Annotated in this window: 47 protein-coding genes; 34 read left to right on the top strand and 13 right to left on the bottom strand. The window is 73.5% G+C overall.

From position 1 onward, the window contains the following. Positions 1 to 71 precede the first annotated feature (71 nt). Complete coding sequence (locus tag AC559T_RS27730; protein ID WP_071063802.1) at positions 72 to 662, bottom strand: nitroreductase/quinone reductase family protein; 591 nt, start codon at positions 660 to 662, stop codon at positions 72 to 74. Between the two features lie 113 nt (positions 663 to 775). After that, complete coding sequence (gene murC, locus AC559T_RS27725) at positions 776 to 2,416, bottom strand: UDP-N-acetylmuramate--L-alanine ligase (protein ID WP_498870574.1); 1,641 nt, start codon at positions 2,414 to 2,416, stop codon at positions 776 to 778. Positions 2,417 to 2,722: 306 nt separating this feature from the next. Between murC and ftsZ the strand changes: the two genes are divergently transcribed. The 7 genes from ftsZ (at position 2,723) to AC559T_RS27690 (ending at position 8,235) form a co-directional block, all read left to right on the top strand. Continuing rightward, complete coding sequence (gene ftsZ / locus AC559T_RS27720; protein ID WP_071063798.1) at positions 2,723 to 4,351, top strand: cell division protein FtsZ; 1,629 nt, start codon at positions 2,723 to 2,725, stop codon at positions 4,349 to 4,351. 6 nt (positions 4,352 to 4,357) lie between these two features. Continuing rightward, a complete protein-coding gene (gene pgeF, locus AC559T_RS27715; protein WP_083391030.1) occupies positions 4,358 to 5,032 on the top strand; it encodes a peptidoglycan editing factor PgeF in 675 nt (224 codons plus the stop codon). Continuing rightward, complete coding sequence (locus AC559T_RS27710; protein WP_071063796.1) at positions 5,029 to 5,988, top strand: YggS family pyridoxal phosphate enzyme; 960 nt, start codon at positions 5,029 to 5,031, stop codon at positions 5,986 to 5,988. Before pgeF ends, AC559T_RS27710 begins: the two co-directional genes overlap by 4 nt. 10 nt (positions 5,989 to 5,998) lie before the next feature. Beyond that, complete coding sequence (locus AC559T_RS27705; RefSeq protein ID WP_071063794.1) at positions 5,999 to 6,556, top strand: cell division protein SepF; 558 nt, start codon at positions 5,999 to 6,001, stop codon at positions 6,554 to 6,556. Positions 6,557 to 6,632: 76 nt separating this feature from the next. Next, complete coding sequence (locus AC559T_RS27700; protein WP_498870576.1) at positions 6,633 to 6,917, top strand: YggT family protein; 285 nt, start codon at positions 6,633 to 6,635, stop codon at positions 6,915 to 6,917. 94 nt (positions 6,918 to 7,011) lie between these two features. Beyond that, a complete protein-coding gene (locus AC559T_RS27695) occupies positions 7,012 to 8,061 on the top strand; it encodes a DivIVA domain-containing protein (RefSeq protein WP_498870573.1) in 1,050 nt (349 codons plus the stop codon). Between the two features lie 6 nt (positions 8,062 to 8,067). Continuing rightward, complete coding sequence (locus AC559T_RS27690) at positions 8,068 to 8,235, top strand: hypothetical protein (RefSeq protein WP_165938600.1); 168 nt, start codon at positions 8,068 to 8,070, stop codon at positions 8,233 to 8,235. Between the two features lie 96 nt (positions 8,236 to 8,331). Here AC559T_RS27690 and ileS read toward each other — a convergent pair whose 3' ends face one another. Beyond that, a complete protein-coding gene (ileS, locus tag AC559T_RS27685) occupies positions 8,332 to 11,577 on the bottom strand; it encodes an isoleucine--tRNA ligase (protein ID WP_498870572.1) in 3,246 nt (1,081 codons plus the stop codon). Between the two features lie 493 nt (positions 11,578 to 12,070). On the opposite strand from ileS, the gene lspA reads away from it, so the two are divergent. The 7 genes from lspA to AC559T_RS27650 all read left to right on the top strand — a co-directional run bounded on the left by lspA (position 12,071) and on the right by AC559T_RS27650 (position 18,977). Beyond that, positions 12,071 to 12,820, top strand: coding sequence for a signal peptidase II (gene lspA, locus AC559T_RS27680; protein WP_235013921.1), 750 nt, complete (start codon positions 12,071 to 12,073; stop codon positions 12,818 to 12,820). Continuing rightward, positions 12,817 to 13,758, top strand: a complete 942-nt coding sequence (locus AC559T_RS27675; RefSeq protein WP_071063787.1) for an RluA family pseudouridine synthase — start codon at positions 12,817 to 12,819, stop codon at positions 13,756 to 13,758. The genes lspA and AC559T_RS27675 overlap by 4 nt, the downstream gene beginning before the upstream one ends. Before the next feature lie 479 nt (positions 13,759 to 14,237). Further along, positions 14,238 to 15,107 (top strand): hypothetical protein, encoded by an 870-nt coding sequence (locus AC559T_RS27670; RefSeq protein WP_498870571.1) that lies wholly within the window; start codon positions 14,238 to 14,240, stop codon positions 15,105 to 15,107. A gap of 305 nt (positions 15,108 to 15,412) precedes the next feature. After that, complete coding sequence (locus AC559T_RS27665) at positions 15,413 to 16,057, top strand: DUF6308 family protein (RefSeq protein WP_020462558.1); 645 nt, start codon at positions 15,413 to 15,415, stop codon at positions 16,055 to 16,057. 145 nt (positions 16,058 to 16,202) lie between these two features. Then, on the top strand, positions 16,203 to 17,165 hold the full coding sequence (locus AC559T_RS27660; protein ID WP_020462557.1) for an ABC transporter ATP-binding protein: 963 nt from the start codon (positions 16,203 to 16,205) through the stop codon (positions 17,163 to 17,165). Further along, positions 17,162 to 18,130, top strand: a complete 969-nt coding sequence (locus AC559T_RS27655; protein ID WP_131625949.1) for an ABC transporter permease — start codon at positions 17,162 to 17,164, stop codon at positions 18,128 to 18,130. The genes AC559T_RS27660 and AC559T_RS27655 overlap by 4 nt, the downstream gene beginning before the upstream one ends. Before the next feature lie 157 nt (positions 18,131 to 18,287). Then, on the top strand, positions 18,288 to 18,977 hold the full coding sequence (locus AC559T_RS27650; RefSeq protein ID WP_200835389.1) for a hypothetical protein: 690 nt from the start codon (positions 18,288 to 18,290) through the stop codon (positions 18,975 to 18,977). A 44-nt stretch (positions 18,978 to 19,021) separates the two neighbouring features. On the opposite strand, the gene AC559T_RS27645 is transcribed toward AC559T_RS27650, so the two are convergent. Next, a complete protein-coding gene (locus AC559T_RS27645) occupies positions 19,022 to 19,696 on the bottom strand; it encodes an LON peptidase substrate-binding domain-containing protein (protein ID WP_071063780.1) in 675 nt (224 codons plus the stop codon). Between the two features lie 187 nt (positions 19,697 to 19,883). Here AC559T_RS27645 and AC559T_RS27640 point away from each other — a divergent pair, with 187 nt between their 5' ends. Further along, positions 19,884 to 20,252: a hypothetical protein gene (locus AC559T_RS27640; protein WP_020462553.1), complete on the top strand. Its 369-nt coding sequence runs from the start codon at positions 19,884 to 19,886 to the stop codon at positions 20,250 to 20,252. 31 nt (positions 20,253 to 20,283) lie between these two features. Here AC559T_RS27640 and AC559T_RS27635 read toward each other — a convergent pair whose 3' ends face one another. Beyond that, positions 20,284 to 22,560 carry a hypothetical protein gene (locus AC559T_RS27635; protein WP_498870570.1) on the bottom strand — a complete coding sequence of 759 codons (2,277 nt, stop codon included), beginning with the start codon at positions 22,558 to 22,560 and terminating at the stop codon, positions 20,284 to 20,286. A gap of 253 nt (positions 22,561 to 22,813) precedes the next feature. Further along, on the bottom strand, positions 22,814 to 23,035 hold the full coding sequence (locus tag AC559T_RS27630; RefSeq protein WP_020462551.1) for a hypothetical protein: 222 nt from the start codon (positions 23,033 to 23,035) through the stop codon (positions 22,814 to 22,816). A 174-nt stretch (positions 23,036 to 23,209) separates the two neighbouring features. Here AC559T_RS27630 and AC559T_RS27625 point away from each other — a divergent pair, with 174 nt between their 5' ends. The 3 genes from AC559T_RS27625 to AC559T_RS27615 all read left to right on the top strand — a co-directional run bounded on the left by AC559T_RS27625 (position 23,210) and on the right by AC559T_RS27615 (position 26,228). Further along, the gene (locus tag AC559T_RS27625; protein ID WP_131625952.1) at positions 23,210 to 24,166 is read left to right on the top strand and encodes a Nif3-like dinuclear metal center hexameric protein; all 957 of its coding nucleotides are present in this window, start codon (positions 23,210 to 23,212) and stop codon (positions 24,164 to 24,166) included. A gap of 11 nt (positions 24,167 to 24,177) precedes the next feature. Beyond that, complete coding sequence (locus tag AC559T_RS27620) at positions 24,178 to 24,921, top strand: zinc ribbon domain-containing protein (protein WP_112107803.1); 744 nt, start codon at positions 24,178 to 24,180, stop codon at positions 24,919 to 24,921. A 170-nt stretch (positions 24,922 to 25,091) separates the two neighbouring features. Further along, positions 25,092 to 26,228 carry a bifunctional RNase H/acid phosphatase gene (locus AC559T_RS27615; protein WP_112107804.1) on the top strand — a complete coding sequence of 379 codons (1,137 nt, stop codon included), beginning with the start codon at positions 25,092 to 25,094 and terminating at the stop codon, positions 26,226 to 26,228. A gap of 103 nt (positions 26,229 to 26,331) precedes the next feature. Here the strand turns inward: AC559T_RS27615 and AC559T_RS27610 are convergent, their stop codons facing one another. Further along, positions 26,332 to 27,339, bottom strand: coding sequence for a hypothetical protein (locus AC559T_RS27610; RefSeq protein WP_498870569.1), 1,008 nt, complete (start codon positions 27,337 to 27,339; stop codon positions 26,332 to 26,334). Next, entirely contained in the window at positions 27,336 to 27,956 is a 621-nt protein-coding gene (locus AC559T_RS27605; RefSeq protein WP_498870568.1) for an RNA polymerase sigma factor, read from the bottom strand. Before AC559T_RS27605 ends, AC559T_RS27610 begins: the two co-directional genes overlap by 4 nt. Before the next feature lie 434 nt (positions 27,957 to 28,390). Here AC559T_RS27605 and AC559T_RS27600 point away from each other — a divergent pair, with 434 nt between their 5' ends. Both AC559T_RS27600 and AC559T_RS27595 read left to right on the top strand, forming a co-directional pair. After that, entirely contained in the window at positions 28,391 to 29,398 is a 1,008-nt protein-coding gene (locus tag AC559T_RS27600) for an NsdA family TPR-like regulatory protein (protein ID WP_235014342.1), read from the top strand. Between the two features lie 207 nt (positions 29,399 to 29,605). After that, the gene (locus AC559T_RS27595) at positions 29,606 to 30,775 is read left to right on the top strand and encodes an ABC transporter substrate-binding protein (RefSeq protein WP_498870575.1); all 1,170 of its coding nucleotides are present in this window, start codon (positions 29,606 to 29,608) and stop codon (positions 30,773 to 30,775) included. 304 nt (positions 30,776 to 31,079) lie between these two features. Here AC559T_RS27595 and AC559T_RS27590 read toward each other — a convergent pair whose 3' ends face one another. After that, complete coding sequence (locus AC559T_RS27590; protein WP_498870567.1) at positions 31,080 to 32,390, bottom strand: tyrosine-type recombinase/integrase; 1,311 nt, start codon at positions 32,388 to 32,390, stop codon at positions 31,080 to 31,082. Beyond that, complete coding sequence (locus AC559T_RS27585; RefSeq protein WP_498870566.1) at positions 32,390 to 32,935, bottom strand: helix-turn-helix domain-containing protein; 546 nt, start codon at positions 32,933 to 32,935, stop codon at positions 32,390 to 32,392. The genes AC559T_RS27590 and AC559T_RS27585 overlap by 1 nt, the downstream gene beginning before the upstream one ends. 96 nt (positions 32,936 to 33,031) lie before the next feature. On the opposite strand from AC559T_RS27585, the gene AC559T_RS27580 reads away from it, so the two are divergent. The 13 genes from AC559T_RS27580 (at position 33,032) to AC559T_RS27520 (ending at position 40,479) form a co-directional block, all read left to right on the top strand. After that, the gene (locus AC559T_RS27580) at positions 33,032 to 33,262 is read left to right on the top strand and encodes a helix-turn-helix domain-containing protein (protein ID WP_498870565.1); all 231 of its coding nucleotides are present in this window, start codon (positions 33,032 to 33,034) and stop codon (positions 33,260 to 33,262) included. Beyond that, entirely contained in the window at positions 33,262 to 33,519 is a 258-nt protein-coding gene (locus tag AC559T_RS27575; RefSeq protein ID WP_498870564.1) for a hypothetical protein, read from the top strand. The genes AC559T_RS27580 and AC559T_RS27575 overlap by 1 nt, the downstream gene beginning before the upstream one ends. Further along, on the top strand, positions 33,516 to 34,382 hold the full coding sequence (locus AC559T_RS27570; protein ID WP_498870563.1) for a hypothetical protein: 867 nt from the start codon (positions 33,516 to 33,518) through the stop codon (positions 34,380 to 34,382). The genes AC559T_RS27575 and AC559T_RS27570 overlap by 4 nt, the downstream gene beginning before the upstream one ends. After that, entirely contained in the window at positions 34,379 to 37,024 is a 2,646-nt protein-coding gene (locus tag AC559T_RS27565) for an AICE element replication initiation protein (protein WP_498870562.1), read from the top strand. Before AC559T_RS27570 ends, AC559T_RS27565 begins: the two co-directional genes overlap by 4 nt. Continuing rightward, positions 37,021 to 37,236, top strand: a complete 216-nt coding sequence (locus AC559T_RS27560; protein WP_498870561.1) for a DUF6011 domain-containing protein — start codon at positions 37,021 to 37,023, stop codon at positions 37,234 to 37,236. The genes AC559T_RS27565 and AC559T_RS27560 overlap by 4 nt, the downstream gene beginning before the upstream one ends. Next, a complete protein-coding gene (locus AC559T_RS27555) occupies positions 37,233 to 37,460 on the top strand; it encodes a hypothetical protein (RefSeq protein ID WP_498870560.1) in 228 nt (75 codons plus the stop codon). Before AC559T_RS27560 ends, AC559T_RS27555 begins: the two co-directional genes overlap by 4 nt. Continuing rightward, a complete protein-coding gene (locus tag AC559T_RS27550) occupies positions 37,460 to 37,720 on the top strand; it encodes a hypothetical protein (protein WP_498870559.1) in 261 nt (86 codons plus the stop codon). The genes AC559T_RS27555 and AC559T_RS27550 overlap by 1 nt, the downstream gene beginning before the upstream one ends. A gap of 11 nt (positions 37,721 to 37,731) precedes the next feature. Further along, on the top strand, positions 37,732 to 38,160 hold the full coding sequence (locus AC559T_RS27545; protein WP_498870558.1) for a hypothetical protein: 429 nt from the start codon (positions 37,732 to 37,734) through the stop codon (positions 38,158 to 38,160). A gap of 59 nt (positions 38,161 to 38,219) precedes the next feature. Next, positions 38,220 to 38,486: a hypothetical protein gene (locus AC559T_RS27540; RefSeq protein WP_498870557.1), complete on the top strand. Its 267-nt coding sequence runs from the start codon at positions 38,220 to 38,222 to the stop codon at positions 38,484 to 38,486. Between the two features lie 357 nt (positions 38,487 to 38,843). Continuing rightward, positions 38,844 to 39,221: a hypothetical protein gene (locus AC559T_RS27535; protein ID WP_498870556.1), complete on the top strand. Its 378-nt coding sequence runs from the start codon at positions 38,844 to 38,846 to the stop codon at positions 39,219 to 39,221. Beyond that, positions 39,218 to 39,451: a hypothetical protein gene (locus AC559T_RS27530; protein ID WP_498870555.1), complete on the top strand. Its 234-nt coding sequence runs from the start codon at positions 39,218 to 39,220 to the stop codon at positions 39,449 to 39,451. The genes AC559T_RS27535 and AC559T_RS27530 overlap by 4 nt, the downstream gene beginning before the upstream one ends. Continuing rightward, on the top strand, positions 39,448 to 39,684 hold the full coding sequence (locus AC559T_RS27525) for a hypothetical protein (protein WP_498870554.1): 237 nt from the start codon (positions 39,448 to 39,450) through the stop codon (positions 39,682 to 39,684). The genes AC559T_RS27530 and AC559T_RS27525 overlap by 4 nt, the downstream gene beginning before the upstream one ends. Positions 39,685 to 39,711: 27 nt before the next feature. Beyond that, positions 39,712 to 40,479, top strand: a complete 768-nt coding sequence (locus AC559T_RS27520) for an HK97 family phage prohead protease (protein ID WP_498870553.1) — start codon at positions 39,712 to 39,714, stop codon at positions 40,477 to 40,479. Between the two features lie 191 nt (positions 40,480 to 40,670). On the opposite strand, the gene AC559T_RS27515 is transcribed toward AC559T_RS27520, so the two are convergent. From AC559T_RS27515 to AC559T_RS27505, 3 genes are read right to left on the bottom strand one after another with little or no spacing between them, the layout of a single operon-like run. Beyond that, entirely contained in the window at positions 40,671 to 40,844 is a 174-nt protein-coding gene (locus tag AC559T_RS27515) for a hypothetical protein (protein WP_498870552.1), read from the bottom strand. Continuing rightward, the gene (locus AC559T_RS27510) at positions 40,841 to 41,065 is read right to left on the bottom strand and encodes a hypothetical protein (protein WP_498870551.1); all 225 of its coding nucleotides are present in this window, start codon (positions 41,063 to 41,065) and stop codon (positions 40,841 to 40,843) included. Before AC559T_RS27510 ends, AC559T_RS27515 begins: the two co-directional genes overlap by 4 nt. Next, entirely contained in the window at positions 41,062 to 41,319 is a 258-nt protein-coding gene (locus tag AC559T_RS27505; RefSeq protein ID WP_498870550.1) for a hypothetical protein, read from the bottom strand. The genes AC559T_RS27510 and AC559T_RS27505 overlap by 4 nt, the downstream gene beginning before the upstream one ends. Before the next feature lie 169 nt (positions 41,320 to 41,488). Between AC559T_RS27505 and AC559T_RS27500 the strand changes: the two genes are divergently transcribed. Then, positions 41,489 to 41,725 (top strand): hypothetical protein, encoded by a 237-nt coding sequence (locus AC559T_RS27500; RefSeq protein ID WP_498870549.1) that lies wholly within the window; start codon positions 41,489 to 41,491, stop codon positions 41,723 to 41,725. Positions 41,726 to 42,166: the final 441 nt, after the last annotated feature.

Below are 42,166 nucleotides of genomic sequence, written 5' to 3'. Positions count from 1 at the left end.
CGGGGGGGCGCCCCCCCCCCCCCCCCCCCCCCCCCCACACTTCGTTTCGAAGCTCTGCCGGCCGGGGGCGGTCAGCGCAGCGCGGCGAGGACGACGACCGGGATCTCGCGGGTCGTCTGTTCCTGATGGGTGCGCAGCCCCGGCATGCCGTCCACCAGCGCCGCGTACAGGCGCTCGCGCTCGGCCCCGACGGCGGTGGACGCCTCCGCGTCGAACCGGTCGGCGTCCAGCTCCACGGTGACCTTCGGGTGCGCCAGCAGGTTCCGGTACCACTGCGGGTGCGCCGCGGCGGCCATGTTCGTGGCGTAGACGACGAGGCGCCGGGTCGGGACGTCCCGCTCCGGGCCGTCCGGCCTGGCGTTCAGGCTGTCCGGTGTGGCGGGCGGGCCGGACGGCGTGGCGTGGGGGCCGTCCCGAGTGACGTTCGGAGCGTTCGGCGGGGCGTCGGGGGCGCCGTGCGCCGGGTGGCCGTCCACGACGTAGCCCAGCGGGGTGGTGTGCGGGCGTCCGGTGCGCTCGCCGACGGTTGTCAGCAGCAGGAGCCGGGAGCCGGACAGGGTCTTCTCCAGCCTGCCGCCGTTGGCCCGGTACTCGGCGATCACCGCCTGGTTGACCACCCTGAAGTCGAACCCGCGGCTGCGCGGGTCTCGAGTTTCGGTCATCGTCGGTCCTCACCCTTGCCGTCGGGGCACCCGCCGGGAGGGGGGAGTGTTCGTTCACCGGAGAATGTCACGCGGCGCAGTCAACCACCGACTCCGCGCACTGCCCCGCAGGGTCAGGCCGGCAGGCCCGTCGCGTCCTGGTCGCCCGCCCGGCTGCTCCCGGAAAATGCGTCGGTGCCGCCGGCGGCGAGCAGGTCCAGCAGGCGCGGGCCGAGCGTGGTGATCGTTCCGGCGCCGAGGGTGAGCAGCATGACGCCGTGCGTGCCGCCGGCCGCCGCGTCGCCGAGGTCCCCGCGGCCGCCGAGATCGGCGAGGTCGGCGACGAGCCGGCCCGGCAGGTCGGGCCAGGCCACGTAGCCGGCGGCGGCCGGCCGCCTGATCCGCCCGGCGAGGTCGGACGCGTGCAGGCCCAGGTTGTCGGTCTCGCGCGCGGCGTACACGTCGGTCACGTAGACGCGGTCGGCGTCGCCGAAGGCCGTCGCGAAGTCGTCGAGCAGCGCGGCGAGGCGACTGAACGTGTGCGGCTGCGCGACCGCCCAGACCTGCCGGCCGGCGGCGCGGTCGCGGGCCGCGCGCAGGGTGGCGCGGATCTCGGTCGGGTGGTGCGCGTAGTCGTCGACGATCTCCACGCGGGTGCCGCCGGGCGCGCTCGCCCGGCCCACGACGTCGAAGCGTCGGGCCGCGCCCGCGTACGTCCCCAGCGTCCTCAGGGCGTCCGTGGGCGGCACCCCCAGCTCGGCGGCCGTGGCGAGGGCGGCGAGGGCGTCCAGGGCGATGTGGGGGCCGGGCAGCGCCAGGGTGAGCTCGCCGACCCGGTTCCCGTCGCGCAGCACGGTCGAGGTGGAGCCACCGCCGGGCAGTGGGACGTAGTCCACCGCCCGCCACGTCCGCCCGGGGGTGAAGCCGTAGTCGACCACCCGGGCCCGCGGCGCGTCGGCGCGCCGGTCGGGCTCGGCCCGCCGGTCGAGTTCGGCGAGCACCGCGGCGACGCCGGGATGGTCGCCGCAGACGACCAGCCGCCCGCCCGGGCGGACCCGGGCCGCGAAGTCGGCGAACACCGCGCGCACCGAGGCCTCGTCCGGGAAGAGGTCCGGATGCTCCCACTCGACGTTGGTGATCACCGCGAGCTCCGGGTCCAGCCCGGCGAACGCGCCGCCGTACTCGTCCGCCTCCAGGACGAACACGTCGCCCCGTCCGGTCACGGCGCTGCCGCCCAACTGGGCCACATCGGCACCGATGACCGCGGTCGGGTCGACGCCGCCGGCCGCGAGCACCAGGGTCAGCATCGCCGCGGTGGTGGTCTTGCCGTGTGAGCCGGCGACCGCCACGAGCCGGTAGGGCGCGGTCAGCTCCGGCAGCCAGTCCGAGCGCCGCCGGACGGGGATGCCGAGCTCGCGGGCGGCGATGATCTCCGGGTGGTCGTCACGCAGCGCGCTGGAGGCCACGACGACGTCCGCCGCGGACAGCTCGGCGGCCAGCGCCGCCGCGTCGGCGGCGGGACCGACCCGGACGGGGACCCCCAGCTCACGCAGCATGGCGACCCGCGGTGAGTACTCCTGGTCACTGCCGGAGACCTGGCCGCCGGCGGCCAGGTGGATCTGGGCGAGGGGTGACAGCCCGGCGCCGCCGATGCCGAGGAAGTGGACCCGCCGGGCCCGCTCGGGGCGGTCGCGGGGATCGGGGACGACGGGCGGCGGCGCGGCGGCCGGGCCTGCTGGGGCGGCCGGGGCGTCGTCGGAGTGCGGTCCGGTCACGCCACGCAGTACACACCACAGGGCAGGGGCTCGGCGGAGGTGCCCCGGGCGAGCCGGGACCGGTGTGACGAAGGGGACGCGAATCCCATCCGTGTGACGCGCCGCCAGCGTCCTTGACCACCGACGAAGCCGTGCCTACTGTCCGATCCACAGTCGGAAGTTGACATAACTGTAACCGTCTAGCTGACGGTGAAGGTTGAGGCTGCTCGGCTGCTTCCCCGCTCCAATTGGTCGTGAGACCGCGGGCTAACGGAGCCGGGGAGCCCCCCTGCTCGCCCACCGACGCCGCTGGAGGACCGACACCGCATGGCAGCCCCCCAGAACTATCTCGCGGTCATCAAGGTCGTCGGGATAGGCGGAGGCGGCGTAAACGCCGTCAACCGGATGATCGAAGTCGGGCTAAAGGGTGTCGAGTTCATCGCCATCAACACCGACGCCCAGGCGCTGTTGATGAGCGATGCCGACGTCAAGCTCGACGTCGGCCGTGAACTCACCCGTGGCCTGGGGGCCGGTGCCGACCCGGAGGTCGGCCGCCAGGCCGCCGAGGATCACCGCGAGGAGATCGAGGAGGTCCTCAAGGGGGCCGACATGGTCTTCGTGACCGCGGGTGAGGGCGGTGGCACCGGCACCGGTGGTGCTCCCGTCGTCGCCAACGTGGCCCGCTCGCTCGGCGCGCTGACGATCGGTGTGGTGACGCGCCCGTTCACCTTCGAGGGCCGCCGCCGCGCGACCCAGGCCGACACGGGCATCGACACCCTCCGCAATGAGGTTGACACCCTCATCGTCATCCCGAACGACCGCCTGCTCGCGATGACCGATCGCGACATCAGCGTCCTGGACGCCTTCCGCAGCGCAGACCAGGTGCTGCTCTCCGGTGTCCAGGGCATCACCGACCTCATCACCACCCCTGGTCTGATCAACCTCGACTTCGCCGACGTCAAGACGGTCATGTCGCACGCCGGCAGCGCCCTGATGGGCATCGGCCGGGCACGGGGTGACGACCGGGCCACGGTCGCCGCCGAGCAGGCCATCGCCTCCCCCCTGCTGGAGGCCAGCATGGACGGCGCACAGGGCGTCCTGCTGAACATCTCCGGTGGGTCCGACCTCGGTCTGTTCGAGATCAACGCCGCGGCCGAGCTGGTCGCCGACGCGGCCCATCCCGAGGCGAACATCATCTTCGGTGCGGTGATCGACGACGCCCTCGGCGACGAGGTGCGGGTCACCGTGATCGCCGCCGGGTTCGACACCGTGCAGGACCGACGGACCCGCACGCTCGCCACCCAGCGCCGACCACCGGGGCCGGGCGGCGCGGCCGGCGGCCCGCCGCAGCCGGGGGCCCCCGGCCAGCCGGCGGCCCAGCCGGGCTCGGGCGGCGCGCCGAACACCACGGCGCTGCCGCCGATCCCGAACGTGCCGGCGCCGCCACGGCCCGCGCCGGCCCACTCGACCTACCTGCCGCCGACGAGCCAGCAGGTCGGGCACTACGTGCCGGACCCGCTGCCCGACGACCGCGCCCCGAGCCAGGCCGGCGCGCCGGCGGTCGGGTCCGCCGGCGACCAGCGGCCCATGGGCGGGCCGCCCCGCCGGGAGCACCCGGACACGGTCGGGGAGGGCGGCTACGCCCGCTCCGCGCCGGCTGCCGGCGCCCCGGGTACCGGGCACCCTGCTCCCGGGCACGCTGCTCCGGCCCACGCCGCGCCGGCCCATGCCGCCGCGGCCCAGGGCATGCCCCGCGCCGGGCTCGGGCACGCCGGGGCCGCTCCCGGCGGGGCCCCGGGCGCGCCGGGAGCGGCCCCGGCCGGCGGGGCTCCGCCGCAGGCCGGCCGCGGCCCGGAGCCGGCTCGTCCCGGCCCGCGCCCGACCTACCCGCCGCGCCGCCCCGTCCGCCCGGTGGCCGACGACGACGAGCTGGACGTTCCGGATTTCCTCAAGTAGGCGGCGATGCCCGTCCTGGTGACCTCGCGTGACGGCGGCACGAGCATGCCGCCGTACGCGGGGCTCAACCTCGGTGACCACGTGGGTGATGATCCGGAGGCGGTCAGCGTGAACCGGCGGCTGCTCGCGTCCCGGGTCGGCCGGCCGGTCCAGTTCATGCGGCAGGTGCACGGGGCCCAGGTGAGCCTGGTGCGGGCACCCGGACCGCCGCCCGAGGCCGACGCCATGGTCACCGACGCCGCCGGCGTCGCGCTCGCGGTGCTGGTGGCCGACTGCGTGCCGGTGATGTTCGAGTCGCCGGCGGCGGTCGGCGTCGCGCACGCCGGCCGCCAGGGGATGGCGGCGGGCGTGCTGGCGGCCACCTTGAAGATCTTCGACGAGCTCGGCGTCGACCGCTCGTCGATCGACGTCACGCTGGGCCCGGCGATCTGCGGGCGGTGCTACGAGGTGCCCGCGGACATGCGCGCCGACGTCCAGCGGCGGGTTCCGGGCAGTGGGTCGGAGACCCGCGCGGGCACGCCCGCGCTGGATCTCCGGGCCGGGCTGCGCGCCCAGCTGGCGACGGCCGGCGTGGGCCGTGTTGTGCTGTCCGATCGTTGCAGCGCCGAGTCGGGGGATCTCTACTCGTACCGCCGCGACGGGCGGACCGGGCGGTTCGCCGGCCTCGCCTGGCTGCCATGAGCGGCCTCGAGCGCGAGGTGGACCCGCGCCGGCTGGCCGAGTTGCGCGAGCGGCTGACCGTCGTCCGTGACCGGATCACCGTGGCGGCCCGGGACGCCGGCCGCGACCCGGCGGAGCTGACCCTGATCGCCGTCAGCAAGACCCGACCCGCCGAGGACGTCCTCGCGCTGGTCGCGCTGGGTGTCCGCCACTTCGCCGAGAACCGCGAGCAGGAGGCCGGGCCGAAGACCGAGGCCGTCCGGCTGGCGCTGGCCGCCGCCGCGGCGGGCGGCTCGGATGAGCACACGATGTGGTCCGATGATGACCGTTTCCGGGAATCGAGTCCGTTGGCCGACACGTCGGGGGCATGGCGTCCATCACGTGTGGATCAGGGTCCGACCCTCGGGCCGGCCGCCGGGCCCGATGTGCCGGTCTGGCATTTCGTCGGCCAGCTCCAGCGCAACAAGGCCCGGGCTGTGGCGGGCTGGGTGCACTGCGTGCAGTCGGTGGACCGAGCGCGACTGGTCGAAGCCCTTTCCCGGGCGGCAACGGCACGTGGTCGTCAGATTTCAGTGTGCATACAGGTCAATCTGGACATTACGGAGCCCGTCGGTGCACCGGGTGCGCCCGCGGCGCGAAATGCCCTGTCTACCAGGGAAAGTGAGCCCACCGCCGGGGCTGTGGACGGTGCTCGCGGCGGGGCCCTGCCCGCGGACGTGCCGGCGCTCGCCGAGCTCGTCGCGGGCTCCGAAGGGCTTGTTCTGACGGGTGTGATGGCTGTCGCGCCACGCGGAGCACCCGCCAGGCCGGCCTTCGCCCGACTCCGTGAGGTAGCCGACCGACTTCGTTCCGAACATCCCGCGGCGACGCTAGTCAGTGCAGGGATGTCCGGTGATCTCGAGGATGCGGTCGCGGAGGGCGCGACACACCTTCGGATCGGCACCGCTTTGTTCGGTGAACGGCACGGTGTCCCTTAGAGTCGCGCCCATGGGGCTCGGTCGCAGGGCGATGGTCTACCTCGGGCTCGCCGAGGAGGACGAGGACTATCTCGACGACGACTATGACGACGGCGGTCACGACGCCGTCCGAGGCGCCGTCCGGGACGATCGGCGGGCCACGCTCGACCCGGTGCCGATTGACCGGTCGGTCCGCCGGATCGATGCACGTGAGGAGCCTGTCGCCATGCCGCGACGCCCACCGGTGGAGCATCTGCGACCCCCCGTGCCGACGCCGATGCGCCGCGTAGCGCCCGTCGAGGAGCCCCGGCCGTACCGGATCACGACGCTCCAGCCGCGTAGCTACAATGAGGCCCGTCAGATCGGTGAGGAGTTCCGGGACGGGACTCCCGTTATCATGAACCTCACCGAGATGGACGACGTCGACGCCAAGCGGCTGGTCGACTTCGCCGCAGGGCTGATCTTCGGGCTCCGTGGCGACATCGAGAAGGTGACCAACAAGGTCTTCCTGCTCTCGCCGCACAACGTCGAGGTCACCGAGACAGACAAGCGACGCATCCGCGAGGGTGGGTTCTACAACCAGTCGTAGTAACCAGTCGTAGCCAGGGCAAGATCATCCAGTAGGGTCGTCACCACTTCCCCTCGTCCTCCCGGGAGAGAGCACCATCAGCGCACTTGGAACTCTGCTCTTTTGGGTGCTGACGGCCTACCTGCTGCTCCTGATCGCTCGGTGGGTCATCGACCTGGTGCTCGCGCTGAGCGGCTCCTTCCGGCCGACCGGCCCCCTGGTCCTGCTCTTCGAGATCGTGTACACGGCGACTGACCCTCCGTTGCGATTGATTCGGCGGTTCATTCCGCCGTTGAGGGTAGGTAGCGTTGCGCTTGACCTCGGGTTCCTGCTTCTCTTCATAATGATCGTCGTTTTGCAGAGCTATGCGCAGAGGCTGTGACTGAGGTCGTGTGCACACCGCGAGTGCGGGCAAGGCAGACTGCCCGCAGACCGCCCTCTCTTCGGGGAGCGGCGATGCCGCACGAGGAGGCAACGTGGCGCTGACACCGCAGGATGTTCAGAACAAGGTCTTCAGCCCGACGAGGTTCCGCACGGGCTACAACGAGGACGAGGTCGACACCTTCCTTGATGAGGTCGAGGCCGAGCTGACGCGACTGCTCGACGAGAGCAGCGACCTGCGCAGACAGCTCGACGAGGCCCGCCGGTCCGGCGGTGGCGGTCCCGGTGTCCCGGCACAGATCCTCGACGAGAACCAGCAGCTGCGCCGCCAGCTCGAGGAGTCCCGCCGGCAGCTGGCGCAGGCGCAGGCGCAGGCCGCGCAGGCGGCCCAGGCCGCCCGCGAGCGGCCCCCGATGCCCGCCGGCCCGCCTGGCGTGGGTCCGGGTGGTCCGGGTGGTCCGAATGGACCCGGCGTGCCCGGTGGTCCGCCGGTGTCCGGTGGCCCGACGGCGGTCATGCCCGCGCTGGTCGGCGGGGGCGGTCAGGCCCCGGCCCGCACGGGCCCGGGCGCCGGTGGCCAGAACGACGCCGACATCGAGCAGCGCGTCGCGCGGACCCTCGTGCTCGCCCAGCGGACCGCCGACGAGGCGCTGCGGGAGGCCCGCGCCGAGTCGGAGCGGGCCCGCCGCGAGGCGCGCGCCGACGCCGACCGGATCCTTGGTGAGGCCCGGGCGCACGTCGCCGAGCAGCTCGGTGGGCTCGAGGACGACAAGCGCCGCCTCGAAGGCCAGGTCGAGCAGCTCCGCGCCTTCGAGCGCGAGTACCGCACGCGGCTGCGCGCCTACCTGGAGATGCAGCTGCGTGACCTCGACGGCATGCCCACACAGCCGGCCGTCGGGCCGGGCATGCCGGCGCGCCCCGGGCTCAACCCCGGCGCGCCGACACCCACCCCGGCCCCCGCGAGCGTCGGCATGGCGCAGACCGGTGGCGGCCAGCCGCCTCAGCCCCAGCACGTGGGAGCGCAGGCGTTCCAGGGCGGCCCGCAGATGGGCGCCGCGACGCTGGCGCGGGAGAGCAACGGTCACGGCGGGCGCCCGGATCTCGACCCGGGCCGCCGCGACGCTCCGGGCATGCAGGAGTTCTAGGCCAGCATGGTGATGATCAGCGGCGCCCTGGTGGTGATCGCCGCGGTGCTGGCCGTGCTCGGCCTGTTCGGCGCGGCCACCTGGTCGTACACGTCACTGATCGTCGTCTGCCTCGCCGCGGTGCTGCTGCCCGTCGCGGCTGTGCGGCGCGCCGGGAAGAAGACGCCAGCCTAGCCCTCGCTGCGCTGCGCTGCGCGGAACCACGGCTGTTGCCGCCGCGCCCGCGCCGGCGGGGTCTCCACCGGCGCGGGCGAGAAGTTCGGGTGGCCGTCAGCCAACCGTCGGCGGCGCGGGGGCCGTCCTGGTCAGCGCGAAGGTCAGGCCGAGCTCCGCGGATGATCCCCGGTGCCATGCCGGCTCCGCCGTCTGCTCGACCGGTGCCTCCTGGAACACTGTGGCCAGGATCTCGTCGGCGACGGTCGCCGCGTGCTCACGCAACGCTGCCGCCGTCTCCTCCTTGGCGGCGGCCCAGCGCAGCTCGACCCGGTCGGTGATCTCCAGCCCCGCGGCCCGCCGCGCGTCCTGGAGGACGCGCACCACGTCGCGGGCGAGCCCGGTCCGGGCCAGCTCCGGGGTGACGGTCAGGTCGAGGGCGACCGACAGGCCCGACTCACTCGTCACCGACCAGCCCTCACGCGGCGTCTCGGTGACGATCAGATCCTCACCGCCGAGCTCGATGCGCTCGCCGTCCACGGTGACGGTCAGCCGGCCGTCCACCGGTGCCCCGGCGGTGGTGACGGCGGCGGCGACCGCCTTCGTACGGTTGCCGAAGCGCCGTCCCAGCGCCCGGAAGTTCGGCTTCACGCTGATGTCGACGAGGTCCGAGGTCGCGGCCTCGACGGCGACGACGTTGAGCTCCTCGGCGATCTGCGCGCGCAGCTCCGCCGAGAGGTCGTCGAACGCCGAGGAGCCGACCACCGCGCGCGGCAGCGGCTGACGGGTGCGCAGCCCGCTGGCGGCCCGGGCCGCGCGGCCGAGCTCGACGATCCGACGCACGAGGTCCATCCGCTCGGCCAGGCCCGGCTCGACGAGGTCCGCCGGCAGCTGCGGCCACGAGGCCAGGTGCACCGAGTCCGGGGCGCCGGGCAGGATGCCGGCGAACAGCCGGGACCACAGCCAGTCGGTCAGGAACGGGGTGAACGGCGACATCACCCGGGTCAGGCCGTCCAGGCAGGTGTAGAGGGTGGCCAGCGCGTTCGGGTCGCCCGCCCAGAAGCGGCGGCGGGAACGCCGGACGTACCAGTTCGACAGGTCGTCCACGAAGCGGGCGATGCGGCGCCCGGCGCGCAGCGCGTCGAAGCCCTCGAGGGCGGCGTCCACCTCGGCGACGGTGTCGGCGAGCTCGGAGAGCGCCCACCTGTCCAGCACCGGGCGTTCGGCCGGGGCCGCGGCGCCCTCGCCCGACCCGTCGGCGCCGGTCGGGCGCCAGTCCGCAGCGCCCGCGTAGAGCGCGAAGAACGACGCGGTGTTCCAGTAGGTGAGCAGGATCTTGCGGACGATGTCCTCGATCGACTCGTGGCTGACCCGGCGGTCCGACCACGGTGAGCCGCCGGCCAGCATCAGCCACCGGACGGCGTCCGCCCCGTGCCGGTCGAACAGGTCGAACGGGTCCAGCACGTTGCCGACGTGCTTGCTCATCTTGCGGCCCTCGGCGTCGAGCAGCAGGCCCAGGCACAGCACGGTCTCGTAGGACGACCGGTCGAAGACCAGCGTGCCCACGGCCATGAGCGTGTAGAACCAGCCCCGGGTCTGGTCGATCGCCTCGCAGATGTACTGCGCCGGGTACTGCTTCGCGAACTCGTCGGCGTTGCGGTGCGGGGCGCCCCACTGGGCGAACGGCATCGCGCCGCTGTCGTACCAGACGTCGATCACCTCGGGCACCCGCCGGGCGGTCTCCCCACAGGTGGGGCACGGCAGGGTCACGTCGTCGACGAACGGGCGGTGCGGGTCGAGCGTCGAGTGGTCCGTGCCGGTCAGCTCGGAGAGCTCCACCAGCGAGCCGACGCAGGTCAGGTGGGACGGGTCGGCCTCGCACCGCCAGACGGGCAGCGGGGTGCCCCAGTACCGGTTGCGGGACAGCGCCCAGTCGACGTTGTTGCGCAGCCACTCGCCGTAACGGCCCTCGCGGATGCGCTCGGGGTGCCAGTCCGTCCGCGCGTTCTCGGCGAGCAGGCGCTCGCGGACGGCCGTCGTGCGGATGTACCAGGACGGCAACGGGTAGTAGATCAGCGGCGTGTGGCAGCGCCAGCAGTGCGGGTAGCTGTGCGTGTAGGTCGCCGCCCGCCACATCAGGCCCCGCGCGGTGAGATCCGCGGACAGTGGCGCGTCGGCGTCCTTGAAGAACAGCCCGCCGACCAGCGGCACGTCGGGCAGGAAGCGCCCGTCCGGCCCGACCGGGTTGACGACTCCGAGGCCGTTGGCGCGGCAGACCGCGAGGTCCTCGGCGCCGAAGGCGGGTGCCTGGTGGACGAGCCCGGTGCCGTCCGTGGTCGTTACGTAGTCCGCCAGGAGCACCGAGTGCGGGCGGGTGGACGTCCCGGTGCCCCGGCCGACGGCGGTCTTCCCCGCTGCCTCCTCGAAGCGCTCCAGCGCGATCAGCTCGAACGGCCGGGCGTAGCGGGTGCCGGCGAGCTCGGCGCCGGTGAAGCGCTCGACCACCTCGGCGCCCTCGCCCAGGGCCGCGGTCAGCAGCGGCTCGGCGACGACGAGCAGTTCACCGCCGGCGGCCCGGGCCAGCACGTAGCTGACCTCGGGATGGACGGCGACCGCGGTGTTGGAGACCAGCGTCCACGGGGTGGTCGTCCACACCAGCAGGTGCGCGCCGTGCTCGGCCAGCCCGTGCGGGCCCTCGACGACCGGGAACCGCACGTAGACCGACGGGTCGTCGGTGTCGCTGTAGCCCTGGGAGACCTCGTGGTCGGACAGCGGCGTCTCGTCCCGGGGGCAGTACGGGGTGACCCGGAAGTCCTCGACGAGCAGGCCCTTGTCGAAGATCTGCTTGAGGGACCACCAGACGCTCTCGATGTACGAGGTGTCCATCGTCCGGTAGGCGCCGTCGAGGTCGACCCAGTAGCCCATCCGCTCCGTCATCGCGGAGAAGTCGGCCACGTGGCGCAGGACGGACTCGCGGCACCTCTCGTTGAACTCGGCGATGCCGTAGTCCTCGATGTCGCTCTTGCTGGTGAAGCCGAGTTCCTTCTCGACGGCGAGCTCGACGGGCAGGCCGTGGCAGTCCCAGCCCGCCCGGCGGGGCACGTGGTAGCCCTTCATCGTCTTGTAACGGGGGAAGAGGTCCTTGAAGACCCGCGCCTCGACGTGGTGAGCGCCCGGCTTGCCGTTGGCGGTCGGCGGGCCCTCGTAGAACACCCACAGCGGCCGGTCTGCGCCGGCCTGCAGCGAGCGGTGGAAGACCTTGGAATCCCTCCAGCGCTCCAGCGTCTCGCGCTCGAAGGCCGGAAGGTCGACCCGCGCGGGCAGGGGGCGGAAGGCGGGCGTCGGGGCGTCGGGGGTACTCATCGTGGCTGGTCTCCGTCGGCGGTGGGGCACTCCGGCGGAGGGACGACACCTCGCCGCACACCGGCATGGGCCGGTGGCGGCACGAGGTACCGCGGTACCACCCTCCTTGCGCGCCCGGGTGCGCTCCGCGATCTCTCGTGGACGGCGACCGGGCGGCCACTCTTGTCATGCGGCGGCGGCCGGATCTACTGGGGGCTCACAGCCCTGTTCTCCCGGCGGCTCAGGGTGATCTTCGCGGCGCGCTGGCCACCGGGCTCGCACCGCCCCCGGCTCGCTGCGACTGCGCCTGCCGCTACTCGTCCCGTCAAAGCCTTTCCGCGCTTCCAGCGTAGCCGACGGCCAACGGCGATCGCGGCCGCGGATCGCCGGCGGATCACCGGCACCCGTGCCCGGCACCGGGCGGGCACTCAGGCCGGGTCTCGGGTCGCGTCTCGGCCCGGCGGCCGGCCGGCGGGCGGATGACCCGTGAGATCGCACCCGTACAGTGGTGTGTGTGGTGGCCGAGCCGGGGATGGACAAGGGCGTCCCGTACAGGAACACCCAGTACGGGAGCACCGTGAACGCCGGTGCGGCGGGAGTGGGTGCCCCGGGTGCCGCCGACGCGGGCGGCGGCGCCCCGAGCGGTGACGCCGCGGTCAAGCCCGGCCGTGACCGCCTGGTCACCTCGCACCGTGCGGTGCTCGTCGTCGCGCTGACCTCGCTGTGTCTGATCGTCCTGGACATCGGCACGAAGCTGCTGGCCGTCGCCCAGCTCACCGGGCGCGCCCCGATCGAGATCATCCCCGGCGTGCTCGACCTGCGCCTGACCCGGAACTCGGGGGCCGCGTTCAGCCTGGCCGGCGGGGCCACGGTCATCCTCAGCCTGATCGCGCTGGCGGTCGTCGCGGTGGTCGTGGTCACCGCCAGGCGGCTGGCCTCCATCGGGTGGGCGTTCGTCTTCGGCGCGATGGTCGGCGGCGCGCTGGGCAACCTGATCGACCGGCTGTTCCGCGCCCCCGGGCCGCTGCGCGGGCACGTCGTGGACTTCGTCCACATCCACCACTGGCCCATCTTCAACGTCGCCGACTCGGCGATCGTCTGCGGCGGAGTGCTCGCGGTCATCCTCTCCCTGCGCGGCATCGGCCTCGACGGCACGCGCCTCTCCGCCGCCCCGCCACCCGACCCCGGGTCAGCGGAGCCGGCCGGACCATCCGGTCCGGCGGGGCCGAGTCACGCCGGCGGTCCCGGGCCCGGTGACGCGTGAGCACGGCCGACACCGACCGGCGCTCGCTGCCGGTCCCCGACGGCCTCGACGGCATCCGCCTGGACGCCGCCATCGCCCGCATGTTCGGCCTGAGCCGCACGGCCGCCGCCGCGCTCGTTGACGACGGCCAGGTGAGCGTCGACGGCCAGGTCCGCGGCCGCTCCGACCGGGTCAGCGGCGGCGCCTGGCTGGACGTAGCCCTCCCCGCCCCGCCCCGTCCGCTCACGGTGGAGCCCACCCCGGTCGCGGGCCTGCGCATCCTGCACGACGACGACGACATCGTGGTCGTCGACAAGCCGGTCGGCGTGGCGGCCCATCCGGCCCCGGGGTTCACCGGCCCGACGGTCATCGGCGCGCTCGCCGCCGCCGGCTACCGGGTCTCCACCTCGGGCTCGGCCGAGCGCCAGGGCGTGGTGCACCGCCTGGACGTCGGCACGACCGGGGCGATGGCTGTCGCGAAGAGTGAACGCGCCTACACCCTTCTCAAGCGGGCCTTCCGGGAACGCGAGGTGGAGAAGGAGTACCGGGCGGTCGTCCAGGGGCACCCGGACCCGCTGCGCGGGACGGTCGACGCCCCCATCGACCGTCATCCCCGCCGGCCCGGCCTGTTCGCCGTCGTCGCGGACGGCAAGCCCAGCGTGACCCACTACGACACCGAGGAGGCGTTCCGCGCCGCCTCGCTGCTGTCGGTGCGGCTGGAGACGGGCCGCACCCACCAGATCCGGGTGCACATGGCGGCGCTGCGGCATCCCTGCGTGGGCGACCTCTCCTACGGGGCGGATCCGACGCTGGCCCAGCGCCTCGGGCTGACCAGGCAGTGGCTGCACGCCGCCCGGCTCGCCTTCGCCCACCCGGCGGACGGCACCTGGGTCGAGTTCACCAGCCCCGATCCCGACGACCTGGCCGAGGCGGTGAAGCGGCTGCGCGACCAGACGTGAGGACGCCGGTGCCGGCGGACCCCGGCCCGCCTTCCGCACAGTCCTCGAGCGAAGGCCCCGAGGCGGTCCGCGCGCCCGAGAAACCCACGCCCGAGAAACCCACGCCCGTTGAACCCGCGGACGACGCCGCGGCGGTGACCGCCTCCGGTCTGCCGCCGGCCAGCGGCCCCTCTGCCGGCGCCCCGCCTTCCGGCGACCCGCCCGCGGGCGACCCGCCCGCCGCCGACGGTCCCTCGGGGGGCACTCTCTCGGTCGACGGTCCCTCGGGAGAGGACCCCCTGCGAGAGGGCATCCTGGACGAGGACCCCCTGGGCGGCTCTCCTCCGGACGACGGTGCTGCCGTTGATCCCTCAGCCGCCGATCCCGCAGCATCCACCGGGTCCACAGAATCCGCCGGGCCCGCGCCGTCCGCGGGGCCCGCTGAGCCCGCGGGTGACGTGCCCGGCGACGGCTCCCCGCCGGGCGGGTTGGGACGCTCCGTGATCCGACTGCTCGACCGGGTCGACGACGCCGCCCTGCCGCCGGTCGGCCGGGTGCTGGAGTCGGTCGCCGGCCGTCTCGCCGGCGCGCGCGACCGCCCTCGGGCGCGCCTGCGCCGCGCGTGGGCGGCACGCGGGGGCCCGTACGTCGACGGCGACGGCCCCCCGCCACCGGGCCGGGCCAGCGTCATCACCGGGCGCGCCCTCGAGGCCATCGGCCGACTGCTCGTGCTCGGGCTGGTCGTGCTGATCGTCGTCGGTGCCGTGACCACGATGCTGCGCGGCGCCGATCCCTCTGGCAGCCATGCACCCGGCCCCGGCCCTGGCAACGCTCCGGCCGGGCCCGTCGAGCCCACGGTCACCGTCGGCCCGGCCGTGGGTGAGTCGCCCGCCACGTACGCCGCCGAGGCCGCGGCGAAGCTGGACGGCCTGACCCGGGCGGCCCCGGACGCCGACCTCTACGCCGTCGTCAGCCTGGCCGGCTACCGCACGCCGGACGAGATGCTGCAGATCTTCACCGCCTACCGCACGCTCGAGGTGTTCTTCGGCGTCCCGCCGGACGGGGAGGTGATGGCCGCCACCGTCCGCGACCCGGTCGCGGACCTCACCGCCGCCTTCGACAGCGAGGCCGACGCCGCCGACACCCGCGCGCACAGCGCCACGGACCCCGCCGAGGCCGAGCACGCGCGGCAGGAGGCCACGGCGCTGCGCGCGCGGTGCGGCTGCCTGTTCGGCGCGGTCGTGCGGGCGCCGGCGGCCCGGCTGGTCGACCTCGGACACATCGAGGGGGTGCGGGTCGTCGACCCGGCCCCGCCCGGCATCTCCCCGGAGACCGTGCGCTTCCTCCCGCTGCAGCCCGACCCGCGCTGAGCGGGCGCCCGCGGTCCCGGGTGCCGTGGGCCACGGGTGCTCCCACCCCCCGAGGTGCCCACCCGGCACGTTGGGGGCGGGCACGGCCGGGCGGCGGGGCCCCCGCCACGCCGCGCGTGGGGGCCGCCGACCGCCGCGATCGGCCCGGCACGGCGGCCGTCAGGAGGGTCGTCTTCCACCGCCCCACCGGGACAGGGCAGGATTGCACCAGGTCCATGGGACGTCCACCGGTACGGCCGGGTGGCGGGGACCTGACCGGCGGCCGTGCGACGGACGGCCCGCCTGATGACGAAGGGGGCACTCGGGTGAGGTTGGCCAGGGGCACCCGGGAGGTCTTCGACGCGGAAAGCCTGCTCGAGGAGTACCTGGGACCACGCAAACGGGGACTGCGGTACGCGTACCCCTACTACGACGGGCTCGTCACCAACGGCGACCCGGACCTGCTGTGCACGGGTGACCTGCTGTCGCCCTGTCTGCTCGGTGTGAACGTGGACCTCGACCGGATGCACACGCTGACCGCGCTGACCCCGCTGCTGCAGCGGGCGCTGGACCGGCTCCCCCCGGGGATCGAGTTGATCGAGGCGGACGAGGTGACCCTCGACCTGGTCGCGGCCCTCTACGACCCGCTGGACGACCCCGACGTCGCGGACCGGGACGTCAAGGGCTCGCTGATCGCCAAGGTGCTGCACCGCAAGCGCCCGGCGCTGGTGCCCCTGTTCGACTCCAAGGTGCGGATCTTCTACCAGCACGAGGACTGTGTCCCCCCGTCGCCGCGCGACGGCCGGTCGTGGCGGGAGTACATGCAGCTGCTCGTCCGCGCCATGCAGTACGACCTGCGGGAGAACGCCGACGAGTTCCGCCGGCTCACCGGTCTCGTGCCGCCGGGCGGCCCGGCGGTGACCCCGTTGCGCATCCTCGACATCGTCGTCTGGATGAGCAGCGCGGTCTGATCCCGTCCGGTCCGATGGCATGGCACGAGGCGGTGGGACGGGTGCTCTGGGTGTGTGACACCGCTGTCACGCGGGTGGTAGGTGTCGCCGGTGTGACGTCGGCGGCATCGGCCCGCGGCCTCCGCTCGGCGTGTCGGCTGCGAGAATGGCAGCCGTGCTGAGCTACGCCGTGCGTGGCCTCACCCGGCGGCACGGCGCCGGGGAGTGCGCCGTCCTCGCGAACGACCGGATCGACCTCGACGTCCGTCCGGCCGAGGTCTTCGGCGTGCTCGGTCCGAACGGCGCCGGCAAGACCACCCTCGTCCGCCAGCTCATGGGCCTGCTCCGCCCCGACACCGGCTCGATCACGATGTTCGGGCACGACGTCGTCAGCCGTCCCGGAACCGCCGCCCGGATGGCGGCCTACCTGGGCCAGGACGATCTCGCGCTGGCCGAGCTGCCGGTGGGCGTCGCGGTGGAGACGACCGCGCGGCTGCGTGGCCTGTCCCGGGCGGGTGCCCGCCGGGAGCGCGACGAGGTGATCGAGGAGCTCGCCCTGGGCGAGGTGGTGAACCGCCCGCTCGGCCGCCTCTCGGGCGGCCAGCGCCGACTTGCCTGCGTCGCGGCCACCCTGGTCGGCGAGCGCCCGGTGCTCGTGCTCGACGAGCCGACGACCGGCCTCGACCCGGTGGCCCGCCGTTCGGTGTGGACGGCGCTGGAGCGCCGCCGCTCCGCGCGCGGCACCACGGTCGTGCTGATCACACACAACGTGCTGGAGGCCGAGACCGTGCTGGACCGGGTGGCCGTGCTCGACGCGGGCCGGGTGATCGCCTGCGACTCGCCGGGCCGGCTCAAGGCGTCGGTCTCCGACGACGTCCGGCTGGACCTGGTCTGGCGGCACGACCCGCCGGTCGACGACCCGACCGTGGCCCGACTCGCCGCCACGGCGCGGGTGACCGGCCGCCGATGGACGACCCGGCTGGCCCATGCCGAGGCCAGGGACGCCCTCGGTCGCCTCACCACGGGGCCGGCGTTCGCCGCCCTGGACGACTTCAGTCTCGCGACTCCGTCGTTGGAGGACGTGTATCTCACTCTCGGCGGAACCTGCCGTGATCTGGAGCGGACATGACCCTGACGACTCCTCACCCCGCCACCCCCGCGGGTCCGGCCGGCCTGCCGCCCGCGACGGGTGTCGGGGTGGCCGCCGTGCCGTCTGAGGACCGCTCACCCGGTCGTGCGGGCGGGAAGACGGGCAGGCGGAAGGCCGGCAGGAAGGGCCGGGCAGCCGCCGGATCCGGCGGGGCCGCGGCCGGGGCCGCCGCCGAGGAGGCGCCCGTGCCGCTGCCCCCGCCGACCGCCTTCCCGGCGGCGGTGTCGGCCGTCTACCGGGGCCAGCTGGCCCGTGCCCGGGTGGCCCGGGTGCCGCTGCTGTTCGTCGCCGCGTTCCAGTCCCTGGGGATCATGATCCTGCTGCGGGGCATCGTCGACGTCGGCGACGACTCCGCGGCGGCCTCCGTCGTGGCCGGCTCGACGGTGCTCGTCGTGGCCTTCGTGGCGCTCAACCTGCTCGCGCAGCGGTTCGGGGCCCTGCGCGCGGCCGGGGCGCTCGACTACTACCTGACGCTGCCCATCCCCGGCGCCGCGGTGGTGCTCGGCACGGCCGCGTCGTACGCGACGTTCGCGGTGCCGGGCACGGTCGTCACCGTGGTGGTCGGCTCGCTCCTTTACGGGCTGCCGATGGGCGGCCTGTGGCTGCTGATCCCGGTGACGGTGCTCGCCGGGGCCAGCCTGGCCGGGATAGGCGCGGCGATCGGCCTGCTGGCGCCGAAGCCGGAGCTGGCCACGGTCGCCGGGCAGCTCGGCATGAGCGTGGTGCTCTTCCTCGGTGTGATCCCCGCCGACCGGCTGCCCGGCATCGGCCGGCTGGCCCGTGATCTGCTGCCCAGCAGCTACGCGGTGGACGCGCTCGCCGAGGGCTTCGCCCCGGCGGTGGACTGGGCGCATGTGACGGTCGATCTCGCGGTCTGCGCGGCGGTCGCGGCGGTGGCGCTCGTCGTCGCCGTGCGGTCGCTGCGGCACGCCGGCCGGTCCTGAGCGGGCATCCGGGCATCGCGGCCGCTTCGGTGGCGCGGCGCGGCCGTGGAGAAGGCGGGTACGGTCGACCCCCGGGCTCGGTGCCGACGGCGGTCGACTCACCCCCCGGGGATCCGGGTCGGTGGACCGGTACGGCAGGCGAGGAGACGGACGGGTCGTGGCAGAGTGGCCGGGCGACAGCCGGGGCGCGCGGGCGTGCTCCCGTCCCGAGGCGGAGCCCGAGACCGGCGGCATCGCCGAACCCCGCGGTATGACCGAAGCCGGGGAGCCGGCCGCGTATCCGGTGGTGGAGCCGGCCGCGTACCCGGCGGTGGAGCCGCCCGCGGAGCCGGCGGTGGCGGAGCCGATCACCGGCCGGGTGGGGCTGCTCGCCGGGCTCGTGTGCGCACTCGCGATGCTGCTGGTCGGCCCGCTGCTGGGCCTGCTCTGGTCGGTCAGCGCACCCCGGCTCGACGTCCAGGCGGTGCTCTCCGGCGCGATGTCGGTGTTCGGGGTGCAGAGTACGATCGACGCCTACTTCGCCATGATCTGTGCGGTCGCGGGGCTCGTGGGCGGGCTGGTCGCCTACCTGCGCGCGGCGGACGCGGGCTGGCCGGTGCCGATCGGCCTCGCCGCCGGCGGGATCGGCGGCTCGCTGCTCGCCGGCTGGGTCGGGCACCTGCGCCGCTCGGGCCAGGTGCTGGACGCGCTGCCGCCCAACGCCACCCCGCTGCTGCGCGACCTGGTCGACTTCCAGGTGCGGGCCACCGGGCTCTACCTCGTCCTGCCTGGTGTCGCGCTGCTCGTGCTGTCGGTGGCGCTGTGGGCGGGCGGCACCGCGCCCGGATGGCCCCGGCGGCGGCGCTGACCGTGCGCCTTCAGTGACCGTGCGCCTTCAGCGAGCGTGCGTGGTCAGTTGGAGCTCGGCTTGATGCGACTCAGCTCGTTCGAGCCCACGGTGGTGATCCGTTCCAGCAGGCCCAGCTCGCGGCGCAGCAGCGCCCGCTCGGCCCGGAGCCTGGTCGCGGCGTCGGGCGCGGCCAGCAGCCCCTGCCGCTCGGTGATGTCGGTAACCACGGCGGCAGCCACCAGGTAGGACAGCGCGGTCGGGTCCGTCGGCAGGTCGGGCAGCTTGATCTCGACGGTGCCGCTCGCGGCGAGCCGCTCGGTGTACTCGCGCAGCAGCCGGGCCACCACCGCGGTGTTGGTGGTCGCGTCGGCCTCGTCACCGACCGGGTCCGTCATGAAGTCGACGTCCCCGACGAGGTAGGGGCGGTCGCCCTCGTCGACGGAGCGCACGCGGAAGCGCGGGCCGCCGACGGTCACGATGGAGAAGCGCCCGTCCGGGTGCGCCTCGACGCGGCGCAGCAGCGCCGCGCAGCCGACCTCGTGGATCATGGGGACGGCCGGGCCGACCTCCCGGCCTCGGCGGATGGCGACGACCCCGAACTGGCGGGTCTCGGTGTCGGGGATCTCGAGCAGCTCGCGGATCAGTACGCGGTAGCGTTCCTCGAAGATCTCCAGCGGCATCAGCAGACCTGGAAGTAGGACGGTGCCGAGTGGAAACAGTGGCAGGCGCTCACCCATCCGTCTCCCTCACCCCCTTCGCCGGAGCGTCACCGACCCGTTGCGCGGGCCCGTATGCTCCCAGCCTGTCCTGTACCGGCCGCCGCGTCCATCCGCGTTGGTGGTGGCGGCTGTCGTGACGGGGGTGGTGGCGATCACGGCGGGGGAGCGGTTGCGCGGGCGCGAGCCCGCAGGACGGAGGACGCGGGTGCCTGATCAGAACCGCGACGGTACGTGGGGGACCGAGCGCGAGCTGCTCCTCGTGCTGGGGCCCGATCCCGAGGCGGCCCGGGCCGTGCTCGACCTGGTCGCCGGCTGGGGTCAGGTGACGTCCCGGCTGCCACCGCGGCTCGCGCTCGTCGTGCTGCCCGCGGACCGGATCGGTGCGACCGGTGAGCTCGCCGGGGTCGTCGCCGTGCTCGAGGCGGACGTCCCGCCGGCGCTGCGCGAGACGCTCGCCCCCGAGGAGGGGCTGTTCGTCGACGGCTGGCTCGCCCGCGGCCGGAGCAAGCCGACCCGCCCGGGGGAGGGCCGGCGGTGGGACGATCCCGCCGCCCCGGGCGAGCCGCCCCGCTGACCGGAGTCGGACGGCCCGCCCCGCCGGTGGGTCAGAAGACGCGGCGCGGCGCCGACCACACGGCCGCGGCGCCCGAGCGGTACAGCAGGTACAGCCGGTTCGCGACCCGGGCCAGCACCTCGAGGTTCCCGTCGTAGTTGCTCTGGATCATCGAGACGGCGTCCACATGCCCGAGTTCCGCCGCGAACGGGCGGGGGCCGCTCCACACCGGGTCGGCGCGGTTGTTGTCGCGGAAGAAGTGGATCAGCCCGGTTCCGGCGGACGGCACCACGACCTCGAAGTTGCGCGCCCCCGGGAACACGCTCTGAATCAGCGCGGGGTTGCCGGACACCCCCTCGGCGAAGATCCCGCCGGTGCGCCAGACGGCTGCCTGGTCGCGCGTCAGGTGCACCAGTCGGGTGCCGACCAGGGCGACGGCCTCCAGCATCCCGGCCCCGCCGCCCAGCGTCCCGTGGATCAGGCTGACCGCGTCGACCCGTCCCAGGTTGGCCGCGAACAGCTTCGGCGCGCTCCACGGGTAGCCGTAGACGTCGTGGTTGCGCCACATGTGCATGATGCCGACATCGGCGGCCGGGGCCAGCAGCTCGAAGTTGCCCTTGCCGCCCAGCCGGCTCTGCACCAGCGACGGGACGCCGCCGACGCCCTGGGCGAGCTGGACGGGCGCGCGCCACTGGAACGCCCCGGTGCTGTCCCGCCACAGGAAGAACAGCCGCGAGCCCACGCGGACGGCCACCTCCAGCGGGCCCGGGTTCGCCAGGGTGCTCTGCACCATCGTCACCGCGTCGACGCGGCCGAGGGCCTGCGCGGTCTGCCATGGGTCCCGCCACGGTGCGCCGGCGGCGTCGTTGTCCCGCCAGACGTGGGTGAGGCCGGCGTAGGCCGACGGCGCGACGACGTCGAAGTTGCCCCGCACGCCCAGGCCCTTCGCCTGGAGGAGCACCGGGTTGCCGCTCACGCCGTGGCCCCAGCCGAGGTGCGCGGGCGTGTACCGGCACAGGGCGAACGTGTTGGCGCGCATCAGGCAGTCGACCGGCGCCGGCGCGCAGGAGTCGCAGTTGCCGTTGGGTACCCCGTACCGACCCCAGCTCCCGCCGCAGTCGCAGCCGGCGCCGCCGTACTCGTCCGGCGCCCCGAAGATGTGGCCGGTCTCGTGCGCGAACACGCGGTCGATGTTGTCCGGGCCCCAGCCGTCGGCGTCGGCGGCGAGCACCATCCGCGGGCCGCCGATCGACGCGTAGGCGAAGTGTCCGAGCGGGTACTTCGTGACGAACGCGCAGTAGGCCCACCGGGTGCGCAGCCGGGCGCGCAGCGCCTCGACGTAGTCGTAGACACCGTCGAAGTTCGCCGCGTAGCCGAGCCGGCTCATCGTGGGGTCGCGCCAGAGGGCCTCGAGGTCGTTCACGGACGGGTTGGCGGGGGTGGGTAGCCGGACGATCTGGATGTCGTAGCTGAACGTCAGCTCGGCCGCCGGGTTCTGCGTCGCGTACCAGGACAGGCCGTTCTGCACCTCGGCCACGATCTTCGTGCGTTCCGCGGCGGAGAGCTGCAGGGCCGGCGTCGGCCCCTCGACGAGGATGAGCCCGACCGCGACGGAGCCCTCCAGGTAACTGCTGAGCGCTCCGGCGGACGGCGCTCCGGCCGTGCCCGTCCCGGCCGCGCCCGAGGGCGACCCGGTCGCCTCCGGTCCCGAGGCGTCCGATCCGAGCCCGTTGAGCAGCGAGCGCACGGTGGGTGCGAGCGGGGTGGCGCCTGGGCCCGCCGAGCCGCGCGGCGGGGCGATGTCGGTGCACGGCCGGTTCATGTCCCAGGGCGCGGCGTCGCGCGGCCGCGAGCGCTTGCGCCGGCGGTAGTCGTCCCCCGCGCGCAGGCGGAACGCCTCGACCCCGAGCGCCTCGGTTCGGTCCAGCCCGCCGGGCAGGCTCAGCGTCGACACGACGGTCCCGTCCACCGGGATGGTGCCGGCGGAGACCCCGCGAGCGGTGGCCACGGCCGCGGTCGCCAGCGGCCGGCCCACCACCCGGACGCGGCCGTAGCGGTGGATGGCGCGCTCGCGGTGGCGGGGGTCCTCGGTCACGTCCTGGGCACCGGGGTCACCCGGGCCGCTCGGGCCGGAGATCTCGGACGGGCCGGCGTCACCGGTTCCGCCGGAGCCACCGACGTCGCCGGCGGAACCATCCGGGAGCTCACCCTCGGCGCCACCGGCGGCGTTTCGCGACAGACCGATCAGGCCGCGCCGCGCGTCGGCCTCGGGGCCGGGGTCATCCAGCGTGATGAGGATCCGCTCGTCGGCCGGCACGTCCCCCGCCATAGCTAATCGGGTGTCCTTTCGTAGAGAATGCTCTGCGGAGTTGTATCGCGTTGCGTCGACGTTGTTGTCGGATTCCTGGTGATGGCAGTGACTACCCGCGGCGCGAGCACGCGCGCTCGCGCCGTTGTCAGCTCTGTGTGCCGCCGAAGGCAACCGGATGTGTGCCGCCGGGGGCCGTCGGGTGTCCCGCCGAGGGCGACCGCGTGCCGCCGAGGGCGACCGCGTGCCGCCGAGGGCGTCTGGACGCGGGGCGCTACTGGGGGAGTCGCTGCCCGGGGTTGAACGCCGGCGGCGCCGGCGCCGCCGGGGGGCCCTGCTGCCAGGATGTGCCGACGGCGAGCCGCTCCGGCGCCGCCATGGCGTCGGCGACCTTGCCCATCAGCGCCTCCACCAGCCGTACGGCCTGCGGGGTCGCCAGGTTCAGGACGATCTCCGAATCCCCGGCGATCTGGAACCGTACCGACACGTCAGCCATTACTCGAGCTCCTTCTCCACGGCGTGGTAACCCCGTGCGGACGTCCTACGCCAGGGGTGACGTTACGGGTCATGCCGGGATGAAGTGACGGCACCCGGTCCGGAACCAGCGCGATGGCCACCGGTCGACCCGGCCGGCTGACCGTCTGCTGACCATCCGAGTAGGGTCGCGGGGATGACCTCCGTTGGTGCGACGGTCCGTGACTGCGTCTCCGTTCTCGAAGCATGCTTCCCGCCGGCCTGGGCGGAGTCGTGGGACGCGGTGGGCCTCTCGGTCGGTGACCTGGACGCCCCCGTGACCGACGTCCTGTTCGCGGTCGATCCGACGCCCGCCGTCGCCGCCGAGGCGGCGAGTGGCTCCCAGCTGCTGGTCACGCACCATCCCCTGTTCCTGCGCGGCGCGCACACGGTCGCCGAGACGACCGCCGGCGGGCGCGTGGTGGCGACCCTGGTCCGGGCCGGTGTCGCGCTGTTCACCGCGCACACCAACGCCGACGTGGCCGACCCGGGCGTCAGCGACGCGCTCGCCGCCGCGCTCGGCCTGCGCGAGGTCCACCCGCTGGCAACGGGATCGACCGGCGCGGGGGCCCGCGCCGACGCGCGGGCCCGCGGGCGGACCGACGCCGGCACCGAGTGCCGCGGCCTGGGCCGGGTCGGCGTCCTGCCGGCCCCCGAACCGCTCGGCGCCTTCTGCGAGCGGGTGGCGCGGGCCCTGCCGGCGACCGCCGGCGGCGTGCGGGCGACCGGTCCGGCGGACCGGCGGGTCCACCGGGTGGCCGTGTGCGGGGGAGCGGGCGGCGAGCTCGTCGGCGCCGCCGCGGCGGCCGGGGCGGACGTCCTGGTGACCGCGGACGGCCGGCACCATCACACCCTCGACGCGGTCGGCGCCCACCCGCTCGACGTCGTCGACGTGGCGCACTGGGCCAGCGAGTGGCCCTGGCTCGCCGGCGCCGCCGACCGGCTGCGCGCCGGCCTCGCGGCCCGGGGACGTACGGTGAGTACCTCGGTGTCCACACTCGTCACCGATCCCTGGCAGCTGCATGTGAGCGCCGCGCCCACGTGGCGCGAGCCCGCCACCGGCCTGCCAGTCCCATCCCATGCGCCCGGCGCACGCCGGGAAGAAAGGCTCTAGGCGAGGAGTCCATGAAGGCCGATCCCGCAACCCAGCTTCGCCTCCTCGACCTCCAGGCGCTGGACACCGCGCTCGACCGGCTCGCCGTGCGCCGCCGCGGCCTGCCTGAGCTCGCCACCATCGCCGAGCGTTCCGAGGCCCTCGACCGGCTCGACTCGGACATCGTCCGGGTACGGACGGAAATCGCCGACATCGGCCGTGCCCAGCAGAAGCTCGAGAACGAGATCGAGCTCGTCCGCGGTCGCGCCGACCGCGACCGCGCCCGGCTCGAGTCCGGTCAGGTCGCCAACCCGCGCGAGCTGGAGAACCTGCAGGCCGAGCTCGCCTCGCTGGCCCGCCGGCAGGGCGTCCTCGAGGACGAGGCCCTCGAGCGCATGGAGGCCGTCGACGCGCTGGAGAGCCGGCTGGCCGGCCTGGTCGCCGAGCAGGAGCGGGTCGCCGCCGAGCGCCGGGCCGCCGAGGAGCGACGTGACGAGCAGTTCGGCGAGATCGACACCGAGGCGGCGAAGCGCCGCGCCGAGCGCGACGCCCTCGCGCCGGCCCTGCCCGAGCCGCTGGTCGTCCTGTACGAGCGGGTTCGCAGCTCCTCCGCCGGGGTGGGCGCCGCCGTGCTGGTCCGCCGCCGTTGCCAGGGATGCCACCTGGAGCTCTCCGGCGGGGACCTGCGCGCCGTGGCCGCCGCCCCGGCCGACGAGGTCGTGCGGTGCGAGGAGTGTCGACGCATCCTGGTCAGGACGGCCGAGTCCGGGCTGTGACCACCCGCTGACGTCACGCGTCCGGCCGCCCGCTGTCCACATCGCCGAGCGGCCGGTAAAGTCTTCTATCCCCCCCGAGGGGTGACTCCCCTCCGAGGGGTGGACGAGCCCCTCGCGGGAGCCGGCCGAGCAGACTCGCGGGAGCCGGACGAGCAGAGGGGAGTGGCGGCATGAGCGCTGGGCGCAGACTGGTCGTCGAGGCCGACGGAGGATCCCGCGGCAATCCCGGGCCCGCCGGGTACGGCGCCCTCGTCCGGGACGCCGGCACCGGCCAGGTGCTGGCCGAGCGGGCCGCCTCGATCGGCACGGCCACCAACAACGTCGCCGAGTACGAGGGCCTGCTCGCCGGCCTGCGGGCCGCCGCGGAGCTCGACCCGGGCGCCGACATCGAGGTCCGGATGGACTCCAAGCTCGTCGTCGAGCAGATGAGCGGCCGTTGGAAGATCAAGCACCCGTCGATGCGCCCGCTGGCGGCCCAGGCCGCCGAGATCGCCGCTGGGCTCGGGCGGGTCCGGTTCGTCTGGGTGCCCCGGGCCCGCAACGGCGACGCCGACCGGCTGGCGAACGAGGCGATGGACGCCGCCGCCGCCGGCCGGTCCTGGGAACCCTCCGTCCCGCAGTCGCCGGACCCGCTGCCGCACCAGGCGCCCACCACGCACCGGCTCTCCGGCTGGATGGCCCCGCCCGCTCCGCCGATCACCATGGTCCTGCTCCGCCACGGCCAGACGCCGCTGTCGGTGGAGAAGCGGTTCAGCGGAACCGTGGAGGCCTCACTCACCGACCTCGGGCTGGAGCAGGCCGCCGCCGCCGCGGACCGGCTGCGCGGCGAGCCGTTCGACGCCGTGATCAGCTCGCCGCTCAAGCGCGCCCGCCAGACCGCGGACGCGCTGGGCCGCGACTACCTGATCGACGAGGACCTGCGGGAGACCGACTTCGGCGCGTGGGAGGGGATGACGTTCGCCGAGGTCCGCGAGCGCTTCCCGGACGAGCTGAACGCCTGGCTCGCTGATCCCTCGGTGCCGCCGCCGGGCGGGGAGAGCCTGCTGAGCACGGTCGCCCGTGTCGCGGCGGCCCGCGACCGGATCATGGCCCGGTATCCCGCCGGGCGCGTCCTCGTGGTCTCGCACGTGACCCCGATCAAGGGGCTCACCCAGCTCGCGCTCGCCGCCGAGCCGACCGTGCTCTACCGGCTGCACCTGGACCTGGTGTCGATCACCACCATCGACTGGTACTCCGACGGACCCGCGGTGCTGCGGGGCTTCAACGACACCCACCACGTCGCCCATCTGGTCATTCCCGGCGAGTAGGGCCGCCGGGCGGTTCCGGTTCGTAGGCGCGTCGGGTCATCTTGGCGAGTCGACCCGCCAGGGTGGTCCCGGTACGCAGCCCGGCTGGCCGCGGCGCGGGTGCTCAGTGCTCGGTGCCGCCGGGTGCGCCACCCGGGGCACCGCTGGGAGCGACCCCGGTGCCGAGCCCGGGCTGCGCCCCCGCCCCGCCGGCGCGGACCGGGGTGCACGGCGCGACCTGGCCTTCGACGACGGCCGAGGAGATCGTGCCCGGGCGGCTCGGGTCCGCCTCGTCGTAGCTGCCGACGATCACCAGTGACTGGCCGGGCTTGAGCGCACCCCGGGTGACCTCGAACGCGGTCGACTCCTCCGGCCCGGCGTCGACGGTCAGGACGGCGGGCTCTTCTCCGGCTTCGGTCGGAGCCCCCGCCTGGGTCTGCCCGCTCGGGTCCTGTCCGTTCCGGTCCTGCCCGTTCCGGTCCCGCGCGCCGGATCCGTTCGGGTCGCCGCCGACCGCTCCCCGCTCGGCGGCGCCGGTCCCGGCCGGATCGGCGCCCTCGGCCACCGTGCCGGGCGCGGAATCCGGGGGTTGGCCGCCGTTCGAGACGCCACCCTCCGCCGGCGGCGTGACGTCACTGCCCGCCGGGGGTGCACCGCCGCCACGCAGCTGCTGGCAGGTCTGGCCGATCGGGACGAAGTCGACGACCGCGTTGATCCCGGCCGCCCGCAGGTCGGCCTCCAGCTGCTTGGCCTGGCGGAACTCGTTGATCTGGACCTTCACCGTCCCGTCCGGCTCCTCGCTCAGCGCGTAGGCGGGGGATGCCGATCCCGGCAGCACCAGCGCGGCGGTCAGCGACACGGCGGCCGCGGCCGCCCCGACCACACCGAGACGCAGCACCCGGCGCCGGCGTCGCGGCGGCGTTCCCGGGCCGTCGACCCGCTCCAGGAGGTCCCGGCGCGCCGGACGCGCGCCGTCCGCTCCCATTACCGCGTTCGATTCAGCGTGCGTGGGCGCGTTCGCGGTCCCGGCCGCAGCGGCGAACAGCCGCGCGCGGACCCGGGCCCGGCCCTCCGCCGAAAGCGGCGGCACGTCTGCGCCGAGCCGCGTCAGCAGGTCGAGGTCGTCGGTCATGATGGCTCACTCTCCAGAAAAGGACGGAAGCCGGAGCGGGTCGGGGCCGACCTGGCGGCCGGCGGATCGGCGGCCAGCGCGGCGCGCAGCCGGTTTCGGGCCCGGTGGATGCGCGACCGGACGGTGCCGACGGGCACGGCGAGGGCGGTCGCGATCTCCTCGTACCGCAGGTCTCCCCAGGCCAGGAGCAGCAGCGCGTCCCGCTCGCCGTCGGGGAGCTCGGCGAGCGCGCGGACCAGGGACTGGACGGTGGCGTTCGCGTCGACGCGGTCCGCGACCCGGTCCGCCGCCGCGGGCTCTGGCCGGTCGGGCAGCGCCCGCTCCAACACCCGCCAGCGCCGGGCCTCGGCCCGCCGGTGGCCCTGCAAGATCCTGGTCGCGATGCCCAGCAGCCAGGGCAGCGCGCCGTCCGGCCCGCGCGCCGGGTCGAACCGGGAACGCTGCTCGAAGGCGGCGACGAAGGTGTCGGAGACCAGGTCCTCGGCGAGGTCCGGCCCGGCCCGCCGGGCCAGGTACCGGTGCACCCGGTCACCGTGGCGCTCGAAGAGGTCGGCGAAGACCTCGGGCTCACGCACGGACCGCACGAGCAGGTCGGCGTCGGTCGGGATCACCGTCATGCCTCACCAGCTCGGTCGTCGCTGATGCCGGAATTCGCCGCCGGGTTTCCGGGTGGGTGTCTGTTCACATTACGTATTGGTCCGCCGCGCCGATCCGGTTCCCGCGAACGTCCACGACCGGGACCGAACGGCCTGCCGGGACCGAACGTTCCGGGCCGGGACCAGCAGAGACGGAGCGGTCGGACACGTGTGCGTACGGCCGCGAGGCCGATCTGTGTCCTTGCGTGGTACCTGAGGGTGACGGAATGCCTCCGGGCTCGCAGGATTCGGGACATGCGCCAAGCACGGGGGCCTTGGACCGTCACACCTCGGACAGCACCACCTCGGATGACACCGTCCCGGATCACGCCACTTCGGACACATCAGACGCCCGCCACCGTGCCACTCGGTGGATCCAGCGGAGCCGGTGGAGGAAACAGCGGAGGACGCAATCGATGGACGCCACCTCGCGGCGTCGACTCATCGCGGTCGGCGTCCTGTTCCCGCTGGACCTCCTCGTCCCGCGAGGCGGCGGCATGAGCCCGTCCAGCGATGTGCTCGACCACCTCGACGACAGGGTCGCCCAGCTCACCGCGGGTTACGAGCGGGCCCCGATCGGGGCGACCGCCGTCCACCTGCGCCGTCACCTCCCCGTCGTCCGCTCGCTGCTGCAGCGTGACGTCGTTCCGCAGGCGACGCGGCTGCGGCTGCACCGGGCCGCCGGCCGGCTCGTCGCCCTCTGGGCAGCCACCCGGCACGACCTCGGCGACCTGCCCGGTGCCGTCCTCGCCTTCGAGGAGGCATTCGTGCACGCGGCCGAGGCCCGCGACGAGGAGCTGATGTGCTGGGTGCGGCTGTGGCAGTCGTCGCTGGCGCGCAAGGCCGGCCGGCCGGCGGACGCGGTCGCGCTCGCGGCGTCGGGAGCTGCCCTGGTCGGCCGCGGGAGCCCGGCCGCGGCCCGCGCCGCCGCCATCGAGGCTCGAGCGCACGGCACTCTCGGTGACCGGTGGGCGGTGCACGAGGCGGTCGGCCGGGCCTGGAGCATCGCGGGAACACTGAGCGCCGAACAGCTCGGCCGCCCCGGGTTCTCGATCGACACGCTGCACGTGCTGACGCTGTCGGAGCTGTCGGCGGCCGCGTACGTCGAGCTCGGTATGCCGGGCGCGGCGAGCGTCTACACCGACGCGGCGATCCACCACCTGGACGCCGTAGGCGCCACCGGGCTCCGCTCGATGACCCGGATCGCCGCGGCCACCGCAGCGGCCAAGCGGCGGGACCTCGACCACGCCGTCGAGCTGGTCGACGAGGCGCTGTACATCTCCCGCCACCGCCCGAGCATCGTCATCGGCGGGCGCGCCGAGCGGTTCGTCGGCGAGGCCCGCGGCTACCTCGGATGGCACTCCCTCCTCGACGACCTCGACGAACGTCTCCGGACCTGGCGGCCGCCCCGCCTTACTACCTGACCCTGCGTTCTGTACTCACAGCCTTCCTTTGCGTGTTCCGGCTATGCCTCCTTGCCGGTTGAATTGGATCGATAATTTAGACGGAGTACAATTTATGAGGAATGGACGGCATGGCTCGCCGCGCCGTAGAACGTCATCCCCAGTTTGTCTTCCGTGGAGGAAAGTGTGGGTTTAGGTCGCGTCAGGACGCTGTCGGGGCTCACGGCTGTGGTCGTTGCCACCGGGTTGACGAGCTGCTCCCCGGGTTCGAGCGCCGGGAGCCCACGAGCCGCCTGCACCAGCCCCGGGGTGACGTCCGACCAGGTGAAGCTCGGTCTGGTGTACTCCGAGTCGGGCATGGGAAGCACCGCGATCGCCTCGGCCCGGTCCGGAGTGGACGCCAGAATCGGCCTGGTCAATGCTGAGGGCGGGATACACGGCCGCAAGGTTGTCTACGAGTGGCGTGACGATACGAACACGCTCGCCCAGAGCGCCACCGTCACCGAGGAACTTCTCCGGGACGAAGGGGTCTTCGGTCTCGTGACGGTCACCACCGCTCTCGGTAGCTCATTGGAAAGCCTCGCGGCGCAAAAGGTTCCCGTCGTCGGCTTCGGTCTGCAGTCCTGGGCCGAATACCCGAACCTGTTCTCCGACATGTACGAGGCTTCCCCTGAGACCGTCGGCCGCTACGTCCGGGCCAACGGCGGCAGCAGGGTCGGCATCCTGACCACGGGAACTCCGGCGTCCACGGTGGATGCCGTCACGTGGTACAGGACCGCGTTCCAGTCGATCGGGCTGACCTCGACCGATGCCATCTCCTACGCCCGCGGCAGCGACAGCCCTGCCAGGGTGGTTCGGGAGCTGGCCACTACCGGCGCCGACGCGCTGATCGGTTTCACGACCCCTGAGGACATGGCCGACGTCGTGCAGGCCGCCCGCGCGGCGAACCTGCGACTCGCCACCACCGTCTCGTTCACCGGCTACGACAGCGCGGTGCTACCCGTGCTGGGACAGGAGCTCGCGGGTGTCTCCTTCCCGGTGTACTCCCGTCCTTTCGAGGTCGGCGGCGCCGCCATCGACCGCTACCGCGCGGCGATGACCCGCTACGCACCCGAAACCGTCGAGCCCGACCAGCAGTTCGCCCTGCATGCGTACGTCTACAGCGACATGTTCCTGCGTGGGCTCGACCTGGCCGGCGACTGCCCCACCCGTGAGGGCTTCATCGGCGCGCTGCGGAAGGTCACCGGCTACGACGCGGGCGGCCTGATCGAACCCGTCAACCTGACCACCAACAGCACGCAGCCGCTCAACTGCCATGCCTTCGTCCAGATCAATCCCACCGGGACCGCGTTCCAGGTCACCCGCCCCCGCCTCTGCGCCGACGGCACCGCCGGCTGACCGCCTGGGGTCCGCGTCGGCCGGCCTGAGGACAGGGGCGTCACGATCGCTGGCGCCAGGGGTGGCGTTGGCCCGAACCGCAGGCCGCGGGAGCCAGCCCGACGTCTGCCACCGGCCACGCCGGCGCCGCGGGAGCAGATCCGCTCCTGCGCCGTGGGTCGGGTGACGACCCGCCAGACGATCGGCGCCAGGACCGCGCGCAGTGCGACCGGGTCGCAAGCTGTGATGGGGCGGACGAGTTGGCCTGTACGCCGGGGACTGGCCGGGTAGAGATCGACATGTGCTCTGACCTGCTGTACAGGCCCTACGCCTGACCCGTGGACCGTCTCTGGACCGTGACAGCTCCGAGCGCTGCGCCAAGGACCGTGTCTACGGCCGTCCGGGTGGTGTCCTCGGAGTCAGGCCAGAGATGACCGTATGTATCCAGCGTCTCCATCGCGCTCTTGTGGCCAAGGCGGGCCTGGACCACCTTCACGTTCTCGCCGGCGAAGATGAGCAGGCTCGCGTAGTAGTGCCGGAGCTCGTGGAAGTCGACCTTCCCGGAGAGCCGGTCGGCGACCGCGTCCACCTCGTCGGCCGCGTCCTTCTGGCCGTGGCCGCGCAGGGCCGCGGCGCGTTCCCGTAGCTCGGCCTCCGCCCGGCGGACCGCTGGCTTCCACACGGAGTCGATGAACCGGTTCCGGCGGATCAGGGCGCCGTCATCGCCCGGGTAAAGCAGGCGGACCCGTACCCGCCGCGGTGTCGCTCCGGCCGCCCGCTCGGTGTACTCGTCGACCTCGACGAGCTCCGGCGGGAACAGGCGGACGTGTTCGGACAGGGCCGTGATGACCACCTGTGGATACGGGATCGTCCGCTCGGATGCCTCCGTCTTGAGTGGACGTAGGAAGGGCTTGCCCCTGTTCGGCGTCTGGGCCTGGCGGTCGACCCGGCCGCGCCGGTGCAGGAACTCCACCCGGTCCAGCGTCGAACCGAGGATCTCGCCCTCCCGCTTGCCGGTGCCGGCCGCCTCGACGAACGCGGCCCGCCAGCGTGCCGGCGCGGCCTCGACGATCGCTTCGACAGCCATCGTCGGGAGCGGCACCACGCGCGTCTTGGTGACCGGCGGGAGGTTGATGTCCAGGCACGGCGTCTTGGCGATGATCCCGTCCGTCACGGCCGCCCGGAAGATCGTCGCCAGATAGCCGTACACCCGGTGCATGGTGCGGGGGGCCAGGACGGCGGACCGCTCGGTCGCCCACGACTGCACCGAGGACCGCCTGATCTTCCCGATCTGTCGGTCTCCGAAGTGCGGGATGATGTGGTTCTTCAGATCGGACGCGACCGTCTCGGCCGTGCTCGGTGCGTGCTGCACCTGGTCTCGGCGCCACGCCTCGGCCCGGACACGGAACAGCTCCTTGCCCTTGTCTGGGTCCACGTACGTGCCGCGGAGCATGTCCGCCTCGGCCGTGGTCAGGAACCGCTCGGCGTCGACCTTCCGGGCAAACGTCGGGTAGTGCGTCTTCCCTGCCTCGTCGGCATAGGTGAGCTGCCAGCGATCACCCTTGCCGTGCCGTGCCGTCTTGACCCGATTGCCGTCCGCGTCCTTGGTGAACCAGCGGTCTCGGATGTGCGCCACTACGACCGTCGGTCCTTGAGTTCCGCCCGTAGCCGGGCGATCTGCTGGTTCGCCTCTCCAAGCATCGCCATCAGTTCCCGATACTCGGCCGGAGGCTCGGCGCCGTGCGGTTGGCTCTCGCGGCGGAACCGCATCAGGTCGTCGAAGGACTCCCGCATCCGTTCCTCGTCGATCACGGGTAGCTCCCACGCCCGACGACCGGCGACGAGGGGCTGAAGCCCGATCGCCCATCGCCAGGCCTCGCCGGCGGCCGCGGACATTGCTGCGGTCAGTGGCACCTCGACGCCGCTGTCTGGTTCGGCTGGCAGGAGAAGTGCGTTCGGTGCGACGTCTAGCGCTAGGGCAAGCGCGACGAGGTCATCGACGTCGACCCGCCGTTCGCCGTTCTCGATCTTCGATAGTCCGGTCGGGAGGATCGGCCGCCCCAGCGTGCCGAGGCGCTCGGAGAGCTGGGCGAGCGTCAACCGTCGGTCCTCCCGTAGGGCCGCCACCCGATGGCGGACGTGTTCTCCGATCGGGCCGGATGTCACAGCTCTAGTTCCCATGATGGGGAAGTCTGCACCCAACTTGACAACTCCCGCAAGGCGGGGGTAGGCATGTCCCCATATCGGAAAGTCATCTTTCCAAGTTGGGGAGCAGATGTGACGCTCAAGAGTGCCCGGATCGCCGAGAACTCCCGGCGCATGGGGCCGCTCATGACGGTCGACGAGGTCGCGGAGTACCTGCGCACGACTCCGACGGCGCTCTACACCATGCGGCACCGCGGCGAAGGGCCGCCGGCGGTGAAGGTCGGTCGCAAGCTGCTGTACGCCCGGTCCGACCTCGACGCCTACCTGGGCCGGCTGTACATGGAGCAGGCGGGGGCCGCCTGATGTCCCAGAACGCGCAACCGCCCGGGGGTGGCATCCCCCGGGCGGTCAGAGAGTCACTAGCAGGCGGCCGGACGTCTCACAGCGAGAGTAACCCGCGCCCGACCCGCGCCGACATCGAACTCGCCCGGCTCCGCGCCCGTCTGCGCTACATCGCCCACGCCGCCGGCCGGCCGTTGCGCTCCCGGCTCGACGAGGCCGAGCATTCCGCCGCGCGCCGTGCTGGCGAGGTCGCGCGGATGAAGGTCGTGGGCGAGTGAGCGGCTACGGGTCTAGCACCGTAAAGCGGCAGCGTCGGAACTCGGCGCAGCTCGACGCGCTCGACGCCGCCATCGTCCAGGTGGTCACCGAGGACGCGCCGCTGACGCTCCGGGGCGTCTATTACCGGGTCCTGTCGCTCGGCGCCGTCGAGAAGTCGGAGAACGACTACCGGGCGATCGGGCGGGAGCTGCTCAAGCTGCGCCGAACCGGAGTGATCCCCTACACGTCCATCACGGACGGGACGCGGTGGATCATGAAGCCGACGTCTTGGGACTCGCTCGGCGAGATGCTCGACGACGCCGCCGCCTCCTACCGTCGCGCGCTGTGGCACGACCAGCCGGCGCACGTCGAGGTTTACGCGGAGAAGGACGCCATCGCCGGCATCCTGCACGACGTCACCGCCAGGTGGGATGTCCCGCTCGGTGTGCTGCGCGGGTACGCATCCGAGTCGTTCACCTGGAACGTCGCCGAGGCCATCAAGGCGCAGGGTAAGGCGGCGTACGTCTACCACTTCGGTGATCACGATCCGTCCGGGGTGAATCAGTTCGAGGTGTTCGCCGAACGGGTCCGCGGGTTCGCCCCCGACGCCGACATCACTTTCGTCCGGGCTGCGGTGACGCCGGAACAGATCGAACAGTGGGCGCTCCCGACTCGCCCGACGAAGCAGTCGGACACCCGGGCGAGGAACTTCACCGGCGAGTCCGTAGAGATCGACGCCGTCCGGTCGCCGGTGCTGCGCGACCTCGTCGAGCGGTCCATCACCCAGCACATCGACCCGTACCGGCTGGCCGCGATCCGGGAGGTTGAGGCATCCGAGCGGGATCTACTCGTACAGATGCGGCCGTGGGCGGTGGGCGCGTGAACGGCCCGTCGCCGCTGGAGCGGTTCGCCGAGGCATACACGTCCGCGACCGGGTGGGGCATCGATTCGGCCCGGGTTCAGCAGGATGTCCGGTGCCCGGCGCACGAGGATGGTTCACCGTCGCTGTCGGTCGGTGCCGGCCGCGACGGCCGGGTGCTGCTGACCTGTCAGGCCGGGTGCGACCGGGCCGCAGTCCTCGACGTCGTGGGCCTGGTCGACGCCGACCTGTTCCCGCCGCGCGACGAGCAGACCCGGCCGCAGATCGTCGCGTCGTACCCGTACACCGACGAGCACGGGACCGTGCTGTTCACGGTGCACCGCAAGGAGCCGGGCAGGGACGGAAGCAAGAAGGACTTCGTCCAGCAGGCCGCGGACGGATCGTGGAAGACCAGGGGCATCCGCAAGCCGCTGTACCGCCTGCCCGACGTCGTCGAGGCGGTCAAGAACGGCACAACGATCTGGGTCGTCGAGGGCGAGAAGGACGCCGACCGGCTTGCAGGTCACGGCCTGGTCGCCACCACCTGCCCGCAGGGCGCCGGGAAGTGGAAGCCGGAGCACACGGCCACCCTCGACGGCGCCGCGGACGTCCGGATCGTGGCCGATGACGACGAGCCGGGCCGCAAGCACGCGGCCCACGTTGAGGCCGCGCTCCGTGGGGTTGTGCGGTCGGTGCGGGTGCTGCTGCCAGCCGCGGGCAAGAAGGACGTCTCCGATCACCTGAACGCCGGTCACGGGCTGGACGATCTGCGCCCGCTCGTCGACGAGGGCCAGGCGCCCGCCGCCGCGCCGTCGCCGGCCGCCGGTGAGAGCGGGAAGGGTGAGCGGGGGCCGTCGCAGGCCTCCCAGCTCGTTTCGCTCGCCCGTGAGCGGTACGAGCTGTTCATGTCCGAGGACGGCCGGCCGTACGGGGTGAAGAAGGACGGGCCGAACATCGCGCTCCCGCTGCGCGGCCGGGCCGGTCTGCGCTCCCAGCTCGCCCGGATCTACACCGACACCGCCGGCGGGGCGGTGCCCTCTGCGTCCGCGCTGGCGGACGCGATGACCGTGTTGGAGGGCATCGCACAGTCGGTCGACCCGCGGGTGCCCCATCTGCGGGTCGCTCGCGACGATGACGGCCGGATCGTGGTCGATCTGGGCGCGTCCGACGGCCGGTGCGTCATCGTCGGCCCGGACGGCTGGGAGCGGGCCGGCCGGTCGCCGGTGCTGTTCCGCCGGTCGGGTGCGATGAAGCCGCTGCCAGACCCGGTGCGCGATGGTGACGGCCTGGCGAAGCTGCGCGGCCTGCTGAACACCACCGAGGACGGGTTCCGCCTGCTCGTCGCATGGCTGATCGCCGCGTTCATCCCGGGCATCCCGCACCCGATCCTGACCTTCCGGGGTGAGCAGGGCACCGGGAAGTCGTACTCGGCGAAGATGGTCATCGGGATCATCGACCCGTCCGGCGCGCCGAAACGGACCGCGCCGCGCGACATCAAGTCGTGGGCCACACAGGCGTTCAACTCGTGGGCGCTGTGCCTCGACAACGTGTCGATCATCGCGGACTGGTTGTCGGACGCGCTGTGCCGGGCGGTCACCGGTGACGGGATTGTGGACCGGGCGCTCTACACCGATGACGACGTGGTGGTGCTGGAGTTCCGCCGGGTCCTGGCCATGACCACCATCGACGCGGGCGCGCTGAACGGCGATCTCGCCGAGCGGCTGCTGACCATCGAGTTGCGCCTGATCCCCGACAGTGCGCGCCGCGAGGAAGCCGACCTCGATGCCGCCTACGCGGACGCGCATCCGGCGATCCTGGCGTCCCTGTTCGACCTGCTCGCCGATGTGCTGAAGGTGCTGCCGGACGTCGTGCTGACCGAGCGGCCGCGGATGGCGGACTTCGCCCGCGTCCTGGCCGCCGTCGACCGGGTGACCGGCTGGTCGACGCTGGAGTCATACAAGGACACGGCGCGCGACGCGGTCGCCGATGTCCTCGACGGCGAGCCGTTCGCGAAGGCCGTCGTCGAGCTGGTCGACCGGTCCGGACCCGATGGCCTGCTGCTGACGGCGTCGGAGTTGCTGGAGAAGGTGGCGACCCCCGACCGGCTGCCGAAGAAGTGGCCGAAGGACGCGACCCGCGCCGGTGGGCAGCTCAAGCGGCTTGCGCCCGCGCTGCGCACGATCGGTATCGACGTCGATGACTCCCAGCGCGGGCCGAAGCCGAAGAAGCAGCGCCTGTACCGGCTGACGGCATCCACAGAGAGAAGGTGCGAAACAGCGTCCCCAGCGTCCCCCAACGGCGAAAACAGGCCGCTGACCTGGGAAAACAGGGGGGACGCTAGCGAATCCCTCACAGCGTCCCCCCTCGATCCGTGGGGGGACGCTGAGGACGACGAGGGGGACGCTGACCCGTTCACAGCGTCCCCCCACGACACCGGCTCTGACCTGCACGAATACGGCAGGGGGGACGCTGGGACCGCTGGGGACGCTGAAATGCACCCACTCTCTGAACAGGCCACCACCGGCGTCGTGCTGCACATCGCCGGCCGTACGCCGGTCGACATCCCGCCGGGCGCCGCCGGGCCGTGCGTCACCTGCCACCAGACCACCCACCGCTACGGGCCGGGTGGGAACCCCCGGTGCCCTCGATGCCGGGAGGCGTCATGACCACGACCACCGGCGAGCCGGTGCTGTGTCGCCGATGCCGCCGCCCGCTCACACACCCGCTCTCCGTCGCCGCGCGGGTCGGGTTGGGCTGCGCACGCCACCTGTCCGATTCCGACGTCGCCACGCTCGCCGGCCGGCTTGTCGGGGTGCAGCTCGCGCTGGACATCGACGTGCCGTCGCTCGTCGAGCAGGGCCACCTGGAGGCAGCGTGACCACCACCCCCACCTCGACGGCCGCCGTGGTCCAGCGCCGCGCCGCCGCCACGATCCGCCGCCACGTGCCCGACCTCGACGGCCGGCTCGAGGTCCTGGCCGCGCTCGGCCTGCCGCGGGAGCTGGCGGAGGAGCCGCCGGCGCCGGGGGTGGCCGACGGGTACCGGGCACTGGCCGGCGCGGTGCTGGCCAGCGAGGGCCAGGCCCACGAGATGGAGGACTGATGTACGTCGAGTTCACGGATGAGCGGACCGGTACGACCGTGACCACGGTCGGCCGGGCGACGACGGTCACCGCGACAGCCGAACGGCGGCAGGGCGGCTACGTCCGCGTCCAGCCGATGCTGGCCGACGGGCACGCGCGGGTCGCCGTGACCGTGCAGGGCGGCCGGCCGGTGTGGTTCACCACCGCCGACGCGCGCAACCTGGCCGCGGACCTCGAGGCCGCGGTCCAGGTCGCCGAGTCCGAGGCCGGTGTGGGGTGACCATCACCGCGATGCCGGAAGTGCCCGTGATCGGTCTGCCTCGGTGGTACCGGCGCACGGTCGGTGAGGTCCTGTGGCGGTACCAGAGCAGGAACGTGTGGACGTGCGAGCACGCGCCCGCGTACCTGCTCGGCCTGCCCGTGGCCGCGGCGAGCTGGGAGCCCGGACTCGTCGTCTGCGCCCGCTGCCTGCCTGACCTCGACGTCGAGGGCCAGGCCGCCGTGCCGCGGGTGTGCGACGTCTGCCGCAGGCCGGACGCTGCGGCGTACGGGAGCAGGCACGGCCGCCTGCTGCTGTTCGCCCTGCTCTGCCCCCGGTGCCGCGGACGGCTGCACGTGGCGAAGACGGAGTCGCCGGCCGGCGCGCGCACACGACGGCGAGCAGAGCAGCGACGGCGACAGCGCATCCGCCGCCGCGTGGCCGAGAGGGGGGCGGGGTGAGCAAGCCGAGGAAGGGGCGGGGGTCCAGCAAGGGCGGGGGGTCGAAGAGGGGTGGGGGTGTGACACCCCCCGCCACCACCACGGCCGGGCCGGAGCACCACCACCATCTGCGTCGGGATGTGCGTCTGGCGGAGTACCGCCTCGGTGTCGAGCACGCGGTACAGGCGTTGATCGATGACCTGCCCGGCGTCGCGTACGACGACGAGGGTCGGTCGGTGGAGTGCTGTGCCTGCGTCCTGCGAGCCCACGCGTTCGACTTGCTCGCGGTGCTCTGGGAGGAAGCCGTGGGCGCCGCGCCGCACGGCGAGCCGGGAGCGACGGCGTGATCGGGACGACGACGAGTGCGAGCCGGTCGGGCCGGACGAGCGGGAGCTACCCACGGTCAGTGACGACATCACAGCACGCGATCGGTCGGTCACATGATCCCGAACGCCCATATAGGTCCCAACATCAACACCACAAGATCGTGAGGGCTCAGACGGTCGCTGCCGTCGGCACCCTCGCGGCAGCCGCGCCGCGCGCCGATCGGACGCGAGCGTCGAGCTCGGAGCCGCCGGGGCGGGAGGGCGATCGCGGATCTGACCCGGCCCACTGACTCCCGCCCATCTTCATTTTGTGCGGGGGCCTCCGAGGGGGGGCACGGTCGATGACTACAGAGCGTCGCCAGTGAAGGAGGTCCCCGAGTGGCCATCCCTGCCGCACCGAAGGGCGCCGGACCTGCCGGCCGCCGGCTGTGGCGGTCGATCGTCTCGGAGTTCGACCTGGCCGAGCACGAGCTGTCCCTGTTGCGCCGGGCGGTGCACGTCGCGGACACCTGCGCCGCGTTGCAGGCCATCGTGGACGCCGAGGGCCTGATCGTCCGAGCGGTGTCCGGTGACCTGCGGACGCATCCGGCCGCGGTCGAGCTCCGGCAGCAGTCGGTCCTGCTCGCGCGGCTGATCGTCGCGCTCCGGGTGCCGCTCGGCGCCGAGGATGATGCCGCCGGCGGGCCGGACGGGCGCACGCAACTGCGTGCGGTCCGTGGCGTGTATCAGCCGCGCGGGATCGGCGGTGCCGCGTGAGGCGCCGCCGGCCGGTCGACGAGACGGGCCTCCCTGCCTGGGTCACGACGTTCGCCGAGGCCGAGTGGGCGCGGCCGGCGGATGCCGACTGGCCGGCGGAAACGCACGCCTGGCACCGCACGCGCCGATGGCTGGACGCCCGGAGCCGGTGGTGCCGGGAAAGCGGTGTGGACCTGCTCGTCCTGGTCCCGCCCGGCCTGCTCGACGACATGTTCCGGGAGCCGGCATGAGGCGCCGTGCTCCGCTCGGACCGGCCGCGCCGGAACGGCTGTGCCGCTTCATGCCCGACGAGTGGCCGGGAGACCTGGCCGAGGCGTTCGCCGGGTGGAAGACCGCCCGCCGGGCCTACTCGGCGCGGCTGCCCGCCTACACCGACAACCCGCTCGGATCGTCGCTGGACCGCATCCGGGCCGAGCTCCACGCCCGCCGCCGATGGCGGGTGCCCGTGCACCACGACCGGTGAACCACCACACCCGAAAAGGAGCTCCCCATGCCCGCCATCTTCACCAGGTCGTACGCCCTGGACGACATCCACATCAGCCGCTCGGCCGCGGACGGCCGCACCGTCGAGGCGTACGCCTCGGTGTTCGACGCGCCGACTGAGATCAGCGACCACCAGGGCGAGTACGTCGAGGTGATCGACCGGACCGCGTTCGACCGGGCCACCCGCTCCGGGCACCTGCCCCCGGTGATGTTCAACCACGGCCGGACCATCCACGGCGAGTCCTCCGACCGGTTCTCGATGCCGATCGGCACGACGATCGAGATGCGCGCGGACGGCCGCGGCCTGCTCACCCGGGCGCGCTATGCCCGGACCGAGCTGGCCGACGAGGTACTCGAGCTCATCCGCGACGGGGCGATCAGCGCCCAGTCGTTCTCCGGCCGGATCGTCCGGTCGGACCCGCCGCCCCCGTCGGGCGGGTACCGCCGTTCCGCCGGGAAGCTGCCGACCGTCCGCCGGCTGGAGATCGACCTACGCGAGTACGGGCCCGCCGTGTTCGCCGCCTACAAAGGAGCCGCCATCATGAACGTCCGCTCGACGAGCACCGGGACCGACCTGTCTCGCAAGGCGCGCGACGCCCGGAACCGCATCCGGGCCCGGGAGATCATCGGCACGCCGGCGCAGCGCAGCCGGGAGGCGACCCGCATCCGGGCCAAGATCGCCCTGTTCAAGATCGACCACCCGGATCTCTACCGTGAGGACCCGGTCATCACCCGGGCCCGTGCCCGCCGGGACGCCCGGCACCGCGCCGCCTGACCGCCGATCCCGGCAACCCGCCCCCACTGCCCGCCCGGCAACCCGGGCGGGCAGTGGCGTTCCTGGGCCCCATAGCCGAGCCGCTGAGATCGACGGAGACGGCCGAATCCGGGTGGGCTGGTAGGTGAGGGTGGGCCAGCAACGCCAGCGGCCCGCACCCCCCGAAGGTTGCGGGCCGCCGTACCGGTCGATCAGGCGCCCGCCGGCGGGACGGGCTCGAACGTCAGCTCGGTGCCCAACTCGTGGCCGTAGATCGTCGCCGCGTACGTGAGCACGTACCCCGCCGGCACCTGCTCGGCGACCGCGGCGAGCAGCTGCTCGCGGGTGGTGCCGGCGGGGAACTCGAGGTCGACCTCGTCGGTCACATCCGGACCCGGGGGACCTGAGCCGGGAGCACCCGGAACGCGGTGATGCCGTCTTGCCGCGCCCACTGTCGCGCCGCCGTCTCGCTGGCGAACGGGCCCACGATCCTGACCGGCTCGCCCTGCTCGTCGAGCAGCAACAGACCGACGAGCACCGCCGGCCGGTCCATCACCGCGGCCGCCGCGCGATGCCGGGCGGCGTCGAGGTGGAGGTGGGCGCTCACCGCTGCGGCCTGGTGAACGTCAGCAGCAGCCGCCCGCCCTCGACAGCCGCGCCGGTGAGGATGGACGCGATCGGGGTGTGGATCGCGAGCCGGTCGACGAGCCGGCCGGCGCTCACCCCGATGTCGGCCATCACGTCGACGGTGCCGTCGACGTGGCTCTCCCGGATGCGGAACCCGGGCTCGTCGATGCGGGGTGCGTGCGGGACGGCCGCAGCAGGGGCCTGGGCGTCTGCGTCGGGGCAAGATGAACTCATCGGGCGGGCTCCATCCGTCCGGGCCCCGGCGGTGTCGACTACCGACCGGGGCCGTTCCATTTCCGCGCACCCGGTACGGCGCGCGATCACTCCGGCAACGTAGCGCGTTGCTATCCCTACGGGTAGTCCCTGGGGTCTACGGCAAGGGGTGGCCCAGACAGTCGGCCCCATGGCCAGCACCGAAGGGCGGGATGACGGGTACGCCCATCCGTCCGAGCTGGTGACCTTCGGCCAGATCCGCGCGACGCTCGGCGTGAGCAAGGCCCGCGGCTACCAGATCACCCGTGATCGCGACTTCCCGGCGCCGTGGTACACGAGCGATGACGGCACGGTCCGGCTGTGGCGCCGCGCGGATGTCGAGGGCTGGTTGGATGCCAACCGGAAGGGTTGGCGCGACGAGCGCTGACCTCCGCCCGCGCGGGCGGCCGGACGATCAGCCGAAACCTATCAGGCATCTGATGGGTTTGATCTCCGCCCACCCGCGGGCCGGACACCTGCCGCACCTGCTACGCCGGACCCGCTGGACCCGCTACCGCCCTGCTCGGAGCCGCTGTGCGGGCCGCTGCCGCGCTCGGCCACCCGCTACCCCGCAGCGACCCGATAGCGGGTCTGTAGCGGGTCCTGGCCGCAGGGTGCGACGCCGCGACATCCTCGACGCCGCAGCGGGTTCGGGTGCGACGCTGGGTGCGACGCGTCGCGGGTCCGTCGCACCCTCGTCGCAGGGGGGTGCGACGCCGGGTCGTCACCGTCCGTCGACTCGGACTGTGGCAGATCTGCCACAGTCGCACTACCGAAGGTGATTGGCGAGACGCTGAGAGTCGGGGGAGTCCTCCCCACGCGGGGGAGA

The sequence above is a fragment of the Frankia sp. Hr75.2 genome (assembly GCF_949319125.1).
Classification (GTDB): domain Bacteria; phylum Actinomycetota; class Actinomycetes; order Frankiales; family Frankiaceae; genus Parafrankia; species Parafrankia soli.
This window is presented reverse-complemented; position numbering and strand designations above follow the sequence as displayed.

Excerpts from the sequence above, each read along its gene's own strand:
- AC559T_RS27575 (WP_498870564.1), top strand. The coding sequence starts at position 33,262 with ATGTCCCAGAACGCGCAACCGCCCGGGGGTGGCATCCCCCGGGCGGTC.
- AC559T_RS27730 (WP_071063802.1), bottom strand. The coding sequence starts at position 662 with ATGACCGAAACTCGAGACCCGCGCAGCCGCGGGTTCGACTTCAGGGTG.
- ileS (WP_498870572.1), bottom strand. The coding sequence starts at position 11,577 with ATGAGTACCCCCGACGCCCCGACGCCCGCCTTCCGCCCCCTGCCCGCG.
- AC559T_RS27605 (WP_498870568.1), bottom strand. The coding sequence starts at position 27,956 with ATGACGGTGATCCCGACCGACGCCGACCTGCTCGTGCGGTCCGTGCGT.
- AC559T_RS27705 (WP_071063794.1), top strand. The coding sequence starts at position 5,999 with ATGGGGCTCGGTCGCAGGGCGATGGTCTACCTCGGGCTCGCCGAGGAG.
- AC559T_RS27630 (WP_020462551.1), bottom strand. The coding sequence starts at position 23,035 with ATGGCTGACGTGTCGGTACGGTTCCAGATCGCCGGGGATTCGGAGATC.
- AC559T_RS27560 (WP_498870561.1), top strand. The coding sequence starts at position 37,021 with ATGACCACGACCACCGGCGAGCCGGTGCTGTGTCGCCGATGCCGCCGC.
- ftsZ (WP_071063798.1), top strand. The coding sequence starts at position 2,723 with ATGGCAGCCCCCCAGAACTATCTCGCGGTCATCAAGGTCGTCGGGATA.
- AC559T_RS27600 (WP_235014342.1), top strand. The coding sequence starts at position 28,391 with ATGGACGCCACCTCGCGGCGTCGACTCATCGCGGTCGGCGTCCTGTTC.
- AC559T_RS27690 (WP_165938600.1), top strand. The coding sequence starts at position 8,068 with ATGGTGATGATCAGCGGCGCCCTGGTGGTGATCGCCGCGGTGCTGGCC.
- AC559T_RS27505 (WP_498870550.1), bottom strand. The coding sequence starts at position 41,319 with ATGAGTTCATCTTGCCCCGACGCAGACGCCCAGGCCCCTGCTGCGGCC.
- AC559T_RS27585 (WP_498870566.1), bottom strand. The coding sequence starts at position 32,935 with ATGGGAACTAGAGCTGTGACATCCGGCCCGATCGGAGAACACGTCCGC.
- AC559T_RS27610 (WP_498870569.1), bottom strand. The coding sequence starts at position 27,339 with ATGACCGACGACCTCGACCTGCTGACGCGGCTCGGCGCAGACGTGCCG.
- AC559T_RS27655 (WP_131625949.1), top strand. The coding sequence starts at position 17,162 with ATGACCCTGACGACTCCTCACCCCGCCACCCCCGCGGGTCCGGCCGGC.
- AC559T_RS27520 (WP_498870553.1), top strand. The coding sequence starts at position 39,712 with ATGCCCGCCATCTTCACCAGGTCGTACGCCCTGGACGACATCCACATC.
- AC559T_RS27660 (WP_020462557.1), top strand. The coding sequence starts at position 16,203 with ATGGCAGCCGTGCTGAGCTACGCCGTGCGTGGCCTCACCCGGCGGCAC.
- AC559T_RS27525 (WP_498870554.1), top strand. The coding sequence starts at position 39,448 with ATGAGGCGCCGTGCTCCGCTCGGACCGGCCGCGCCGGAACGGCTGTGC.
- AC559T_RS27615 (WP_112107804.1), top strand. The coding sequence starts at position 25,092 with ATGAGCGCTGGGCGCAGACTGGTCGTCGAGGCCGACGGAGGATCCCGC.
- AC559T_RS27550 (WP_498870559.1), top strand. The coding sequence starts at position 37,460 with ATGTACGTCGAGTTCACGGATGAGCGGACCGGTACGACCGTGACCACG.
- AC559T_RS27625 (WP_131625952.1), top strand. The coding sequence starts at position 23,210 with ATGACCTCCGTTGGTGCGACGGTCCGTGACTGCGTCTCCGTTCTCGAA.
- AC559T_RS27545 (WP_498870558.1), top strand. The coding sequence starts at position 37,732 with ATGCCGGAAGTGCCCGTGATCGGTCTGCCTCGGTGGTACCGGCGCACG.
- AC559T_RS27620 (WP_112107803.1), top strand. The coding sequence starts at position 24,178 with ATGAAGGCCGATCCCGCAACCCAGCTTCGCCTCCTCGACCTCCAGGCG.
- AC559T_RS27500 (WP_498870549.1), top strand. The coding sequence starts at position 41,489 with ATGGCCAGCACCGAAGGGCGGGATGACGGGTACGCCCATCCGTCCGAG.
- AC559T_RS27645 (WP_071063780.1), bottom strand. The coding sequence starts at position 19,696 with ATGGGTGAGCGCCTGCCACTGTTTCCACTCGGCACCGTCCTACTTCCA.
- AC559T_RS27635 (WP_498870570.1), bottom strand. The coding sequence starts at position 22,560 with ATGGCGGGGGACGTGCCGGCCGACGAGCGGATCCTCATCACGCTGGAT.
- AC559T_RS27710 (WP_071063796.1), top strand. The coding sequence starts at position 5,029 with ATGAGCGGCCTCGAGCGCGAGGTGGACCCGCGCCGGCTGGCCGAGTTG.
- pgeF (WP_083391030.1), top strand. The coding sequence starts at position 4,358 with ATGCCCGTCCTGGTGACCTCGCGTGACGGCGGCACGAGCATGCCGCCG.